At 71.5% G+C, this 57671-nt stretch carries 42 protein-coding genes and 1 pseudogene (1 of these 43 running past the window's edge); 16 read left to right on the top strand and 27 right to left on the bottom strand.

The features are described 5' to 3' along the window. Together B056_RS37180 and B056_RS0119395 are read left to right on the top strand one after the other, a co-directional pair. A protein-coding gene (locus B056_RS37180; protein ID WP_035752054.1) for a toll/interleukin-1 receptor domain-containing protein crosses the window boundary here: on the top strand, window positions 1-2643 show its 3' portion. It extends 612 nt beyond the left edge of the window; only the last 2643 of its 3255 coding nucleotides appear in the window; its start codon lies beyond the left edge, outside the window; the stop codon is at window positions 2641-2643. Then, window positions 2640-4331: a hypothetical protein gene (locus B056_RS0119395; RefSeq protein ID WP_018503525.1), complete on the top strand. Its 1692-nt coding sequence runs from the start codon at window positions 2640-2642 to the stop codon at window positions 4329-4331. Before B056_RS37180 ends, B056_RS0119395 begins: the two co-directional genes overlap by 4 nt. A 32-nt stretch (window positions 4332-4363) precedes the next feature. Here the strand turns inward: B056_RS0119395 and B056_RS37175 are convergent. From B056_RS37175 to B056_RS42895, 6 genes and pseudogenes are all read right to left on the bottom strand, one after another. Beyond that, window positions 4364-5165, bottom strand: a pseudogene (locus tag B056_RS37175) (toluene hydroxylase). Between the two features lie 253 nt (window positions 5166-5418). After that, entirely contained in the window at window positions 5419-5748 is a 330-nt protein-coding gene (locus B056_RS0119385; protein ID WP_026239886.1) for an MmoB/DmpM family protein, read from the bottom strand. Between the two features lie 62 nt (window positions 5749-5810). Beyond that, window positions 5811-6164: a Rieske 2Fe-2S domain-containing protein gene (locus B056_RS0119380; protein WP_026239885.1), complete on the bottom strand. Its 354-nt coding sequence runs from the start codon at window positions 6162-6164 to the stop codon at window positions 5811-5813. Next, entirely contained in the window at window positions 6157-6531 is a 375-nt protein-coding gene (locus B056_RS37170) for a toluene-4-monooxygenase system B family protein (protein WP_018503521.1), read from the bottom strand. Before B056_RS37170 ends, B056_RS0119380 begins: the two co-directional genes overlap by 8 nt. A gap of 99 nt (window positions 6532-6630) precedes the next feature. Beyond that, window positions 6631-8121 (bottom strand): isoprene monooxygenase oxygenase subunit alpha, encoded by a 1491-nt coding sequence (isoA, locus tag B056_RS0119370; protein ID WP_018503520.1) that lies wholly within the window; start codon window positions 8119-8121, stop codon window positions 6631-6633. Between the two features lie 67 nt (window positions 8122-8188). Continuing rightward, a complete protein-coding gene (locus tag B056_RS42895; RefSeq protein WP_154677123.1) occupies window positions 8189-8548 on the bottom strand; it encodes a hypothetical protein in 360 nt (119 codons plus the stop codon). A gap of 1185 nt (window positions 8549-9733) precedes the next feature. On the opposite strand from B056_RS42895, the gene B056_RS0119365 reads away from it, so the two are divergent. Together B056_RS0119365 and nifJ are read left to right on the top strand one after the other, a co-directional pair. Beyond that, entirely contained in the window at window positions 9734-10075 is a 342-nt protein-coding gene (locus B056_RS0119365; protein WP_018503519.1) for a histone-like nucleoid-structuring protein Lsr2, read from the top strand. Between the two features lie 170 nt (window positions 10076-10245). Beyond that, window positions 10246-13815 carry a pyruvate:ferredoxin (flavodoxin) oxidoreductase gene (nifJ, locus tag B056_RS0119360; RefSeq protein ID WP_018503518.1) on the top strand — a complete coding sequence of 1190 codons (3570 nt, stop codon included), beginning with the start codon at window positions 10246-10248 and terminating at the stop codon, window positions 13813-13815. 19 nt (window positions 13816-13834) lie between these two features. Here the strand turns inward: nifJ and B056_RS0119355 are convergent, their stop codons facing one another. Both B056_RS0119355 and B056_RS0119350 read right to left on the bottom strand, forming a co-directional pair. After that, window positions 13835-14740, bottom strand: a complete 906-nt coding sequence (locus B056_RS0119355; RefSeq protein WP_018503517.1) for an oxygenase MpaB family protein — start codon at window positions 14738-14740, stop codon at window positions 13835-13837. Window positions 14741-14937: 197 nt separating this feature from the next. Continuing rightward, the gene (locus B056_RS0119350) at window positions 14938-16146 is read right to left on the bottom strand and encodes an oxygenase MpaB family protein (RefSeq protein ID WP_026239884.1); all 1209 of its coding nucleotides are present in this window, start codon (window positions 16144-16146) and stop codon (window positions 14938-14940) included. A gap of 461 nt (window positions 16147-16607) precedes the next feature. Here B056_RS0119350 and B056_RS0119345 point away from each other — a divergent pair, with 461 nt between their 5' ends. Beyond that, entirely contained in the window at window positions 16608-17324 is a 717-nt protein-coding gene (locus tag B056_RS0119345; RefSeq protein WP_026239883.1) for a GntR family transcriptional regulator, read from the top strand. A 64-nt stretch (window positions 17325-17388) separates the two neighbouring features. On the opposite strand, the gene B056_RS0119340 is transcribed toward B056_RS0119345, so the two are convergent. The 13 genes from B056_RS0119340 to B056_RS0119280 form a co-directional block, all read right to left on the bottom strand. Continuing rightward, complete coding sequence (locus B056_RS0119340; protein ID WP_018503514.1) at window positions 17389-18879, bottom strand: aldehyde dehydrogenase family protein; 1491 nt, start codon at window positions 18877-18879, stop codon at window positions 17389-17391. A 170-nt stretch (window positions 18880-19049) separates the two neighbouring features. Next, window positions 19050-20237, bottom strand: a complete 1188-nt coding sequence (locus B056_RS0119335; RefSeq protein ID WP_018503513.1) for an alcohol dehydrogenase catalytic domain-containing protein — start codon at window positions 20235-20237, stop codon at window positions 19050-19052. Between the two features lie 2 nt (window positions 20238-20239). Further along, complete coding sequence (locus B056_RS0119330) at window positions 20240-21217, bottom strand: NAD(P)H-dependent flavin oxidoreductase (protein WP_035752071.1); 978 nt, start codon at window positions 21215-21217, stop codon at window positions 20240-20242. A 5-nt stretch (window positions 21218-21222) separates the two neighbouring features. Then, window positions 21223-23385 carry a 3-hydroxyacyl-CoA dehydrogenase NAD-binding domain-containing protein gene (locus B056_RS0119325; protein WP_018503511.1) on the bottom strand — a complete coding sequence of 721 codons (2163 nt, stop codon included), beginning with the start codon at window positions 23383-23385 and terminating at the stop codon, window positions 21223-21225. 9 nt (window positions 23386-23394) lie between these two features. Beyond that, window positions 23395-24603 carry an acetyl-CoA C-acetyltransferase gene (locus tag B056_RS0119320; RefSeq protein WP_018503510.1) on the bottom strand — a complete coding sequence of 403 codons (1209 nt, stop codon included), beginning with the start codon at window positions 24601-24603 and terminating at the stop codon, window positions 23395-23397. 31 nt (window positions 24604-24634) lie between these two features. Then, on the bottom strand, window positions 24635-25798 hold the full coding sequence (locus B056_RS0119315) for an acyl-CoA dehydrogenase family protein (RefSeq protein WP_018503509.1): 1164 nt from the start codon (window positions 25796-25798) through the stop codon (window positions 24635-24637). A gap of 77 nt (window positions 25799-25875) precedes the next feature. Then, window positions 25876-26385 carry a DUF4334 domain-containing protein gene (locus B056_RS0119310; RefSeq protein WP_018503508.1) on the bottom strand — a complete coding sequence of 170 codons (510 nt, stop codon included), beginning with the start codon at window positions 26383-26385 and terminating at the stop codon, window positions 25876-25878. Then, entirely contained in the window at window positions 26382-28238 is a 1857-nt protein-coding gene (locus tag B056_RS0119305) for an AMP-dependent synthetase/ligase (RefSeq protein ID WP_018503507.1), read from the bottom strand. The genes B056_RS0119310 and B056_RS0119305 overlap by 4 nt, the downstream gene beginning before the upstream one ends. Window positions 28239-28316: 78 nt before the next feature. After that, window positions 28317-30278, bottom strand: a complete 1962-nt coding sequence (locus B056_RS0119300; protein ID WP_018503506.1) for a GMC family oxidoreductase N-terminal domain-containing protein — start codon at window positions 30276-30278, stop codon at window positions 28317-28319. Between the two features lie 100 nt (window positions 30279-30378). Continuing rightward, complete coding sequence (locus B056_RS0119295; RefSeq protein WP_035752048.1) at window positions 30379-31149, bottom strand: ABC transporter ATP-binding protein; 771 nt, start codon at window positions 31147-31149, stop codon at window positions 30379-30381. Next, window positions 31146-31919, bottom strand: coding sequence for an ABC transporter ATP-binding protein (locus B056_RS0119290; protein ID WP_018503504.1), 774 nt, complete (start codon window positions 31917-31919; stop codon window positions 31146-31148). Before B056_RS0119290 ends, B056_RS0119295 begins: the two co-directional genes overlap by 4 nt. Next, a complete protein-coding gene (locus tag B056_RS0119285) occupies window positions 31909-33969 on the bottom strand; it encodes a branched-chain amino acid ABC transporter permease (RefSeq protein WP_018503503.1) in 2061 nt (686 codons plus the stop codon). The genes B056_RS0119290 and B056_RS0119285 overlap by 11 nt, the downstream gene beginning before the upstream one ends. 79 nt (window positions 33970-34048) lie before the next feature. After that, window positions 34049-35287 carry an ABC transporter substrate-binding protein gene (locus B056_RS0119280; RefSeq protein ID WP_018503502.1) on the bottom strand — a complete coding sequence of 413 codons (1239 nt, stop codon included), beginning with the start codon at window positions 35285-35287 and terminating at the stop codon, window positions 34049-34051. A 359-nt stretch (window positions 35288-35646) separates the two neighbouring features. On the opposite strand from B056_RS0119280, the gene B056_RS0119275 reads away from it, so the two are divergent. Continuing rightward, window positions 35647-36324, top strand: coding sequence for a TetR/AcrR family transcriptional regulator (locus B056_RS0119275; RefSeq protein ID WP_018503501.1), 678 nt, complete (start codon window positions 35647-35649; stop codon window positions 36322-36324). On the opposite strand, the gene B056_RS0119270 is transcribed toward B056_RS0119275, so the two are convergent. Next, window positions 36321-36932: a TetR/AcrR family transcriptional regulator gene (locus B056_RS0119270; protein ID WP_018503500.1), complete on the bottom strand. Its 612-nt coding sequence runs from the start codon at window positions 36930-36932 to the stop codon at window positions 36321-36323. The genes B056_RS0119275 and B056_RS0119270 overlap by 4 nt on opposite strands. 144 nt (window positions 36933-37076) lie before the next feature. Here B056_RS0119270 and B056_RS0119265 point away from each other — a divergent pair, with 144 nt between their 5' ends. Genes B056_RS0119265 through B056_RS0119255 form a run of 3 tightly spaced genes read left to right on the top strand, consistent with a single transcriptional unit; the run spans window position 37077 to window position 40062 of the window. Beyond that, the gene (locus B056_RS0119265) at window positions 37077-38270 is read left to right on the top strand and encodes an acyl-CoA dehydrogenase family protein (RefSeq protein WP_018503499.1); all 1194 of its coding nucleotides are present in this window, start codon (window positions 37077-37079) and stop codon (window positions 38268-38270) included. Continuing rightward, window positions 38267-39298, top strand: coding sequence for a phosphotransferase family protein (locus tag B056_RS0119260; RefSeq protein ID WP_018503498.1), 1032 nt, complete (start codon window positions 38267-38269; stop codon window positions 39296-39298). The genes B056_RS0119265 and B056_RS0119260 overlap by 4 nt, the downstream gene beginning before the upstream one ends. Beyond that, window positions 39295-40062 carry an SDR family NAD(P)-dependent oxidoreductase gene (locus B056_RS0119255; RefSeq protein ID WP_018503497.1) on the top strand — a complete coding sequence of 256 codons (768 nt, stop codon included), beginning with the start codon at window positions 39295-39297 and terminating at the stop codon, window positions 40060-40062. The genes B056_RS0119260 and B056_RS0119255 overlap by 4 nt, the downstream gene beginning before the upstream one ends. A 27-nt stretch (window positions 40063-40089) precedes the next feature. On the opposite strand, the gene B056_RS0119250 is transcribed toward B056_RS0119255, so the two are convergent. Further along, complete coding sequence (locus B056_RS0119250; protein ID WP_020572583.1) at window positions 40090-40554, bottom strand: universal stress protein; 465 nt, start codon at window positions 40552-40554, stop codon at window positions 40090-40092. A 170-nt stretch (window positions 40555-40724) separates the two neighbouring features. On the opposite strand from B056_RS0119250, the gene B056_RS0119245 reads away from it, so the two are divergent. From B056_RS0119245 to B056_RS0119220, 4 genes are all read left to right on the top strand, one after another. Next, on the top strand, window positions 40725-41012 hold the full coding sequence (locus B056_RS0119245) for a DUF4242 domain-containing protein (RefSeq protein ID WP_018503495.1): 288 nt from the start codon (window positions 40725-40727) through the stop codon (window positions 41010-41012). Window positions 41013-41100: 88 nt separating this feature from the next. Next, on the top strand, window positions 41101-43791 hold the full coding sequence (locus B056_RS0119240; RefSeq protein ID WP_018503494.1) for an ATP-binding protein: 2691 nt from the start codon (window positions 41101-41103) through the stop codon (window positions 43789-43791). Between the two features lie 595 nt (window positions 43792-44386). Continuing rightward, window positions 44387-45166, top strand: coding sequence for a hypothetical protein (locus tag B056_RS0119225; protein ID WP_018503492.1), 780 nt, complete (start codon window positions 44387-44389; stop codon window positions 45164-45166). Then, a complete protein-coding gene (locus B056_RS0119220) occupies window positions 45163-46071 on the top strand; it encodes a hypothetical protein (protein ID WP_018503491.1) in 909 nt (302 codons plus the stop codon). Before B056_RS0119225 ends, B056_RS0119220 begins: the two co-directional genes overlap by 4 nt. Before the next feature lie 144 nt (window positions 46072-46215). On the opposite strand, the gene B056_RS0119215 is transcribed toward B056_RS0119220, so the two are convergent. Further along, complete coding sequence (locus B056_RS0119215; protein WP_018503490.1) at window positions 46216-47103, bottom strand: aldo/keto reductase; 888 nt, start codon at window positions 47101-47103, stop codon at window positions 46216-46218. Window positions 47104-47550: 447 nt separating this feature from the next. Between B056_RS0119215 and B056_RS0119210 the strand changes: the two genes are divergently transcribed. Further along, complete coding sequence (locus B056_RS0119210) at window positions 47551-49116, top strand: ABC transporter substrate-binding protein (RefSeq protein ID WP_026239878.1); 1566 nt, start codon at window positions 47551-47553, stop codon at window positions 49114-49116. Window positions 49117-49171: 55 nt separating this feature from the next. Then, window positions 49172-49588, top strand: a complete 417-nt coding sequence (locus B056_RS0119205) for a YybH family protein (RefSeq protein ID WP_195905927.1) — start codon at window positions 49172-49174, stop codon at window positions 49586-49588. 95 nt (window positions 49589-49683) lie between these two features. Here the strand turns inward: B056_RS0119205 and B056_RS0119200 are convergent, their stop codons facing one another. Together B056_RS0119200 and B056_RS43660 are read right to left on the bottom strand one after the other, a co-directional pair. After that, window positions 49684-51270 (bottom strand): rhodanese homology domain-containing protein, encoded by a 1587-nt coding sequence (locus B056_RS0119200; RefSeq protein WP_018503487.1) that lies wholly within the window; start codon window positions 51268-51270, stop codon window positions 49684-49686. Between the two features lie 94 nt (window positions 51271-51364). After that, the gene (locus B056_RS43660; protein WP_018503486.1) at window positions 51365-53461 is read right to left on the bottom strand and encodes an ABC transporter substrate-binding protein; all 2097 of its coding nucleotides are present in this window, start codon (window positions 53459-53461) and stop codon (window positions 51365-51367) included. A gap of 826 nt (window positions 53462-54287) precedes the next feature. Between B056_RS43660 and B056_RS0119190 the strand changes: the two genes are divergently transcribed. Beyond that, on the top strand, window positions 54288-56963 hold the full coding sequence (locus tag B056_RS0119190; RefSeq protein ID WP_018503485.1) for an FAD/NAD(P)-binding protein: 2676 nt from the start codon (window positions 54288-54290) through the stop codon (window positions 56961-56963). 8 nt (window positions 56964-56971) lie between these two features. On the opposite strand, the gene B056_RS0119185 is transcribed toward B056_RS0119190, so the two are convergent. Next, a partial coding sequence (locus B056_RS0119185; protein ID WP_018503484.1) for a GntR family transcriptional regulator occupies window positions 56972-57671 on the bottom strand: 700 nt, incomplete at its 5' end.

The following is a 57671-nucleotide window of genomic DNA, read 5'->3' as shown; positions in this document are numbered from 1 at the left end:
AGGCTCCTGACCGGGGCGGCTGGCCTCGGCAAGACGCGCCTGGCGAGGGAGACGTGCCACCGGCTCTGGAAGGCCGGCTGGATGGCCTGGCTGTTGGCGGAGGATGCCCCACCGGGGGCCATGGCTCGGGCCTTGGAGATCGACGTCCCGCTGCTGATCGTGGTCGACCCGGCGGATGTGCTGGTCCCACGGACGCTGATGCTGGCCAGAGAGCTCGTGTGGCGACGCCCGGCGTCCACGAGGACTCGGTTGCTGTTGACGGCCCGTTCACCGGGTGCCTTGCTGGACAAACTGTGCGCGGATCGGGACGACACGGTCAGCGCGCTGTTCGCGGCCATGACCGAACAGCGCCTGTCACGCCACGAGCTGTCCTGCTCCCGCCGCGAGCGGGAGTTCACCCGGGCCAGGTTCGAGTTCGCCCGTCGGCTCGCCCCGCCGGGGAAAGCCTCCGACCCGCTTCCCGACCCGCCGGCCGACCTGGGCTCCTGGAGGTACGAACGTCTCCTGGACATACACGTCGCGGCCCTCGCCCAGGTACTCGACAGCAGCGTCCCCGACAGCCGTGCTCCTGACGGCGAAGCCACCGTCACCCGCACGCCCCACGCGGCGAGTCCGGCTGGCGCGCGGCGAAGCGGACCGAGCCCGGTGGCCAGGCTGCTGCATCATGAACGCCGCTACTGGACGGACACCGCGACCGAGTTCCCGCTTCCCGATCCACACCGTGCCAGACTCGATCAGGTCGTCACTGCCGCCGCCCTGTTCGGCGCGGACGACGAGCAGGAGGCGACGCGCCTGCTGGCGGGCCTTCCAACCTTCCGCGATCATCCCGAAGACGTCGTACGGCGGTACGTCACCTGGCTGTTCCTCCTGTATGGCGGACCCACGGGCCTCGAGCCTCTGCGCCCGGCCCCACTGGCCGAACACCACCTCGCGATGACCGGCCCTCTGTCCACCGAGACCGTGACGTCGATCATCGCAACCCGCACGGACCGGCAGCTCCAGCGGGCACTCGCGGTGCTCGGCCACGGCAGCAGCCGCGAGCCGGCCCTCAGCGGCATTCTCGAGGTGATGGTCCGAGCTGACCTGACGAGATGCTTCCCGCTCGGGATCGACACGGCGCACGGTCTGCTTGACCCCACCCCGTTCGTCCGCGTGCTGGAGACGGTAGCCGTGGACGTCGACGACACCACGCGGCGAGCCGCGCTACAGGTACTCCCGGACTCCACCGTGGCTTTGGCCGCTCTGTCACTACGCCTCATCGAGGACGAACTCCGCGCGGGCCCGGCAGGAACATCCATGGCCCCGACAGCACGGGCCGAGTTGCTCCGGCGCCAGGCGTCCGGGCTGGCGCGCGCCGGCGATCCATACCGGGCACTCGGACCCGCGACCGAGGCGGTGCAGCTGTGCCACGACCAGCCCGACAAGGATCCGCGCGTCTCCGACCGCGCCTACGCCGAGGCCGCGCGCACCCGCGCCAGCGTGCTCGGTGATCTGGGCCGGCACAAGGAGGCACTCGAGGACGCCAGGTCGGCGGTCGACGCCTGGCGCCGGCTCGTCCGGATCGACAACGCGGCCCCGGGCCTCGCCGGGGCGCTCAACGACCTGGCTGTTCGGCTGCGTCGCGCCGGTCAGTCCGCCTATGCACTCCAGGCGGCCGAGAAGTCCACGAAAATGTTCGAGGCCGTGGCCGCTGACCAGCCCAATCGATATCAGTCCTATCTGGGGCTGTCTCTGGTGACCTATGGCGGCTGCCTGTCGGCGCAGGGGCTATACAGCGAGGCGCTCGCCGCGTACGCGCGGGCGACGAAGATCTTTCGGGACCTGGCACCCCGCCGTCCGGACCGGCACCTGCCCGCCCTGGCCGGGGCACTCGCCGCGCAGGCCGCCCTCCTGCCTCACCACCGTCTCTCCGCCGACGACGAGGCGGCGAGGTCCGAAGCCGTCGCCGTACTGCGCCGGCTGGCCTCGACACGGCCCGATGGGTTTTTACCGGAGCTGGCCCCGCTCGCGAGCACATCGGCAGTGCTCCCGGCTGACCCCGGCTCGTCGACGCAGGCTCACTCCGAGGCCCACGCCGTGGAGGGCCAGCTCACCGCGGCGGATGTGGCCGTGCTTTACGACCTGGTCGGCGGTGACGGCAGCTGCCAGGGCCAGTTCCTCGACACGGTCATCGACGGCTGCGTCCCGGTGTGGGACGAAGACGGCGACGCTGATCCGGAAGAACTGAAGATGCGTCCTGGCGAGTGGTGTCTAGACCTGTCCCGGGTGGCCACCCGGCCCGAGCTGATGAACGCGCTCGCCGCGGTCCTGATGGTCGAGCGGCTGGGCGTCGGGGTGTCGGTCCGCTGGGTGTGGCGCCTGGTCGGCGAGCTCGTGGACATCGAGGCGCGGAGCACGGTGACGGGCGGGTACGCCCTGCACGCCTGCCTCCGGCCCCCGTATCGTGAGGGCGATCCGGGCTCCTGTCACGGGATGCTTCCAGACCGCCTCCGCGCACGGACCAACGAGGAGGATTTCGCCGACCTCCTCACACACCTGCGCGGCGTGGCGGAACCGGGTGCCTGGTTCCCCCTGAGCCCGGCGGATCGGCGTCCCGGTGGACCCGCCGCCGGTGGCGGGCGCCCGGCAGGGGCGCCCGGGTGAGGCGGAACGGAAGAACGGCAGGAGCGGATTCCATTTCGGATGACCACCTGCTGCAGCTCACGCTGCGCGGTGCGAGCGGAACCGGGCGCGGCGCGTTCAACAACTACGACGCCTTCCTCATCGCCCACAACGGTGTGCTCGCAGATTCCGCGGCCGGCCGGATGCTCACCGCCCATGAGTCGTTGCACGTGGGACTCAACGACTGCACAGCCTTCGGCGTCGCGCTTTACCTCTACGGAGCGCTCACCCACGCCCGGCCCGCCGAGCACCGCGCCGCGCTGCAACAGCTCGTCCGAGCCTGCCGAGACACCCACGAGGGATATGCGACCTTCCAGAGTCTCTGGCTCGTGGGCGGCGGGGACATGCAGCTCCTCGCCGGGTATCCACGGTATCGGGCCTGGTATCTGAAGGCCAGCGACATACTTCCCGTCGCAGACCACAGCCGGCTCAAGGAGTTCGCCCTCGACGCCGCGGCGCGATGCAGCATGCAGAGTGGCGTGCTGGCGCCGCTGCTCGAACGGGGCTTCCGGAATCCGCCGCCCCTGGCCAACGACGCCGGGTACGCGCCGGATCTGCGCATGGCGGTGTTGCGGGAGCGGGTGGAATCCACACGGCGAGGCCATCTGCTGGCCGAACTGGACGAACGCATGTCCGGACTGTCGGGCTGGGATCTCCTGGTTTCGGCCGCGACAGATCCGGGACTACGAGAAGAGACCTTCGCCCCGGATCACGAACGCGAATGGGCCCGCATCATCGAACGGCTCTATGCCTGGTTCTCCGACATGCTGGCGGCCGTCGGCTCCCCGTCGCTCTCCTACGACGGCCACCAGGAGCTCACCGCGCCGGCTGTAGCAACACTGGAAGCGTACGCGCCCGAGGTCGCGGGAGCCTTCCGGCCGGCCACCGACGACATGCCGACCGAGAACCTTGTCTATCCCGTTTTCGGTCAGGAACGCTTACAGATCCGGGACCGGCCCCGTCCAGCGATCCTACGGCGGTACGGTGACCTGTCACCCGCGGACCACGCGTGGCTCGCCTCGGGGCCCGGCGACCTGAGTCATCTCTTTCTGGCTGTACGCCCCGCTTTCCGTCTCCTGGACCAGTTCGGCTTCAGCGACGACGACCAAGCCGCCATCCGTCACCTCGGGAGTCGCAACATAGTTACCGTCCGCACCGTGAACGCGCGTCACCTCGACCCGGACGGAATAGCTCTCGTCGCGCTGGACGACCCGGCACAGGCCCGGGAACTCATCGATCGGCAGAAAAAGAACGTGCGAACACTGACAAACATCTCGATGGCCAGTCTCGCCGACCGAGACTGGCGCAGGAGATGGTATCCGGTACTACGCCGGACAGGAGTCTCCGGCCTGCTGGACCTGTCCCCGTTCGAGAACTTCATGATATGGCGGTCGGAAAACATACACGTCTCCTATGTCAGCGCCTCCGTAACGGATGAACGCGGGAATCCGTGCGCACTTTTCGCTTTTCGCCTGGAGACGGTAGAATTCCCTTTCTATCTGCCGTGCAGCGTTACCACCGCAGACGCACTCGCACGTTTCCTGGAACAGCATCTCCCAGGCTCCACGGAAGATCCTCACATCGTACTCGGCGACCGGATGCTGGCCGAGGCGTCACTTAGCCACCTCATGAGCGAGGAATTCATCTTCGACCTGAAGGCTTACGTGTGAATCCAGGAGCAGCAGAACTACGGTCACGGCGATCAGGCACCGCCCGACCCATCCGGCTGCCCCGAGGACAGTCCGCCGGTGGTGGTCAGGCCGGCGTCGTCGAGGAAACCTGCCCATCGGGCGCGCACGGCCGCCGAGATGCCCGCGGCCGTGCGTCCACTGCCGGTGGCCAGCAGCCGGCCCCCGGAGTCGGCCATGGCCTCGCCCAGCGGGGTGAACTCGTCCAGGTAGTCCCGCAGCACCGCCCGGTTGGCCTCGTCGGCGAGCAGGAACCGGGTCAGCGCGGCCGTCCAGCGTTGGCCGCGCTCGCTGTCGGTCCACAGGTTCTCCAGGATCAGCGCGTCCAGCCTGGCGCCGCTCTCGGCGCACTGGGTGCTGAGCTCGCTGAGCGTCAGCAGGTCGGCGACCGGTTTCACGACCAGGTTGGCGACGACGAAGGCGCGGTCCCAGTCGAACTCCACGAGGGCGAGCTCGACCGCGCGGCGGATCGGCTGCCAGTCCGCGGTGCCCTCCCAGTCCTGACGTTCCCCCGTCGCGAAGCCGGCCTCCCCGTGGGCCGCCCGCAGCTGGGTCGTGCGGTACGCGGTGAGCTGCACCCGGCGCAGCTGGTCCGCCGTCTGGAACGCGGCGCAGTTCGCGACGTAGCTGCTGGTAGGCGGAGAGCATCTGCTGGCCGTGCGCCAGATAGCGGCTCGGGGTCAGGGCCCGCCGCAGCAGCGAGACGGCCGCGGGCGGCAACCGCGCGTCGTGGTCCTCCCGGTCGAACCGCTCCAGCAGGCCCTCGACATAGGTCTCCTGGTCGTCCTGCCGGCTGACGTACCTGCCGTAGGTCATCGTGTCCGGGTCACGGAAGGCGTTCCAGTCCGCGCAGCGGAGCTTCGTCGTGTCCCGGTGCTCGCGCAGCCAGACGTTGCCGTGGACGTCCGGGCCCAGCTCCAGCGGCACGGGTCCGGTGGTGTGGTTGAGGCCGTGCGTCAGGATCTCGTATTCGGTCGGCCGCCGGCCGAGGTTCCCGAAGGCGCTCCAGGTCCGCAGAGCGCGCTGCCGCGACCGCGGGGTGGCTTTGGCTCTCGCCATGGTGATCTCCTCAGGAACCGGCGCCGCGCTGACGGTAGAACCACAGGTACTCGTCGTCCCGGGTCCGCAGCCTGCCCCGGAACGACGGCATGTCGATCTCGAGTTCGACGAGCCGGCAGGGCTGACCGAGACACGCCTGGAGGCTGGCCTGGGTCAGGCGACACGTCCCGAGCGTGTGGACGCGGACGTAGTCGTCCCGGTCGAGGACGAGGACGTCGGAGTCGGGATTGTCGAGGGCGACCGCCTCGATGACCGCCTCGGCGAGGTTGCCGGCCCGGATCACCGGGCCGACGAGATCCTCCGAGGCTTCGGCGTCGGGCGTCATCACGAGTATCGCCATCTACGGGCCAATCTGTCGCAGGGACGGCTGGGGCGGCCGGGACCGCCGAACGGCTGGGACGGTCAGGACGGCTGCGTGGCGTGGCGGGCCCGGGAGCAGAGCCGGACCTGGACCACGCCGGCCCCGTCGATCCGCACGTCGTGCCGGGTCAGGTGGTTGTCCCTGGGGTTGAGGCCCGCACCGGTGCGCGCGTCGAACTGCCACTCGTGGGCGCGGCAGGTCAGCACGCCGTTCTCCAGCTCGCCCTCCACGAGGGAGACACCCTGGTGCGGGCAGGTGCCGTCGTAGGCCCGGATCCCTCCGTCGACCTTGAGCAGCAGCACCTCGTCGGGACCGACGTCGAACGCCTCCATCTCGCCGTCCCAGAGGCTTTCGGCCTCGACCAGGTCGACGAAGCCGTCGTCCGGCTCAGGCATCGGCGGGCCGCCCCGGGACGGCACCGGGGAGGTCGGGCCCGGCGGCCGGGAGCGCCGGTCCGGCGGTCGTGCGGTCGGGCCCGGCGGTCGTGCGGTCCGGCTCCGCGCGGAACCGTACGTCGAACCACCGCAGGGGCGGGAACCCGTGCTCGGCGAGAACCTGACCGAAGGTCAGGGCCGGGTCGAGGACCCGGTCGTCGAGCAGCACCTCGTAGCCGGGCTCGCCGGCGGGCCGGGCGACGCGACGCCCGACGCTGTGCACCGCCACCTTCCTGGCCACCTCGGCCACGGTGTCCTCGGTGTCGACGGCGACGAGATGCGGGACGAAGTCGCCGACGAACCGGCCGGTGATCGGGAACGGTGCCATGCGGACTCTCCTTCGAATTCTGGCGGACGGCTGGCTTCCTGGCGCGCCTCTCACCGGTCCTCTTTCACCGGCCCTCCCTGCCTGGCGCGGGAAACCAGGTCAGTCGACTTCGGCGTCGGCTTCGGCGTAATCCTTCGCCCAGGAGTAGTGGTAGACGTCCTCGCCCATGACCTCGGGGGTGATCCCCATGTACGCCAGCCCGCCGGTGAGGTCGGGCGGCAGGATCTGGCCGTCGATGAACCGGTCGATGATGTTCTGGTGCCCGGCGTACCGTTCCGGGTCCTGCTCGAAGCACCACTGCGAGACCGCGTGGTCGAAATGGTAAAGACGCCCCTGGTAGACCAGCTGGTGCGGGGCCAGATCATGTCGGGAGGAGGCGGAGCCGAGCGGCAGCTGGGTCAGGTTGCACAGCGAGGGCAGGGTCTCCGGCAGCGTCTTTTCGATCGCGTTCTCGTTGACGTTCCTGATGATCTCGTCCCACAGAACGCCCCAGTTCTCCTCCCAGGTGGGGTACTTCTCGTTCAGCCACGCCCGTTCGTCCTTCGAGACCCCGGCGTTGGGTTTCCAGAACAGCGTCGGCCGCCAGAACCACGTCCCGATGTGCATGGCGTGATGGCCGTTCTCCAGCGAGTGCAGGAAGTCGTCCCAGTACCAGGGTTTCTTGAGGCCGTAGTCCTCGAGAATCCGCTCGTGATGGTTCACGACCCACTCGAGCATGAACTCCCGGAATGACATCTTTCGCTGGTCGAGTGGCGTGTAGTAGTCCATCGCCGGGCCGGTCAGGGTCTGGAACAGCCTGGTCGACCGCCAGAAGGCCACGTCGAGTGCCCGCTGGGCCCGCTCGGGGTCGTGCTCCATGAGCACGGCCAGCGTCGGGAAGCCCTGCTGCGCGTGCCGGGCCTCGTCGGTCTGGATCGAGGACAGCAGGTTCGACCAGTTGATGTCACCGGCCGCCATCGCGTCGGCGGCCAGGGCGACGAACTGGATGTTGGTGAACCTGTGTTCCACGGTCAGGCTGGTCGCGAGCGCCGCCTCGACGCAGTCCGCGTTGAGCATCGTGTCGTCGAAGAAGTTCTTGACCGCCAGCACGCCCCACTCGTTGGTGTGAAACGCCTTCTGCGCCCAGTCGAACCGCGGGTCGTGCCGGAGCAGGTCGTGGGCGAAGCGCAGGTCGAGCTGGGTATGGCGGGTCTCGTCGAGCATGCCGAAGACGCCGAGGTTGCGCCACCGGGGTGTGGGCGCGAACCGACAGAAGCGACTCTGCATCGTGACCGCCATGTTCTCCACCATGCAGGTGGTGCCCATGTGCAGCTGGGAGGCGGCGACGTGCGCCGGGTCGAGCTTTTCGTAGGTGCCGGACCGGAGCAGCGTGTCGCTGACCGCCCTGACACCGGCCTCCTTCTCCCGCTGGATCCGGACATAGTCACGGTAGGAGACCCGGAACGGCTCATCCCACGCCTGCCAGGCCTCGGCCGGGATGCCCTGGGCACCCGACCAGCGGGCCGGGAAAGCCACCTCGGGATCGACGTAGGACAGGGTCCATTCGAGGTCACGCGAAGTGTCGTACCAATCGTCACGATTCAGCAGCATCGACGCGGTCCTTCCAGGTGAACAACAGCCTCCGGGCCGCCCGGAGCACGACCCACCCGGCGCCTGGTCACCGCTTGACTCGCAGCACAGAGCTGTCGGTGTAACCGAGCAGACCGCGCGGCGAAAGCGCCTGGATCAACGGATCGTAGACGCGCCGCCCGGCTACTGACCGGCGTTCCCCGAAGCCGACCGGCGCGGCAGGTAACCGGAACCCGGCGAACTCCGACACCGGCAGGTTTCGAGCCGGCGAGGTTAGGCCAGGGGGTTGTAGTGCGGGAGGCAGGCCCAGCGCGCGGCGCACCGGCGCGTGGCACTCGCCGACTTCGGGAACATCGCTCCACATTGCCGTGCTATATCCATCGAAGTGGAGCACTTCGCGGCCGATGTCCTGTACACGACCACAGTCGAGCAGGACGGACTCCCCCACCCAGCTCGACAGGACGCGGCGGCGAACCGATCCGGGGTGAGGCGCGCCTGCTGGCGGCGCCGAATCAAGCGTAACGGCATAACCCCGGAAAGGGTCTGTGCGGTGGGGTTGGCGCTCGCCACCGCCACGAGGCACAGCCAGGCACCTCGCCCTACCGGGCCTCCCGGCCCGGCGCCGCGGAACCGTGGCGGCTGAGGGACAGCCGGGACTCACTCACCGGCCACACATCCTCACGGCCACACATCTCCCGGCGGCGGGGAGGAAGTCGGTCTGCCCGACGACGCTCATCGCGTCGTACCTCGGCGATACCGAGCTCGATATCGGGGGCGCTGTCACGGGCGCAGTCCCCGGCACGGTCGGAACCATCCCCGAGATGATCGGAGCCGTCGCTGGCCGATGTCCAGATGTTCCGGGCGAACTGAGTGGACCTCTTGTGCTGGCCGCCTATCCAGAGCGGGTGCGATGCGCCGTTCCCGCTGGTCCACGGCTTGAGCGGCCCGCCCCCTGGGCCCCACCCTCGATCGCGCCCACCAGCGACAGATCGAGCAGCCTCGCCCAGGCTTTCCAGGCCTGCCGCGTCCCGTCGACGAGGATTCCGATCACACCGATCCGGTGTTCTCCTCGCCCGCCTCGATCGCGACCGTCAGCCTGGCGCCCGTGCCGGCGAGGCTGTCGGCGAAGCCCGGTCGGAGTTGTCGGGAAGTAGGGCGAGGCGTCCCGGCATCGTGGGCGCTGCCGCCGGCCACACTTCTCCATCCGTGCGCACAGCGCCCGACAACGGACGTCGAGGGCGAAAAGCATCAGGACCATCCCCGGACCACGGGACGGTATCCGCGACATGAACGGCACTCTCAGACACGGGCGCAGCGCCATCGGCCCTCGCCGGCCGGGCAGAACTCACCGCCGGGCGGACTTCTCGCCCACCCGGGGTCCCGCCCGTGCCGACATGTCCACCGGGACGAAGAGCCGGTCGCGAGGGCGGCAAGAGCGGCACGAGTGGCAGGAAATTGCCCCGTGGGGTCACCCAAGGGTGGGCCACAAGCCGGATGTAGTGCCCCTATGGGTAAGCCTTCCAGTCATGTCCGGCCAATACCGGTGGCCGCGGCGACCACGTCCGGACGGTCACGCGATACGGTACGAATACCTCGCGGATACACGGTCCGCGAGTATGAACGGGGAATATCCATGGCGCAGAAGACCATCGTCTCGCTGATCGACGACCTCAGCGGGGAGACAGCTGACGAGACCGTCCGGTTCGGGCTGGACGGCGCCCACTACGAGATCGACCTGTCCGAGACGAACGCCACGAAACTGCGGGAGTCCCTGGCCGCGTTCGTTTCGGCGGGCCGCCGGTCCGGTGCCCGTTCGAGCGGCGGGCGGCGCGGCCCGCGCACCGGCTCGGCGCGTCCCGCGGGAACCGACCGCACCGCCGACATCCGCGAGTGGGCCCGCAGCAACGGCTACACGGTGAGCGACCGGGGCCGTATCGCGTCGAACATCGTCGAGGCATTCGACAAGGCGCACTGAAACACCGGTCCAGGCTGACCGCTGGTCGCACCACGACGGCACCACGCCGACGCCGCGCGGATCACCCGACCGCTGATGACATTCGGCAGTCGGGTGGCCGTGATTTACGTCCCGGGCCTACGGGACGACGTGCTTCACCGCTTCGGCTCCGCCCCATGCAGTCTGGCTGCATGGGGCAGAAGACGATCGACGGCAACGAGGCGGCCGCTTCGGTGGCCTACCGGGCGAGCGAGGTCATCGCCATTTACCCGATCACCCCTGCCTCGGGAATGGGCGAGCTCGCCGACGTGTGGGCGGCCGGGGGGCGCCCGAACCTGTGGGGCGGGGTGCCCGAGGTGGTCCAGCTGCAGAGCGAGGGTGGCGCCGCCGGCGCCGTCCACGGCGCGCTGCAGGCGGGTGCGCTGTCCACCACCTTCACCGCGTCGCAGGGACTCCTGCTGATGCTGCCCAACATGTTCAAGATCGCCGGTGAGCTCACGCCGATGGTGCTCCACGTGGCCGCCCGGACCGTGGCCACCCAGGCGTTGTCCATCTTCGGTGACCACAGCGACGTGATGGCGGCGAGGTCGACCGGCTTCGCCATGCTGTGCTCGGCGTCCCCGCAGGAGGCGCACGATCTCGCCGCGGTCGCGCACGCGGCCACGCTCGAGACCCGTGTTCCGTTCCTGCACTTCTTCGACGGCTTCCGCACCTCGCACGAGCTGAACGAGGTCACGCTGCTCGACGACCCGACGCTGGCCGGCCTGCTGCCCGACGCCCACGTCGACGCCCATCGCCGCCGCGCGCTGTCCCCGGACCACCCGGTGATCCGCGGCACCACCCAGGATCCCGACACGTTCTTCCAGTCCCGCGAGGCGGCCAACGCCTACTACGCCGCGGTCCCGGGGGCCGTGCGGCAGGCGATGGACCAGCTGGCCGCGGCGACGGGCCGGGCCTACCGGATCTTCGAGTACCACGGGCACCCGGAGGCCGAGCGGGTCGCGGTGATCATGGGGTCGGGCCGGTCGGCGGTGCGTGCCGCGGTCGACCGGCTGGTGGGGCGGGGCGAGCGCGTCGGCTTCGTCCAGGTCCGGCTGTACCGTCCCTTCGACGGGGCGGCGTTCCTCGCCTGCCTGCCGCCGACGGTGCGTTCGATCGCCGTCCTCGACCGGACGAAGGAGCCGGGCGCGACCGGCGAGCCGCTGCGGCTCGACGTCCTGGCGGCGCTCGCCGAACGGCCCGAGCGCATGCCGCGGGTGATCGGTGCCCGTTACGGCCTCGCGTCGAAGGAGTTCACGCCCGCGATGGCGGCGGCGGTGTTCGAGGAGCTGACGCGGGAGAACCCGCGGCGCGAGGTGACCGTCGGCATCGACGACGACGTCACGCACCTGTCCCTGCCGGCGGACGAGGACGCCTTCCCGGAACCGGACGACGTCCGACGCGCCGTGTTCTACGGCCTGGGCAGCGACGGCACCGTGGGCGCCACCCGCACCACCGCCGGCATCGTCGGCGACCGCACGTCGCTGCACGCGCAGGCCTACTTCGTGTTCGACTCCAAGAAGTCCGGCTCGATGACGGTGTCGCACCTGCGGCTGGCACCGCGGCCGGTGGACGCGCCCTGGCTGATCCGGGACGCCCAGTTCGTCGGCTGCCACCAGTGGTCGCTGCTGGACCGGGTCGACGTCCTCGCCGTGGCCGGGCAGGGGGCCACCGTCCTGGTCAACACCTCGTACCCACCGGACCAGGTGTGGGACCACCTGCCGGCGCAGGCCCAGCGGCACCTGCTGGCCCGGGGCGCGCGGCTGTTCGTCGTGGACGCCGACCAGGTGGCGGCGACGGCCGGCATACCCGGCATCGTCAGCCCCGTGCTGCAGACCTGCTACCTGCGGCTGTCCGGCCTGTTCGAGCCGGCCGAGGCGGTCGCCGCGGTGCGGGAGGGTGTCCTCGCCAGCCAGCGCAAGCGCGGGGCGGAGGTCCTGCGTCGCAACGCCGCGGCCGTGGACGCGGCGCTGGGCGCGCTGCGCGAGGTGGATCTGCGTGACCGCGTGGTCACCGGGCCGGCGCGCCGGCGCCTGGTCGGCGACGTACCGGAGTTCGTCCAGCGGGTCACCGCTCGGATCATGGCCGGCGAGGGGGGCCTGCTCCCGGTCAGCGCGCTGCCGGTCGACGGCACGTTCCCGGTGGGGACGGCCCGGTACGAGAAGCGCGGCATCGCCCGCGAGCTCCCGGTCTGGGATCCCGAGCTGTGCGTCAGCTGCGGCAAGTGCGCCATCGTCTGCCCGCACGCGGCGATCCGGATGACCCTGTTCGACCCGGCGCGGCTCGCCGACGCCCCGCCGGAGTTCCGGCACACCCGTCCGAAGGACCCCCGGCTCGGCGAGTACCGGCTCACGATCCAGGTCGCGCCGGACGACTGCACCGGCTGCGGGGTCTGCGTCGAGGCCTGCCCGGCGAAGAGCCGGGAGATGCCCGACCACCGCGCGCTCGACATGGTCGACGCCGCCTCCCGGTTCGCCGAGGAGCGGACCAGCTGGGCCTTCCACGGGACCCTGCCGGCGGTCGAGCCGCGACTCGCCCCGGCGGCGACCGTCCGTGGCTCACAGCTGCGGGAGCCGCTGTTCGAGTTCTCCGGCGCCTGCGCCGGCTGCGGCGAGTCGCCCTACCTGAAACTGCTCACCCAGCTGTTCGGCGACCGCATCGTGGTCGCGAACGCCACCGGCTGCTCGTCCATCTACGGCGGGAACCTGCCCACCACACCGTGGACGGCCAACGCCGACGGCCGCGGCCCGGCCTGGGCCAACTCCCTGTTCGAGGACAACGCCGAGTTCGGGCTGGGCATGCGTCTCGCGCTCGACGCCCGGGCCCGGGAGGCCCGCCGGCTGCTGCGCGCCGAGGGGACCGCCGCGGGGGCGCTGGTCGCCGACCGGCTCGTCGAGGCGATCCTGAACGCCGACCAGTCGACCGAGGCCGGCATCGCCGACCAGCGCGACCGGGTCGCCGAACTGCGGCGCCGGCTGGCGGGCACCGGGCCCGCCGCCCGGAACGGGCACACCGCCCGCAACGAGCACGCCGACCGGCTGGACGCCCTCCTCGACGACCTCGTCGCGAAGAGCGTGTGGATCGTCGGCGGTGACGGCTGGGCCTACGACATCGGCTTCGGCGGCCTCGACCACGTGCTCGCCTCCGGGCGCGACGTCAACATGCTCGTCCTCGACACCGAGGGGTACTCCAACACGGGCGGGCAGGCGTCGAAGTCGACGCCGCGGGCGGCGGTCGCGAAGTTCGCGGTCGGCGGCAAGCGGACCCGCAAGAAGGACCTCGGCCTGGTGGCGGCGGCCTACGGCGACGTGTATGTCGCGCAGGTGGCGCTCGGTGCCAACGACGCGCACACGGTGAAGGCCTTCAACGAGGCGGCCAGCTGGGACGGCCCGTCGCTGATCATCGCCTACAGCCACTGCATCGCCCACGGCATCAACATGACCGACGGCATGGCCCACCAGAAGGCGGCGGTGCGGTCCGGCTACTGGCCGCTCTACCGCTTCGACCCGCGGGCGGAGGAACAGCCGTTCTCCCTCGACTCCCGGGCACCGTCGATCCCGTTCAGCGAGTTCGCCGCGACCGAGTCCCGCTTCACCCGGCTCGGCACGGCCAACCCCGAGGAGGCCTCCAGGCTGGAGGCCCTCGCGCAACGCGACATCCTCGGCCGGTGGCGCGGCTACGAGCACGAGGCCGCCCAGAGCCGGCCGGGTCAGGACGGCTGATCCGGGTGCCTCCCCCGCGCTATCCGCTCGAAAGCGGTCGGTTCCGCCATTTCTCGTCGAGGGCCTCGGGCGGGGGCGGGGCACCGAGGTCCCGCGGCTGGTATCCCTCCGGATAGCCGGGGTAGGTGCGGGTCCTGGGATCCCAGGCGAACTTGATGCGCCGCCGCGGCGGAAGCCGCCGGATCACGGCGGAACGGGCCCGCAGCGAACCCGTCGCGGCCCGGCACACCCAGGCCGGCGCCGGGTCGAAGCCGAAGGCGCTCAGCATGGTCTCGTCGAGCAGCGACCGCACCCCGACCCGCACCACCGGACGCAGCCGGGCCGGGAACCAGCCGGCGAGCATCTCGGTCGTGTACGTCCCGATCCTGCGGTTGCTCTCGGCGAACCGGAAGTTCTCCCGCTCGTACTCACGTTTGAAGGCGTGAAAGACGTCGAAGTCGGCGGGAATGTCGCGGATACCCATCCGCAGCCCGATCTCCCGGTAGAACCGGAACGCGGCGATGCTCTCGTGATCGGTCAGCCGGCGCCAGCCGTGGGCGTTGATCCAGTCGATCGGCTCGTAGATGAAGGTGGTGAGCACGTAACGCAGGTCGTCGTTGTCGATGGCGTAGCGTCCGTGCAGTCGGTTGACGACCCGCAGCGCCTCGCGGCCGCGTGGGGAGTCGTAACCGACGGCGGTGAGCTCCCCCATCAGCAGGGCGGTGTCGTCGTAACGCTTCTGCGGCCGCTCCCGGAACTCACCCGTCGCCTCCAGCAGCGCCGAGATCGTCGGGACGCAGTAGGTCCGGAACAGCGCGAACTCGAGTGCCCGGCGGTAGTCCCACGGGAACTCGTACCCCGCGGAGATCCGGTAGATCTCGTGGTGATCGGCCACCGGATCCAGTTCCAGGATCCGGCGCGTCCATCTGTCCCGGTCGGTGAACATTCAGCCCAGCTCGTCCCGTCGTTCGGATCACCGTCGCCCGGCGATTCCCCACCGGCTGATCCCATCAGTTCGGACGCGCCACGCCACGACACGACACGAGCGACGCGTCGCCCCGCCGCGCGGGGCGACGCGGTCGTCATCAGGTGCCCTGCGGGCCTCGCGCCGCAGGGCATCCGACGTGCGCCGAGCGAAGGGCGTCAGGCCGCGGGGCGGTTGATGTCGGGGATCTGGATGGGCGTGGTCTGGGTCGAGGTGCCCCCGTTCAGGAACGCCATGGCCACCGCCCGGATCAACTGGTCGAAGAGGTAGAAGTTGACCGGCATGAGCGGGAGCAGCCCCTCCCGGAACAGGATGTACGCCGGCCAGCCGACCTTGATGATCGCGGCCGAGGCCAGGTCACGTGGCAGCCCGAGCCAGTTGGCGACCGTGTCGCCGAGCACGTAGCGGGTGAACTCGTTGAGGAAGCCGCGCGTGACACCCAGGTCGACCTGCGAGACGAGCCCGAGCAGGACCTCGGCGAGCGCCTTGCCCTCGGTGGTGGGCAGCAGGATCGGTGAGAGCACCTGGGCCGACTGGGCGTGCGCGTCGGCCCACGTCTTGGGAATGAACTCGTCCTTCACGCCGAGCAACGAGATGGCGACCTGCCAGCTGTGGAGGAAGGCGTTCTCATCGGCGGTCGACATCGGGATCTTCCATTCCTTCAGCTTGGAATGCACGAACGTCCCCAGGCTGTGGAAGGTGACGAGGATGTCGCCGTTGCTGATCGGGATCGTCTCGGTCGCCCCCGACTTCCACTGCGGCAGCTGCGGCAGGAGATGACGGACCGCGGCGTGCACCATCCGCGTCTTGTTAGCGGTTACGATGAACTGCCCGTTCGGCTCGAAGGCGTTCAACTGGCTCAGGTCGTAGCCGAAGGCGAAGGTCTTCGCCGCACGGTCCTGCATGTCGGCGCCGCCCTTCGACCAGTACACCGACCTGGCCTCGCGCGGGATAACCGTGCTCATGATTCCGCTGCCCAGTCCATACAGCATGAACAGATAGGTGTCCTTGCGCCGGTTGAAGTCGGCCGCGCGACGCAGCTGGCTTACGTCGGCCCACGACGGCAACTTGTTGGACTGCTGCAGGAAAGCGGTGACGTCCGCCGGCAGACCAGTCGGCAGGGGATGGTTGTTGTTGACCCAGGGACCGATGGCCGCGTTGACCGCAGGCACCTGGCCGTTGTCGAGGACGGAGGCCATCGCCCGGTCGATGGTGTCGTCCCAGACCCACTGGGGGTCGGCGCCCGTACCAGCGCCAGCGACGGACGTCCAGCCCGGAGCACTCCAGGCCGGAACCACGTCGGCGATGCCGACCAGGCCGAGCGCGGCGCCTAAGGAAATGACGCCTCTCCTGTTGAGATTACTCATTTACCTACCTGCTTCCCGAGGGCAACGGCACTGAAGACGTCCTGTTGCGGAACATCGGCGCATACGCCGACGGAGGAGGGGTGCACTCACTCGACGAGTGGCGACGGATATCAGAGTATCCATGTGCCCGACAATAAACAAGTCTCTTATTTTCGGCAATTTTTGCCCGCGCCGATTGCAGCCACCCCGGAACCTAATAAGACCCGATGATCCGGCACATGAAACCGTCGCGGCGGCAAACATTCAACTCACCTCGTCCAGCCGTTCGGGTCGCCGTCGCCCGGCGATTCACCACCGGCCGGCCCCGGGGGATCGCCACGTGACCCGACGCGACGAGCGAGCAGACCACCCCGGTTCTCATATATTTGATCGGTGACAGTGATCACGACCCTCGCCGGATCGGCGGCCGACGCGATCGGACGCTCGGACCGGTCTCGGCGGGCGACCAGGAAGGGCGGAGCATGACCAGGCCAGCCGGAGCGCGACGGGCCCGCGGCACCCCCCTGCCACGAGCACCCCAGCTCGCCGACGAGGTCGCCGCCCACCTGCGCGACCTCATCATGTCGGGGCAGATCTGGCCGGGCGAGTACATCCGGCTCGACGACGTCGCCCGCGAGCTCGGCGTGAGCGTCACGCCCGTGCGCGAGGCGCTGGTCCGGCTGCGCAGCGAGGACATGGTCGAGCTTGAGCCCCGCCGTGGCTACGTCGTCTCCCCGCTCTCCCAGCAGGACGTGCGCGATCTGTTCAGCCTGCAGGGTGACATCGCGGGCGAGCTCGCCGCGCGGGCGACCGCCGTGATCGAGCCCCAGCACCTCACGCAGCTGCGCGACATCCAGGAGGCCGTGCGCGACGCGGTGCGGACCGAGGCCGTCGACAAGATCGAAAAGCTCGAGTTCGAGTTCCACCGGATCATCAACCGGCTGGCCCAGGCCCGCAAACTGTCCTGGTTCCTGCACACCGCCAACCGCTACACACCGGCCCGCTTCTACTCCGCGGACCAGGCGTGGTGCTCGGACATGCTCGGCCGCCACGACGCACTGCTGACCGCGCTGGAGAACAGGGACGCCGACGAGGCCCGCGCGGTCACGGTGCGCCACTTCACCGACGGCGCCGACCGGCTCATCGCCCACCTGGCGAAGCTCGGGATGTGGCGACCGGCCGCGCCGCCGCCGGGCTGAGCGGACCGCCCCGCCGAGGGGGCGGCCGTGGCCGCCGCTTCGGGTGGGGTGGCCCGCCGCCCGTTCACCGGCGGGCATGCCGTAACCGGAACAGACGCCGAGCGGTCGGCACGGCCTTCGGTGAGCGTTCCAGGGTCATCAGGTCCACCGGGCTGGCGAAGCGGGTACTGGTGATCGCTTTCGGCCGGCTGAACTCCCGCAGGCCGTCGGCGCCGTGGACCCGGCCGAAGCCGGAGTCGCCGACACCCCCGAAGGGCAGTGCCGGGACCGAGGCGAACCCGAGCACGCTGTTGACGGAGGCGGCGCCGGTGCGCAGCCGGCGCGCCACCTCGATCCCGTACGCCCGGTCACGGGTGAACACCGAGGCGGCGAGGCCGAACGGGGAGTCGTTCGCCCGGCGGACCGCCTCGTCGACGTCCGCCACCCGGTCGATGACCAGCGTCGGCCCGAACGTCTCCGCGCGCACCGCCAGGCTGTCGGAGGGCACGTCGACGAGCACCACCGGATCCACGAAGGGCGGACGGACCGACTCCACCCCGCCGACCACGGCCCGCGCCCCGCGCCCCAGCGCGTCCTCGACATGCGAACGGATGATCTTCACCTGGCCGGGCAGCACGATCGGCCCGTAGTGGGCGCCCTCCCCGTCACCGGGCCGCAGCCGGGCGGCGAGGGCGCTGACCCGGGAGACGAAGTCGTCGAACACGGTGTCGACGACGAGGACCCGCTCGACTCCGGCGCACGTCTGACCGGCGTTGCCCATCCCCCCGAACACCGCCGCCTTCGCGGCGGCGTCGAGGTCGGCGTCGGCGGCGACGATCAGCGCGTCCTTGCCGCCCGCCTCGATCACCACCGGGGTCAGGGTGCGGGCGCAGGTGGCCATGACCCGGCGGCCGGTGGCCGTGGAGCCGGTGAAGGCGATCTTGTCGACGCCCGCCTCGCACAGCGCGGCGCCGGTCTCACCGGACCCGATGACGACCTGCAGCACCGGCCGCGCGGGCAGCAGCCCGGCCCAGGCCTCGGCGAGCCAGCGTCCCACGCCCGGGGTGTACTCGCTGGGCTTGAAGACCACCGCGTTGCCCGCCGCCAGGGCGTGCGAGATCGAGCCCATCGGCGTGTACAGGGGATAGTTCCACGGGCCGATCACTCCGACGACGCCTAGCGGGGCGTATTCGAGAATGGCCCGCTGATTGACGGCGAGCAGGCCCACGCGGACCCGGCGCGGACGCAGGACACGGCGGGCGTTGCGGGCGGCCCAGTCCAGGTGCTCGACGGCGAGCATGACCTCGAGGACGGCGTCGTCGAGGGGCTTGCCCGTCTCGGCCCGGATGATCCCGGCCAGGGTGTCGACCTCGCGCGCCATGGTCAGGCGCAGCGCCGACAGGTACCGGCGGCGCTGTTTCCAGCCGATGGAACCCCACCAGTCGCCGGCGTCGCGGGCGATGTCGACAGCCGCGCGTACGGCGGTCCCGTCCGCTACCGGGTAGGAGGCGGTGTCCGCTCCGGTGGCCGGGTCGTGCGTCACCAGGACGGCTAAATGATCGGCCGCGGTGGCCATCGAACCCCCAGGATCTGACATCACATATATTTGGTATCCGATATGATACAAGTCATTTGGTCGGCACGGAAGGGCATCACCGGGGGGACCCACCGGCCCGCGCGGCGTCGACGATCAGGCGATCGCGCCGGCCGCGCCGGTGTGGCCGGGCACTTCCGGCCGGGTGGTTCTCAGAACGTGATGACCGCCCGCCCCGGCCGCACGCCGAGTTCGGCCATCGCCCGCCCGATGTTTTCCAGCGGGTGGCGCCGGGTGACGAGTCGGTCGAGGGGCAGCCGGCCGGCCCGGTAGAGGTCGAGGATTCGCGGGATGTCGACGTGCGGGCGGATGTTGCCGTTCGTACTGCCGGTGAGCACCCGCTGGTCGATCAGGTGGTAGAGCGGGATCGAGACCTTCGCCCGGGCGTCGGCGACACCGACCACCACCGCGCGCCCGCCGCCGCGCAGCGCGGTGAACGCCGCCGCGACGGTGCCCGCCGTGCCGACGGCGTCGATCGCAACGTCGACGCCGCCGCCCGTCAGCGCGCGGACCCGCGCGGCCAGGCCGCCGCCGCCGGCTCCGTCTCCGTCCACCACGATGGTGTCCGTGGCGCCGAGGTCCGCGGCGAGCTGGCAGGCCGCCGCGCTGCGGTCGGCCACGACCACCCGGCCGGCGCCGACCGTCACCGCGCCCAGCACGGCGGCCAGGCCCACGCCGCCGACCCCGATGACCAGGACCGTCTCGCCGAAGCCGACCCCGGCCCGGAGGACCGCCGCGCCGAAGCCGGTCGAGACGCCGCAGGCGGTGAGGCAGGCGACGTCGAACGGCACGTCGTCGGGCACCCGCACCGCGACCCGGCGTTCGACGACCGCGTACTCGGCGAACGACGACTGCATGGCGAAGTGGTTGAGCCGCTCGGCGCCCCTGGTGAGCCGCCGCTGCCCGTTCGACAGCCGGCCGTCGAGCAGGTGCGGCGCGGCGACCGCGCACAGCGCGAACGCGCCGAGCTGGCACTGCCGGCACATCCCGCAGCCCGGCGTGATCGTCAGGACGACATGATCACCGACGGTGAGATCGGTGACTCCCCCGCCGACGGCGTCGACGACCCCGGCGCCCTCGTGCCCGAGCACCATCGGCAGCGGAACGGGCACCTTGCCCTCGACGATGGTCCGGTCCGTGTGGCAGACACCGGTGGCCCGCAGCCGGACCCGGACCTCACCCGGCCCGGGGACGGGTACGTCGATCTCCTCGACCCCGAGGTGGCCAGCCTCCCGAAGCACCGCGGCGCGCATCAGCGGGATCTTCTCTCTGTTGGTCGGGCGCGCGGTGATCCGCGCGCGGTCGCCGCCGGTCAGGCGTGCTCGGGCACAGGCGGGCACGGTCAGGCGCCGAACTTCGCCAGGGCCGCGTCGAGCGCCGCGCGGGCCTCCCGGACGACGCGGGTGACGATCTCGCCCGCCGTGGGGACGTCGTGGATGAGGCCCTGGGCGAGCCCGGCCGACCAGATGCCCGCCTCGAGGTCGCCCTCGTCGAACACCCGGCGGCCACGCGAACCCGCGACCAGGTCCCGGACGTCGGGGAAGGTCCCCCCGCCGTTGAGGATGCGCACGACCTCGTCGCTCACCGAGTTCCTGGCGACGCGCGCGGTGTTGCGCAGCGGACGGAAGATCAGGTTCGTGTCGAGCTCGGTCGCCGCCACGATGCGGCGTTTGACCTTTTCGGCGATCGGCGACTCCGCGCTGCACAGGAACCGGGTGCCCATGTTCACGCCGTCCGCGCCGAGGACGAGCGCGGCGGCCAGGCCCCGCCCGTCGGCGAAGCCGCCCGAGGCGATGAACGGGATGCTCAGCGCGTCAGCGGTGGCGGGCACCAGGACGAGTCCGGGGATGTCGTCCTCGCCGGGGTGACCGGCGCACTCGAACCCGTCGATCGACACCGCGGCGACACCGACCCGCTCGGCCTTCACCGCGTGCCGCACGCTGGTGCACTTGTGGATCACCCGGACGCCGTGCTCGTGGAAGAAGTCCATGTGCGGCTCGGGGCTGGACCCGGCGGTCTCGACGATGGTGACGCCGCAGTCCACGATCACGCGCCGGTACTCGTCGTAGGGCGGTGGGTTGATCGACGGCAGGGTGGTCAGGTTGACGCCGAACGGCTTGTCGGTGAGCTTGCGGGTCCGCGCGATCTCGGCGGCGAGGTCGGCCGGGGTCGGCTGGGTGAGCGCCGTGACCAGGCCGAGGCCGCCGGCCTCCGAGACCGCCGCGGCGAGCTCCGCCCGGCCCACCCACATCATCCCGCCCTGCACCACGGGGTGCTCGATGCCCAGCAGCCCGGTGAAGCGTGTGCGCAGCGGGGTCATGGTCGTCACTGGTAGATCTCGCCGTGCTCGGCCCGTTCGAGCAGCGACGCGGGCGGCAGGAACCGGTCGCCGTAGGCCGCGGCGAGCTCGCGGGCCCGGCGCACGAAACCCGGCAGGCCGCCGTCGTACTGGTTGACGTACTGCAGGACGCCGCCGGTCCACGCCGGGAAACCGATGCCGTACAGGGACCCGATGTTGGCGTCCGCGACGCTGGTGAGCACCCCGCTGTCGAGGCAGTCGATCGCGTCGAGCGCCTCGGCGAAGAGCATGCGCTCCTGCAGGTCGGCGAGCGGCAGGACCGTCCGGCCCGACCCGAACCGCTCGCGCACCCCGGGCCAGAGGGCCAGGCGCCGGCCGTTCTCGTCGTAGTCGTACCAGCCGGCGCCCGCCCGGCGGCCGACCCGCTCGTGCTCGACCATCCAGTCCACGACCGGCTCCGAGGGATGCTCGACCCAGCCGCGGCCGGCGGACTCCTCCGCCTCCCGGGTCTCGAGGCGGATCTTCCGCGTCAGCGTGAGCGTCAGCTCGTCGAGCAGTTGCAGGGCGCCGACCGGGTAGCCGGCCTGCAGGGCCGCCTGCTCGACACTCGCCGGCTCGACGCCCTCCCCGACGGCGGCGACCGCCTCGGCGATGAACTTCCCGATGACCCGGGAGGTGAAGAAGCCCCGGGAGTCGTTGACGACGATGGGCGTCTTGCGGATCCTCCGCACATAGTCGAAGACCCGGGCGAGGGTCTCGTCGCTGGTCCGCTCGCCACGGACGATCTCGACCAGCGGCATCTTGTCGACCGGGCTGAAGAAGTGGATGCCGATGAACGCGTTCTCGCGCTTCACTCCCCCGGCCATGATCGAGATCGGCAGCGTGGAGGTGTTCGATCCGAGCACCGCGTCGGGTTCCACGATCTCCTGGATCTCCCGGAACACCTCCTGCTTCACCGGCATCGACTCGAAGACCGCCTCGATGACGAGGTCGACGCCCGCGAAGTCGGCCGGGCTGGACGTCGTCGTGATGCGCGCCAGCAGCTCGTCGGCCTTCTCCTGGCTGATCCGCCCCGCGGCGACCGCCTTCGCCTCCAGGCTGCGCGCGTAGTCCTTGCCCTTCTCCGCGGCCTCCGGGGAGACGTCCCTGAGCACGACCTGCATGCCGGCCCGCGCGCTCACGTAGGCGATGCCGGCGCCCATCATCCCGGCGCCGACGACGCCGACCTTCCTGGTGGTGTACGTCGGGTAGCCCTGGGGACGGCTGCCGCCGGAGTTGATGTGCTGCAGGTCGAAGAAGAAGGCCTTGATCATGTTCTTGGCGATCTGGCCGCTGGTGAGGCTGACGAGGTAGCGCGTCTCGATGAGCGAGGCGGTGTCGAAGTCGACGTACGCGCCCTCGACGGCGGCCGCGAGCGCCGCGCGCGCCGCCGGCAGCGGAGCCCCCCGGAGCTGGCGTCGCAGCAGGGAGGTCAGTGCCGGCAGATCCGCGCTGACCTGCGGGCCGCGGACGTCGCCGCCGGGAAGCTGGAAGTCCCGGGTGTCCCACGGCTTCGCCGGGGCCAGGTTCGCGGCGATCCACGCGCGGGCGCGCCGGCCCAGCTGCGCCGGGTCCTCGACGACCTCGTCGACCAGACCGATCTTCCGCGCCCCGCGCGGGCTGAACTTCGTGGCCGGCAGAATCACCTCCCGCAGGGCCTTGCGCAGGCCGAGCATCCGCACCGTGCGCGTGATGCCACCACCGCCGGGCAGCAGCCCGAGGGAGACCTCGGGCAGGCCGATCTGGCACCCGGGGACGTTCGCGACGATCCGATGGTGGGCGCACAGCGCGACCTCGAGCCCGCCGCCGAGCGCGGTGCCTCCGATGAGCGCGACCACCGGCCGGCCGAGCTTCTCCAGCCGGCGCAGGTCGGCCTTCATGGCGTTGATGTAGGCGGTCTCCTCGGCGGCGTGCGCCGCGTCGCCGGCCCGCAGGCGGTTGAGGTCACCGCCGGCGAAGAAGCTCTTCTTCGCCGAGGTGAGCAGCACACCGACGACCTTGTCCCGCTCGGCCTCCAGGCGGTCGACCGCCTCGCGCAGGCCGAGCATGAAGTTGTCGTTCATGGTGTTCACCGGCGCGTCGGGGTCGTCCATCGTCAGGGTCACGATGCCGTCCGCGCCGCGGCTGTAGCTGATGGCTGAGCTGGTCATCCGGGCCTCCTAGACGCGCTCGACGATGGTCGCGATGCCCATGCCGGCGCCGACGCACAGCGTCGCCAGGCCACGGCGGCCGCCGGTGCGCTCGAGCTCGTCGAGCACGGTGCCGAGGATCATGGCGCCGGTGGCGCCGAGCGGGTGCCCGAGCGCGATCGCCCCGCCGTTCACGTTGACCTTCTCCGCGGGGACCTTGAGATCGCGCTGCCACTTCAGGACGACGGCGGCGAAGGCCTCGTTGAGCTCGAACAGGTCGATGTCGTCGATCGTGAGGCCGGCCCTGGCGAGAGCCTTCTCCGTGGCCAGCGTGGGCCCGGTCAGCATGATCGTCGGGTCCGCGCCGGTGACGGCGGTCGCGACGACCCGGGCCCGCGGGGTGAGGCCCAGCCGCTCGCCCACCGCGGCGTCGCCGATGACCACGAGGGACGCGCCGTCGACGATGCCCGAGCTGTTGCCCGCGTGATGGACGTGCTCGATCCCCTCGAGGTGGTGGTACTTCTGCAGGGCGACCGCGTCGAAGCCGGCCAGCTCGCCGATGCCGGCGAAGGACGGCGCCAGCCTGCCGAGGGACTCGACCGTGGTGCCGGGCCGGCGATGCTCGTCGGTGTCCAGCACGGTCACCCCGTTCAGGTCGGTGACCGGGACGATCGACCTGGCGAACCGTCCCTCGCGCCAGGCGGTGTCGGCCCGTTCCTGGGAGCGGGCGGCGAAGGCGTCGACGTCCTCGCGGGAGAAGCCCTCCAGCGTGGCGATGAGGTCGGCGCCGATGCCCTGCGGGACGAAGTAGGTGTCGTAGGCCGTGGTCGGGTCGTTCGCGTAGGGCCCGCCGTCGGAACCGATCGGCACCCGGGACATCGACTCGACCCCGCCGGCCAGCACCAGGCTCTCGAAGCCGGAGCCGACCTTCTGCGCCGCCAGGTTGACCGCTTCCAGCCCCGAGGCGCAGAAGCGGTTGACCTGCACCCCGGCGACGGTGTCGGGCAGCCCGGCGACCATCGCCGCGGTGCGCGCGATGTCGCCGCCCTGCTCACCGACCGGGGAGACGACACCGAGGACGATGTCGTCGATCTCGTCGGGGTCCAGACCGGGGTTACGCTTCCGCAACGCGTGGATCAGGCCCACCACGAGATCGACCGGCTTGGTGCCGTGCAGCGCCCCGCCGCGGTTCTTTCCGCGCGGCGTGCGAACGGCGTCATAGACAAACACCTCGGACACTGGGATTCCTTTCTCAGGGTGGTCGTCCGGGTCACAGTCCGAGGTCACGTCCGACGATCTCCTTCATGATCTCCGTCGTTCCTCCGTAGATGGTGGTGATGCGCGAGTCGAGATAGTCCTGCGCGATGCGGTATTCGAGCATGTAGCCGTAGCCGCCGTGCAGCTGAAGGCAGCGGCCGACGATGTCGACCAGCTGCTCGGTGGTCCAGAACTTGGCCGCGGCGGCCTCGGCCGCCGTCACCTCCCCCCGCGAGTGCCGGGCGACCAGATCGTCGATGTAGACCCGGCTGACCCGGGCGGCGGTGACCATTTCGGCCAGCTCGAATCGGGTGTTCTGAAACGATCCGATCGGTTTCCCGAACGCCTGGCGTTCCGTCACGTAGGCGAGGGTGCGCTCGAGCACGCCCTCGGTCGACGCGATGGCACCGGCGGCGATCGAGAGCCGTTCCTGCGGCAGATTGCGCATCAGCCCGGTGAAACCGGAGCCCTCCGGGCCGAGCAGGTTCGCGGCCGGCACCCGCACGTCGTCGAAGAACAGCTCGCTGGTGTCCTGGGCGTGCAGGCCGATCTTCTCCAGGTTGCGGCCGCGGCCGAACCCGGCCGAGTCGGCCTCGACGACCAGCAGGCTCAGGCCCTTGTGCGGGTCCTCGCCGGTCCGCACCGCCGTGACGACGAGGTCGGCGTTCTGTCCGTTCGAGATGAAGACCTTGCTGCCGTTGACGACGTAGTGGTCACCGTCGCGGACCGCGCTGGTCCGGATGCCGGCGAGGTCGCTGCCGGTGCCCGGCTCGGTCATGGCGACCGCGACGATCAGCTCGCCCCGCGCGATCCCGGGCAGCCAGCGTGCCTTCTGCCCGTCGTCGGCCAGGTCGGTGAAGTAGGGAATGACGATGTCGTTGGAGAGGCCGACCCCGGCCATGCCGTCGGAGACCGGGTTGCGGCCCAGCTCCTCGGCGACGATCGCGTTGAAGCGGAAGTCCCGGGTGCCCCCTCCCCCGTGCTCCTCCGGAATGGCGAAGCCGAGGACGCCCGCGTTCGCGGCCTCCTCGAACAGCCACCGGTCCACCTTCCCCGCGGCACTCCAGCGCTCGGCGTTGGGCCTGGCGAACTTGTCGACAAAGGCGCGCACCGTCGCCCGGAACTGCTCGTGCTCGTCGTCGTAAAGGGGGCGACGGGTCGGGTAAACGCCGCTCATCAGGTTCTCCGTTCAGCGTTCGCTGGTCGCGGTGAGATCAGGATTTCCGGCCGGCGCCACCGGGCGGACTGCGCGGTTCACGCACGTTCCAGCCCGAAGTAGAAATGCTTCCCGTCGTCCAGAACCACGCCGGGCCTGCCGTTCATGATGCCCATCACTGTGTGGTCGTCGACTCTTTTGAAATGGTCGAGAACCGGCATCCCGTCGTAGACCATCGTCGCGGTGACCTCGCCTCGGAACTCGACGTTCCACAGGCTCGCCTCGCCCCGACCGGCTTTCACGTCGGAGAACAGCTCGCCGTTCTCCCCGGCACACACCAGCGGCTGCACGTCGTCGAGCGCCACGAACCGTTTGCCGTACCAGCGGCTGCGGGCCAGCACCCGTTCGAGGCGATGTCCGGTGGGGAACGCGAAACCGCGCCACAGGCCGAGCAGGTCGCGCGCCTCGACCGGCGCGAGCCGCGCCCACAGGGCGTCCAGCTCCGCGGTCGGCAGCGGCCCACCGGACTCCCGCAGCGCCGTCCAGGTTTCGGCGGCGGCGGGGAGGACACCCGCCGTGGGTCGCGGATCGCCGGCTCCAACGCTCATGCGGGCCCTCCGTAGAGTCGGTCGACGGCGTCGGCGTACTTGCCGGCCACGACGCGGCGTCTGAGCTTCAGGGTGGGCGTGAGTTCCCCGCCTCCAACCGTCCACTCCCGGGGGAGCAGCTCGAAGGCCTTCACCTGCTCGGGCCGGGAGACCCGCGCGTTGGCCGCCTCGACGGCCTCGGCGACGGCAGCCTGGATCGTCGGGTGTTCCGCGAGCTCGGCCAGGGTGGCGGCCTCGACCCCGAGCCGCGCGGCCACGACCGGCGCGGCCTCCCCGTCGAGGGTGAGCAGCGCGACGACATACGGACGGCCGTCGCCGACCACCATGGCGTGCCCGATCAACGGGCTCTCCATCAGCCCGTTCTCGATGTTCGACGGAGCGATGTTCTTGCCCGACGAGGTGATGATGATCTCCGTCTTGCGGTCGACCACCCGGAGGAATCCGTCCTCGTCGACCTCGCCCAGGTCGCCGGTGTGCACCCAGCCGCCGCCGTCGAGCAGCCCGGCGGTGGCCGCGGGGGCCTTGTGGTAGCCGGGTGTCGTGATCGGGCCGCGCACCAGGATCTCCCCGTCCTCGGCCAGCCGGAGCTCGATGCCGGGATGGGGCCGGCCGACCGTGCCGAGGCGGAAGGAGTCGGGCCCGCAGGCCGTCGCCGCCGACGTCGTCTCGGTCATGCCGTACACGTCGTAGACGCTCAGGCCCAGCCCGGCCAGGAACCGGGTGATGTCGACGGGCATCGGCGCGGCGGCGGTCGCGGCCCACTCGACCCGGTCGAGGCCGAGGGCGGCCCGCAGCGGCCGCAGGACCGCGCCGTCCACCGCGGTGAACCGGGCCCGCAGCTCCGGCGCGGTCGTCCGGCCGGTCTGCGTCGACTCGACGTAGGACAGCCCGACGGCGAGCGCCTGCTCCACGGCCGACCGTCGGGCCTCGTCGGGCTCGGCCGCGAGCTTCGCGGCGACACCCCCGCGGATCTTCTCCCACACCCGCGGGACGCCGAAGAACCGGGTGGGCCGCACCTCGCGCAGGACGGCGGCCAGCTGGGACGGATCGTCGATGAGATGGACGTGCCCGCCCTGCAGCTGGGGAAGGTACAGGCCGAGGATCCGTTCGGCGATGTGCGCGAACGGCAGGTACGACACGGAGACGCCCGCACCGGTCAGGTGGGCGGTCCGGGCCGAGGCGACCGCCTCGTACCAGATGTTGCGGTGGGTGAGCACGACCCCCTTGGGCGCGCCGGTCGTGCCCGACGTGTACAGGATCGTGATCGGGTCGTCGGGCCGGACAGCCCCGGCCCGGGCGGCGAGGGCGTCCCGGTGCCGGGGCAGGGCGGCCGCGCCGTCGGCCACCAGCTCCGACCACGCGACGGTCCGTCCGTCGGCGACCGGGGCGGCGTCGAGGACCACGATGCGCCTGATCTCCGGGCGCTCCGAGAGCACCCGGGACCAGCGCAGCACATGGTTGTCGGTCTCCAGGACCACGATCCGCGGGGCGGCGTGCCCGGCCACGTAGGCGACCTGCTCGGGGGAGAACGTGTTGTAGACCGAGACGGGGACGCCGCCGGCGAGCACCACGGCGAGATCCGCCACCACGTGCTCGATCCGGTTGGAACACATGATCGCCACCACGTCGCCGGGCTCCAGGCCGACGGTCAGGAAGCCCGCGGCCAGCTCGCGGGCGCGGGCGCGGACCTCGGCCCAGGTGGCGGTCCGCCAGCCGGTGCCGTCGGCGGTGTGGCGGTCGGAGTAGGCGGGTGCGTCGCCGTGCTCCCGCGCCGTACGGTCGAGCACGCCGACCAGCGTCAGGCCTTCGATCTCGGCTTCGACCGATAAGCGCTCTTCGAGGATGTCGGGCATCTCAGGTTCCTCCGTGGATCGACCGGTCGGGTCTGGCGGTGTCCGGGGAGCCCCCGCCGGGGGCCACGAGCGCTGTGCTCACGAGACGGCGAGGCGGGCGGCCAGGCGCTGGGCGTTCATGTACGCCGTCGCCTCGATCGAGATCATCGGATTGACCCCCGGCGAGGTGGGGAAGCAGGAGCCGTCCGCGACCACCACGTTCGGCAGGTCCCAGGTGGCGCCGTCCGGATCCGTCGCGCTCGTGTCCGGGGAGTCGCCCATCCGCGCCGTGCCCATGATGTGCAGCGCGGCGATGGCGCACCGGCCGGGGCCGTACCCGGCGGAACGGCAGGCCGCGACGAAGTCCTCGTGGGACCCGCGCCTCCCCGGCTCGTACGACGGTCCGGACTGGTGCGCGGAGTAGATCCGGCGCGCGCCGGCCGCCTCGATGATCCGGGCCGCGCCCTCGACGCCCGCCCCCAGGTGCGCGGCGTCGTGCTCGGAGAGCCGGTAGCGCGGGATCGGCTCGCCGTCCCGGCCGACCCGGACCTCGCCGCAGTCGCGGTCCCGGGTGATGACGCCGACGCCCGCGGTGTGCGCGAGGTCCCGCATCCCGGCGAGGTGCGCGGCCGCGCCCCGCCAGTTCAGGAAGCCCTGGAGCGCGGCCGGGTTCCCCGGGCCCGTCTCGTAGATCACTCCGTGGCCGGAGCCGTCGAGATCGCTGTGCTCGGCGGAGTAGCGGGTCTGCGGGCCGCCCTCCCAGGGCCGGATCGGCTCGTCGTACACACCCCAGACGGCGGTCGCCGGATGCAGGCGCAGGTAGCGGCCGATGTTGGGGTTGGCCAGGCCCGAGCGGCGCAACAGCGCCGGTGTCTCGATCGCCCCGGCGGCGACGACGACCGCGCGGGCCCGCACCGTCACCCGGTGGCCGCCGCGGGTGCTGCCCTGGACGCCGAGGGCGCGGCCGGCCCGCACGTCGATCCGGCGCACGTCGACGTGCACGACGAGGCGGGCTCCGTGCGCCGCCGCGTCCGCGAGCCAGGTCTTCGTGACCGACTGCTTGGCGCCGAGCCGGCAGCCGCTCCCGCACCGCCCGCACTCGACGCCCGTGTCGCAGCCGGTGACGTTGCGCGGCAACGCGTCGACGTGCCAGCCGAGCGCGTCGAGCCCGCGCTCCAGCACCGCGTCGCGGGCGGAGGGGACGCTGTGCGCGCTGTTGACCGCGAGCCGACGGGACACCGCGTCCAGCGCGTCGGAGAACTCCGGCTGGTCGAACTGTTTCGCCCCGAGGGCCGCCCACTCCTCCCGGACCCGCGGCGGCGTCCGCAGGGAGGTGGTCCAGTTGACGACCGTTCCCCCGCCCAGGCAGGAGCCGGCGACCAGGGCGACCTGCCCCTCCGCGGTCACGGTCGGCCCGCGGGCGTACAACCGGCTCAGGCCCGACAGTTCACCGCCGTCGAAGTCCGCGTCGTCGTAGTAGCCGCCCCGTTCCAGGACGACGACGTCGAGACCGGCACCGGCGAGCACCCCGGCCGCGGTGCCACCGCCCGCGCCCGAGCCGACGACCACGACGTCGCAGTCGAACGTGGTGCCGGAGGTCGGGTCGAGGGGCGCCAGCGGCGGGCGGGAGGCGTCGGCCCGCGGACCCGGCGGGCCCGGGTAGCCGATCGCCGCCCAGACCGGTGACGATCCGGTCGGCCCGGGGGCGAGGAAGTACGACGACAGGGCCAGGCCGCGCAGCGCCTGGAACATCACCCGCCCGCGTTCCGACGACGACTCCCCCAGCCGCAGGAGCGCGGCTTCCCGGGTGGCGGCGTCGAGTGCCGAGAACCGCCGCGGCCCCGTGCCCAGGGCCAGGCCCGCGAGCCGGGTGTCCCACAGCGCGAGCAGCGTCGAGAGCCTTCTGCGGTCGGCGGCCCGGGGCAGGCCCGCCGCCAGCGCCGCGGCGACGTCGACCGCCCCGAGCACGCTGGCCGGGGGGACGGCCGCGCCGTCGCCGGGAGCGAAGGTGTCGCAGATGGCGGCGAGCGCCGCGCGTTGCCTGGCTCCGAGGGTCACCATCACTCCCCAGGGTTCTGGCCGACGATGTCGTGTCGGACCGGGTCGGAACAGGTCGGGTCGGTACTGATCAAAGGTCGGGTCAGGTCAGCTCTGTCCGGGGTCAGCGGCCGAAGTAGGCGCGCCGGATCCGCTCCCGGTCCTCGCGCAGCGCGCCGGCCGGTCCGCTCAGCGCGACCCGGCCGTGATGGAGGACCACCGCCTCGTCGGCGATCGACAGCGCCTGGTCGATGTGCTGTTCCACCAGCACGATCGCCACGTCCGTCTCGTCGGCGAGCTGGCGCAGCGTGGGCAGGATCCCCTGGACCGCGATGGGCGACAGACCCATGCTCAGCTCGTCGATCAACAGGACGCGGGGCTTTCGCAGCAGCGTCTTCGCGATCGCCAGCGTCTGCTGCTCGCCGCCCGACAGCAGGCCACAGCGCCGGGCCAGCAGCCCCCGGAGCTGGGGGAACCGCGCGAGGATCGGCTCGAGGCCGCCGCGCGATCCGGCGAGCCGCAGGTTCTCCGCCACCGTGAGGCGGTGGAACAGCCCCCGGTCGTCGGGAATCAGGCTGACGCCGGCGCGCGCGGTGCGCTCCACCCGGCCGGTGACTGGCTTCCCGAGCGCGGTGACCGTGCCGGCCAGCGGAGTCAGCAGACCGGCGGCGGCCAGCAGGGTCGTCGTCTTGCCGGCGCCGTTGGGGCCGAGCAGCGCGAGGATCCTTCCCGCGGCGACCCGCAGGGTGACGTCGCGGACGGCGGGCACGCCGCGGTAGCCGGCGCTGAGGCCCTCGACCGCCAGGGCGGCCGCCGGTGCCGCCGGTACCGTCTGGGGCGTTGTCGGCGTTGTCGGCGTCGGTGTCGTTGCTGGCGTTGTCGACGGCGTGCTCATGGGGCCACCTGACTGCCGAGGTAGGCGGCCACGACACGCTCGTCGGCGCTGACCTCCGCGGGCGTTCCCGTCGCGATGATCCGGCCGAAGTCCAGGACGTACACGCGGTCGCAGACGTCCAGGACGAGGGTCATGTCGTGGTCGATGAGCAGCACGCCGAGACCGGTCCCGGAAAGCCGCCGGAGCTCGCCGCCGAACGCCGCGCTCTCGTCGGTGTCGAGACCCGCCGCCGGCTCGTCCAGCAGGAGCACCCGGGTCGAGCCGACCAGCGCGCGGGCCACGCCGACCAGCTTCTGCTGGCCCAGCGTGAGGTGGCCGGGCCGGCGCTCCGCCAGGGCCGACATCCCGACCAGCTCCAGTGCCGACCGCACCGCCTGGTCCGGTGCCCGGCGCCGGCCGAACACGTCGGCGAGCGCGCGGCGGACTCCGGAGCGCTCGGCGGCGACGAGCAGGTTCTCGGCCACGGTGAGGTCACCGAAGAGCTCGCCGGCCTGCCAGGTACGGGCGAGACCCGCGTGGCGGCGCCGGTGCGCGGTGGCACCGTCGAGGCTGGTGCCGCCGAGCTCGACGGTTCCCGAACAGCGCGTGAAGCCGGTGACCGCGTCGACGAAGGTCGTCTTGCCGGCCCCGTTCGGGCCGATGAGACCGACGATCTCGCCCTGGTCGACCGTGAGGGTGACGTCGTCGTTGGCCCGCACCCCGCCGTAACGGACCGACACGCCCCCGGCGGCGAGGAGCGGAACCCGCGGGCTGTGTTCTTCAGTGGGCATCGACGGACCTCACTGCTCTGCGCGGCGCCACGTCCGCCGCCGCGTCGGAGACCGGGACGGAGCCGGACCCGGAGCCGGGAACCGGGACGGGGACGGGTGCCCACCGGGTGCGCCGGGCGGCGAACCACTCCTGGACGGGTCCCCCGTAGGGCGGGAAGACGACGGCGCGGACCAGCATGCCGAGCGCGGCGATGAGGGTGTAGTACCTGCTGAGGTCGAGGGTCTGGGTCAGCAGCAGATAGAGGACGCCGAGCGGTCCCAGCAGCCCCGCGACGACGGCACCGGAAATGCTGGTGATCCCGCCGACGTACGTCATCGCCAGAACGGTGAGCCCGACCAGCACCGTGAACGACGCCGCGGACAGCTGCCCGCGGCTGTAGCCGATGAGGCCACCACCGACACCGGCGAGAAAGGAGGCGAGCGCGAAACCGAGCAGCTTGGTGGCGGCCACGTTCACTCCGGCGGCCGCCGCCGCGCGCTCGTTGGACCGCACCGCGAGGAACGCCCGGCCGGTGCCGCCGCGCAGGAGCCGGGCCACCGCGAGCAACAGCAGCACCACGATCGTCAGCACCAGGTAGGAGAACCGCAGGGTGATGACGTCCGTCCCCTGGCGGACCGCCAGCGAGAAACCGAACAGCGACGGGTCCCGGATCAGGGCTCCCGAATACGGCGTCAGCACCGGATTGTTGAAGACGAAGCCCTCGATGGCCAGGGCCGCCGCGATCGTGGCGACGGCGAGCTGGGCACCGCGGATCCGCAGCGCGGGAACACCGACGACGACTCCGAGGGCGGTGGCGACGAGCGCCGCGAACAGCAGTGAGAGCGGGAACGGCACACCCGCGCCCGTCGTCAGTTTCGACAGCGCGAACCCGGCGGCTCCGGCGAAGGCCATCGTGGCCAGGGAGATCTGGCCGAGATACCCGGTGAGCAGCACCACCGAGACCGAGATCAGCGCCAGGATCGTCGACATCACCAGGCTGAACCGCCACGTCCCGGAGGTGAGCGCGATGACGAGCGCGGCGACGGCGACGGCCCCCGCCGTCGGGAGCGGGCGCAGCCGCGGCACCGACACCCGGGGAAGCCGCCTTTGGTCGGGACCGCCACGCTCCGGAATGCTCCGGCCGAGCGCGAAGAGGGCCACCACGACGATGACGAACGGAACGGCGTCGCCGACACCGGCCTGTGCCCAGGAAGGCCACCAGGTCTTGGTGCTGAGGAACAGCAGGACCTGCTGGAGGGAGCCGAGTGCCAGCCCCGCCGCGCAGGCGGTCCCGACCGAGGTGAGCCGGCCGACGAGGGCGACGGAAAGCGCGGGGACGACGTAGAACATGTAGCTCGTCGGGTCCAGGCCGCCGATGGCCGGGGCGGCGAGGATCACGATCAGTCCCGAGAACAGTCCGGTCGCGCCCCACACCAGCGTCGCGAGCCGGTCGGGTGAGTAGCCCATGAGGCGCAGCGCGCGCTCGTCCTCGGCCCCGGCCCGGGTCGCGATGCCGATTCCGGTGAACCGGAAGTAGGCCCACAGGGCCGCGGCGATCACGATCGCGATGCCGGCGAGAATCAGGTTGCTCACCGCGACGACGCTCCCGGCGAGCGTGACGGTGCCGGACGGCAGGACCGGCAGCGGAATCAGCGCGGTCGGGTCGAGCCCCAGGGTGTCGTGGTCGAACCTGAGGGTCACCAGCGCCTGCAGGAACAGCATGACCCCCACCGAGGCGACCACCTGGCCGAGGACCGGCGACCGGCGCAGCGGGCGGAACACCAGCAGCTGCGCGAGGACCGCCCAGATCAGGCAGCTGACCGCACCGATGAGGACGGCGGGCAGCACGGCGGTCGGCCCGTCCTGGAGCCTGATGCTCCCGACCGGCAGCACCAGCGTGCCGTTGGCCCGCAGCGCGGCCGTCTGCCACACGCCCCACAGCGCGAGCGAGCCCTGCGCGAAGTTGATGATCCCGGTGGCGACGTGCACGCTGACCAGGGCGGACCCCAGCACCGCGTAGACGGCGCCGGTCGAGAACCCGAGAATGGCGAACTGCAGGATTTCGCTCATGGAGACGACGTCAAAATGATCATCGGCGCGGTCGACGTCCGCGCCACACAATGTGGCGCGGACGTCTCGCTCCTTCCGCTCAGCTGGCACCCGGAATCGTGGAAAGAATCTGCGGCGCCGGAGTTATCCAGTCGCCGCCCACCGGCTTGAGCGTCAGATCCGGCTGGACGGAGAACAGGAGCATCTGGGTGGTGCAGTTCGGAGTTGTCGCCTTGCCGCAGGTGACCTTGGGGCCGAGGAAGGTCGGGAAGTCCTTCAGCGACTTGAGCGTGGTCAGCACACTCGCCCCGGTGAGATCGTCGGCCGGTGCCGCGGTCGCCAGTCCCCTGGCGAAGTCCACCAGGGTCGCGAACTGGCCGTAGGCGTAGTAGTCGGCCGGCCCGCCCGCCTCGTCGATGTACCTCGTCGCCAGTTCCATCTGCTGTCCGACCTCGGCCGGGGCGTTCTTCTCCGACCCCGGCAGCCACCCCGAGGAGTACATCGTCGCGCCCGGCGCCGACTCGGGGGCCGCCTTGATGAAGGCCGTGCACGCGGCGAGGAAGACCGCGCCCTTGTAACCCGTCGACCGCAGGTTCTTCACCAGCTGGACGCAGACCGACTCGTTCGGTGACGCGACGAGTCCGGCGACGTCGGGACTGGTCGACGCGACGGTGGAGGCGACCGCGCTGAAGTTCGGATTGGTCGGCGAGAAGTAGATCCCGGTCGCCTTGAGTCCCAGGGCGGCGGACAGCGGCTTGAGCTGGTTGTCCACCGTGTTGTGCCCGGACGGGGTGTCCTGCAGGGCCAGGGTGACCGAGCTCATTCCCTCGGACTTGAATCCCTGGAGCGCGCCTATGAGGAACGACGCCTGCGGTGCCGCGAAGAACACGCGACCCTCCGCCTTGCTTCCGGTCGTCTGGTCGAAAGGAATCTGGCCGACCAGCGGAATCTTCGCGGCGACGAGGGTGTCGATGCCGGCGCTCGAACTGTAGTTGAAGCCGTCGAACGCCGCGACGACGCCGTCCTGCACGAACTTGTTGGCGCACGAGATCGTGGTCTCCGGCGTGCCGTCGACCGAGCAGTCCTCGACCTCGATCGGACGGCCGTTGACCCCGTGCAGCTCGCTGTTGACGTACGCGACGGCGCCTTCCATTCCTGCGATCGCGCCGGGCAGGGAGCCCACTCCCGCCGCCGGCTTGAAAAAGCCCACCTTGATCGGCGCGCCGGTCGCGGTGACCTCGCCAGCCGTCTCACCTGAGTCGTTCCCGCAGGCGGTCGTCGCCGCGAGGACAAGGCCCAGACCGACGCTGACGCACGACCGCTTCCCTGGTAACCGCATGGGTCCCCCGCTTCTCGATTCCGGGCTGCTGGCCCGGCCGCGTCACGTCCCTCGGGCTCGGGTGCGCGGCCTCGCCACTGGCGAGGAAGTTAGCCATAGATGAGGATGACGTCAACCTCTTCTTTTGCCGCCCGACGCGGACGAGGCGGCACGGGTGTAGCGGCGTGGCTGCGGGCGACGCGGCCCGCGGGACTCGGCGTCGAGGCGGGTGCGGGAGAGACCGGGGCCCGGCGCGGCCCCGCGTGGCATCGGGAGGTCGGCGGCCCGCGAGGTTGGCTCCGTACCATCGCTGGAGGGTGCGGTGGGGGCCGCCGCACGCCGGCGCCGCGCCCGTGAATCGGAGGAGATGAGGTTTGGCTATGCCGACGCCTGCCGCTGGTCGGAATCAGGCGAAGAACGGGGAAAGCCCACGCCGTACACGGAACGACCCGCGTCGCGAGACCACGCCGCGGCGTCTCGTCGAAGCGGCCCGGGTTGTTTTCGAACGTGACGGCTTCTACAATTCCCGCCTCTCCGACATCAGCGCTGAGGCGAAGGTGGCCTCGGGCACGCTTTACAACTACTACCGCTCGAAGCACGATCTCCTGCACGAGGTGATGAAGGACGTGTCCGCCGAGCTGACCGCGCCGGCGCCCGGCCATGTCAGCGGCCAGCTCGACCCGGTACGCCGCATCGAGGAGGTGAACCGGGTCTACGTCGAGGCCTTCCAGCGGAATGCCGGCGTGCTACGCGCGGTGTACCAGGCCCGCGACGACGACGAGCGGCTGAAGGCCCAGTGGTACGAGGTGGCCGAGCACTTCCAGGGCCGCGCGACCCGGGCGATCACCGGGTGGCAGGCGGCCGGGCTGGCCTACACCGACCTGGACCCGCGCTACACCGCGCACGCGCTGACCTTCATGGTCGAACGCATGGTCATGGCCTGGTCCTATGAAGGACTCGACTACGACCGGGAGACACTGATCGACACGGCCAACAAGATCTGGGAGAGATCTCTCGGCCTGCCGGTGAGAGGAAATCCGCCGCTCGGGGACGCCTAACCCGCCCCCACGATCCGCAGCGCGAACTGGCTGTACTGCCAGACGACGGCATCCTCCGTCAACTCACCGTCATCGCGGAACCAGACGGCGACGCCCATCCCCAGATCCAGGATGGCGTACGAGGCCAGCCGCGCGGACGCCACCTCGAACAGCCCCGCGCGCGCCCCGGCCTCGATCAGGTCACGGAAACACCGCTCGTACCGCGCGCGCAGGCCCAGCACCTGGTCGCGGTGCGGCTGGACGAGACTGCGGATCTCGCGGTTGCCGACGAACGCCTCCCGGCGATGCCGCGCGTGGTAGCGCACGTGCGCCTCGGTGGCGCGACGCAGCCGCTCGAGCGGGTCCGCGGTGGTGGCGACGGCTGACCGGTGCGCCGCCAGCAGAGCCTCCATGGTGCCGGTCATGATCTGCGCGAGCACGTCCTGCTTGGACGCCACGTGCTTGTACAGACTCGGCCCGCGCATGCCCACGGCGGCACCGATGTCGGCCATCGTGGTGGCCTCGTAGCCGAGCCGCGTGAACAGGTCGAGAGCGGCCGTGCGGATCTCCGCCGACCGCGCCGAGCGGGCCTGCCCCGGGCCGGCCTGGGCCGAGCGAGCCTGGGCCACGTTCCCCCACAGTAGCTAACGAGTGGTAGCTGGTCGACTGCCAGCACTTGCCTCCATCATAACCAACCTGCTTGCGGACAGTGCAAAGGTGTGACTAGTGTTCAGCTAACACCCATTAGCCACATGACTGCCGCAGGAGGTCCGATGGCCGTTGATCTGAGCCCCGAACCGGCCGTGGCCGACCTGGCCCGACGCACGGCGCGGTTCGTGCGCGAGGTGGTGCTCCCGGTCGAGGAGCGGCATGGGGCCGCCACCCCCACCGAGGCGGTGCGCCGGGAACTGCAGGACGCCGCCCGCACGGCGGGCCTGTTCGCGCCCCATGTCGGTACCGGGTACGGCGGTCACGGCCTGGACATGCGCGGCCGCGCCGCCGTCTTCGAGGAGGCCGGCTACGCCCTGTTCGGCCCGCTGGCGCTCAACATCGCCGCCCCCGACGAGGGCAACATGCACCTGCTGGAAGCGGTCGCGTCCGAACAGCAGAAGGAGCGCTACCTGCGGCCACTCGCGGCCGGTGAGGTCAGGTCCTGCTTCGCGATGACGGAGCCGGCCCCCGGCGCCGGGTCGGACCCCCGGGCCCTGACCACCCGCGCCGAACGGATCGACGGCGGCTGGCGGATCAACGGGCGCAAGTGGTTCATCACCGGCGCGGACGGCGCGGCGTTCACGATCTGCATGGCCCGCACCTCCGGCCGTCCGGGCGACCCCGGCGACGCGACGATGTTCTTCGTCGATGCGGACAACCCCGGCCTGAAGCAGGTGCGCCACATCGACACCCTCGACGAGAGCCTGTTCGGCGGCCACATCGAGCTGCTCTTCGAGGACTGCGAGGTGCCGGACGACGCGGTGCTCGGTGCGGTCGACGAGGGCTTCCGTCATGCGCAGGTCCGGCTCGGCCCGGCCCGGATGACGCACTGCATGCGCTGGCTGGGCATCGCGCGGCACGCCCAGGACATCGCGGTCCGCCGGGCCGCCGAGCGTGAGCTGTTCGGCTCACGGCTGGGCGAACTGGGCATGGTGCAGCAGATGATCGCCGACAGCGAGATCGACATCGCCGCCGCGCGGGGCCTGATCCTGCAGGCGTGCTGGGAACTCGACCAGGGCCGCTCGGCCTCGCAGGCCACGTCGATCGGCAAGACGTTCTGCGCCGAGGCGGTGTGGCGGGTGGTGGACCGGTCCCTGCAGATCTGCGGCGCGCTCGGGGTGTCCGGCGACATCCCGCTGGGCCGGTTCCTGCGCGAGGTACGCCCCTTCCGGATCTACGACGGGCCGTCCGAGACGCATCGCTGGGCGATCGCCCGGCGGACACTGAAGCGGCACAGCGCGGCGGGTGGCCGGTGAGCACCGCCGTCGAAGGACTGGACCTGCCCGCCCTGGAGCACTTCTTCGCCGAGCAGGTGCCCGGTTTCCGGGGCGCGCTGGACGCGACGCTGATCACGGGCGGCCGGTCGAACCTGACCTATCTGCTCACCGACGGGCAGACCCGCTGGGTGCTGCGCCGCCCGCCGCTGGGCGGGCTCACGCCGTCGGCGCACGACGTCCTGCGCGAGTACCGGGTGGTGTCCGCGCTGTCCGGGTCGGACGTGCCGGTGCCGCGCGCCGTCACCAGCAGCGAGAGCGGACCGCTGGGGGTGCCCTTCTCCGTCGTCGAGCACGTCGCCGGCCCGGTCCTGCGCACCGAGGACGATCTGCGGGCGCTGTCCCAGGTGGACGTCGACCGTTGCGCCCACGCACTGATCGACGTGCTGGCACGGTTGCACGCCGTCACACCCGAAACGGTCGGCCTGGGCGCCTTCGGCCGCCCGCAGGGGTATCTGGCCCGCCAGATACGGCGGTGGAACGACCAGTGGCAGCGGGTCCGCACCCGCGACCTGCCCGACGTCGACGCCCTGCACACCAGGCTCGCCACCGACCCCCCCGCGGAGAGCGGCGCGTCCATCGTGCACGGCGACTTCCGCATCGACAACGTCATCCTGGCGCCGGACGATCCGGCCCAGGTACGGGCGCTCATCGACTGGGAGATGGCCGCGCTGGGCGATCCGCTGGCGGACCTGGGTGTCCACATCGCGTACTCGCACCCGGCCTTCGCCGCGGTGCTGGGCGGGTCGGCGGCGTCGACCAGCCCCCGGATGCCCGCGGCGAGCGCGCTGGTCGACCGCTACGCCGAGGTCACCGGCCGGGACCTGAGCAATTTCCCGTTCTACCTCGGACTCGGCTACTTCAAGATCGCGGTCATCGCGGAGGGCATCCACCACCGGTTCCAGCAGGGCGTGACGCGCGGCCCCGGGTTCGACACCGTGGGCGAGGCGACGGCACCGCTCGCCGCGGCCGGGCTGCGGGCCCTGAGCGGAAGCCCGCAGTCGGCATGACCAACGTTCTCGACCTGTTCCGGCTCGACGGCAGGGTGGCGGTCGTGACCGGCGCCAGTTCGGGCCTCGGCACCGGGTTCGCGCACGCGCTCGCCCAGGCCGGCGCGGACGTCGTGCTCGCCGCCCGCCGCGCCGACCGCCTCCAGGACGTGGCGGACAGCGTCCGGACCACCGGGCGGCGGGTGCTGACGGTCGCCACCGACGTCAGCGACCCGGACCAGTGCACCGCGCTCGCGCGGGCCGCGATCACCGAGTTCGGCCGACTCGACATCCTGGTCAACAACGCCGGTGCCGGCAGCGCGGTGCCCGCCCTGCGGGAACAGCCCGGGGAGTTCCGCCAGGTCATCGACGTCAACCTGAACGGCGCCTACTGGGCGGCCCAGGCCTGCGCCCGGGTGATGGAACCGGGCTCGAGCATCGTCAACATCGCGAGTGTCCTCGGACTCGTCAAGTCCTACGCCCCGCAGGCCGCCTACGCGGCCAGCAAGGCCGGGCTGATCGGCCTCACCCGGGACCTGTCGCAGCAGTGGTCCGGCCGCCGGGGAATCCGGGTCAACGCGATCGCCCCGGGATACTTCGTCAGCGAGATGACCGCGCAGGTCCCGCAGGACGGGCTGATGAGGTTCATCACCAGCACCAGCCCGCTCGGCCGCCTGGGGGAACAGCACGAGCTCGACGCGGCGGTGGTGTTCCTGGCGAGTCCGGCCGCCTCGTACATCACCGGGGCGACACTCGCCGTGGACGGGGGCATGTCCGGCCACTGAGCCTCGACGACTGGACCGATCCGCGGGCTAGTCGTCCAGGTCTGTCGGGACGACCAGAACGGGTCGCTTCGCCCAGTTGACCACCCGATGGGAGACCGAGCCGGTCAGCAGCCGCTCCAGGACGACCCCACCGCCGTGTCGGGTACCGATGACGATCGCGTAGGCGTCGACGCTGTCGGCCACGGCAAGCAGGTGCGCCGCGGGATCCCCGGCCAGGACGTGCAACCGCCAGGGGAGGGCACCGCCCGCCAGTGTCCGTTCCGCCAGCGCACGGACCTCCCTGGTCCGGGCAGCCTGGTCAGCCCGGAGGAACCGCGCGGACAGGTACCGCCCGGGCACCGTGGAGACCACCACGCCGATCTCCTCACGGCTGAGGGGCTGGACATGGACGACGTCGAGTTCCGCACCCAGCCGCCGCGCGAGGTCAGCCGCCCGGACCAGGGCGGCGGGGGCTGCTTCCCGGGTGTCGACCCCGACAACGATGTGCTGCATACCCACAGGGTTTCCGCCAGCGGCCTGGTTAGGCCTGGTCCGGCGGAGCCGGCGTCTGGGTACCCGGACCGCGAACATGGGGAGTCGCTCCCGATGTCGAGACGCCCCGCCGCGCCGAGAGTGGAGACACACCGGACGGCAGCAGGCCGTCGGAACGAAAGGAGCGGACCATGCCTCGCTTTGTCATCGAGCGCGAGATTCCCGGTGCCGGAAACCTCAGCCAGGAGGAGCTGGCCGAGATCGCGCGGACCTCCAACGAGGCCGTCGCGTCGCTGGGGGTGCCCTACACCTGGGTCAACAGCTACGTCACCGACGACAAGATCTACTGCGTGCACGAGGCGGAGGACGCGGAGACCATCCTCGAGCACGCCCGTCGCGGCGGCTTCCCGGCCAACAACGTCTCGGCCGTCTCGAACGAGTTCGGCCCGCAGAGCGCCGCGGCCGCGACGGCGCGGTGACCGCGGCCCCGATGACGGGGCCGACACTCGGGCGGGGCGCTCGAGCCTTTCACCTCGGCGCCCGACCGCCCGCCTCTACCCTGAACACGTGGATCTCCTCGAACGGGACCGCGAGGTCGCCGTCGTCCGCGCGGCGATCGACCGGGCGGCGGCCGGGCAGGGGTCGGGCATCGCGGTCACCGGGGAGCCGGGCGCGGGCAAGTCGACCCTCCTCGCGGCGGCCCGCGCGGCCGCGACCGGCCCGCGTCTCCTCCTCGGCGGCTGCGACCCGCTCCTGACGCCCCGGCCGCTCGGCCCGTTCCGCGACATCGCCGTGGCCGGCGGCCTGGGACCGCTGCTGCCCGGTGCGGACGGGGTCAGAGGTGAGGAGGCCGGCGACCGCGGCGCGGAACTGGCACTCGCCGGCGTCTGCGAGCGGATCTACGAAGCGCTGCGCGGCGAGACGACGGTCCTGGTGGTCGAGGACCTGCACTGGGTCGACGCCGCCTCGGTCGAAGTGCTGCGTTTCCTCGCGCGCCGGGTCGAGGCGATGCCGCTGGCGCTGCTCGTGAGCTACCGGGACGACGAGATCGGTCCGGGCCACTCGGCCCGCCCGCTGCTCGGCGACTTCGCCCGGCTGGCCGCGCTGCGGACCCTCGACCTGCGGCCGTTGTCCCGCGACGCCGTCCGCGCCGTCGTCGGGGGCACCCGGCTGGACCCGAGTCGCGTGCACGAACTGACCGGTGGGAACCCGTTCTTCGTCACCGAGATCGCCAAGGAGCCCGACCGCCCGCTGCCGACCTCGGTCCGCGACGCCGTGCTCGCCCGCACCGCCGACGTCACGCCGGACGACGTCGAGGTGCTCCAGATGGTGGCGACCGCGCCGGACCGGCTCGACGACCGGGTGCTGCCCGCGCTCGGCGTCGACCTGCCCACGTTGCGCCGTCTCGACACGACCGGCCTGCTCACCCGGGCCCGCGGCGGTCTGGTCTTCCGGCACGAGCTCGCGCGCCAGGCCGTCGAGAGCACGATCCCACCGGGCGGCGCCCCCCGGCTGCACGCTCGACTGCTGGCCGCGCTGGAGCGGATCGAGCCGCGCGATCCCGCCCTCCTCACCCACCACGCGGTCGCGGCCCACGACGGGGCCCGGGCGGCCGAGTACGCGACGGCCGCCGCCCGCCAGGCGATCCAGGCCGGTTCCCACAGCGACGCGGCGGCGTTCTTCGAGACGGCGCTGGAGCACCTCGCGACGGCGCCCGCGCTCGACCGGGCCGACCTGCTCCACAGGCTCGCGGTCGAGCAGTACATGACCAGCCGCCTCAGGGAGGCGATCGCCACCGTGAGCGCGACGTTCCCACTCTGGCAGCAGGCCGGCGACCAGGCTGGACTCGCGGCGGCGTACGACACCTGCGCCGTGTTCGAGTACTACAACGGCCGGCGCCGGCAGGCGGAGGCACACGCCGGGCGCGCCGCCGCACTCTCGGCCGGGCCGGAGCTGGAGCAGTCCCACGCCCGCGCCCAGACGACCCGGGGCTACCTCGCCTACATGCGCGGCGACGTGACCCTGGCCCGGCGCTACCTCGACGGCGCGATCGACGCCGCGGAGCGCCACGGCCAAGCGGAGCTGGCCCAGCGCGGGCGCATCCTGCGGACCTCCGCCGCCCTGCTGGCCGGGGACACCGACGCGCGGATCCCGCTGGCCGACGACATCGAGCGGGCCCGCGCCCACGGCTGGGACGAGCTCGCGTCGACGGGCTACTCCAGCCTCGCCAACCTCGACGTGGAGCAGCGGCGCTACCACGAGGGCCAGCGCGTCCTCGACGAGTCCCTGCCGTTCACCGTCGAGCGCGACATCCCGATCTGCCGGCACTGGCAGACCGCCGTGCGCGCGCGGCTGCACTTCGCCCGCGGCCGGTGGAGCGCGGCGGTCGAGGACGCGGAGCAGGTGATCGAGGATCGCGGCATGCCGCTCGCGACGCTGTGGCCACTGCTCGTCACCGCTCTGGTGCCGCTGCGCCGGGGCGCGGACGTCCCGGCCGCCGCCGCACTGGCCGCCCTGGACACCGCCTGGGACCTCGCCGAACACCTCGACGAGCCGCTGCGCCGGCTGGCGGTGCTCTCCGCGCTGGCCGAACGGATGTGGCTCACCGAGGTGCCCGACGCCCGGGTCACCCGCGCGGCCGCCGCGATCACCGAGACCGGGTCGCCCGCCAGCCCGGCCGGCACGGCCACCGGTACTGCCGGTACTGCCGGCACAGCCGGCGCGACGGGGATCGCCGGGACGGCCTGGGCCGCCGGCGACCTCGCGGTCTGGCTGGCCCGGCTCGGGCTGCTGAGCCGCTGGCCCGACGAGGTGGCGCCGCCGTTCCGGCTCAGTCTCACGGGCGATCACGACGAGGCCGCGTCGTGGTGGCGTCGTACCGGTGAGCCCTTCGCCGAGGCGATGGCGCTGTGCGACTCCCCCGACCCCGGCCAGCGGGCACACGGCGTGGAGCTGCTGGACCAGCTCGGCGCCACCGGCACCGCCGACCGGCAGCGGGCGGCCCTGCGCCGCGACGGCATCACCCAGCTTCCCAGGCGGCCCCGCGAGAGCACCCGGGCGAACCCGGCGGGCCTGACGAACCGTCAGCTCGACGTGGCCAGGCTGGTCGCCCGAGGGCTGACCAACGCCGAGATCGCCACCCGCCTCTACATCTCGGTGAAGACCGCCGACCATCACGTCTCCGCCATCCTCACCAAACTGGACCTGCCGACCCGCCGGGCGGTGGCCCTGCGCGCCGACGAGCTCGGTCTCGGCTGACCCGGTACGCGACCACCGGAGCCTTCGACGAGGGTTGTTGCATTCCGAGGGCGCGTACAGCTCTACATCACCCGCGCGCACTCGCGCATAATCGACCGAAACCTCGTTGACGAGGCCAACGTACGGATGTTATATCGAAGTCACAGGTAGAGAGCGCGGACCCCGAGAGGACGCCATGGCCGGAAGATCATCATCCTCGGACTTTCCCGCCCAGATCCGGACACTCGCCGCGGAATATCGTGGCCTGTCGTCGCGAAGCGGATTCACCGAGGTTTCCAGGATGGGCTCCGAGGGCACTGAGGGCACTGAGGGCAGCGAGACCTCCGAACGTTCGGAAAGCACCGAGAGCAGCGAAAGCAGCGAGACCACGGAACGCAAGGAGACGATGGAGCGGCCGGTGGGTCTGCTTCGCGGTCCACGCTGACCGGAAGACCGTCATGGACCCGGCTTCTCGGGAATCGCCGGCGGACGAGATCGGCTCCGACGAGGAACTGCCGTTCATCCCCGCCGAGGCCAGGCCGGCGGCCGTCGCGGACCTTGCGCGGACGGCTTGGCAGGTCGCCGAGGCCCTGTTTTCCCTGGATGTCCCGGGGCCATGACTCTCCTGGTCATCGCCCCGGACACGGACGACACCGCCGGCCGGTTCGCCGATTTCGCGAACCGTGGCGGCGTGCCGACAGTGGTGGCGGCCGAGTTCGGTCGGGTGGGAATCACGGTGCGCGTGACCCGGGATCGCGTCTGCCGCACGCGGATCACGATCGACGAGGTGGAGGTCAGCGGGGTACTGACCCGGGGGCTGGGCGACTGGGGTCACGAGCCGGACACGCAGCGGGCCTTCGTCTCCGCCGAGAGGTACGCGGCCTTCTGGTCGGCGGTCGCGCTGTGGCCCGGGCCTGTCGTGAACAGACCGTCCGCTCGGGGGTTCTTCCCGCGCCTGGATCCGCTGGAGCTCGCAAGGTACGGTGCCGTCGCCCCGCCGCGCACGGTGATCCTCAATGCGGGATCCGCACCCGGAACCACGATGTACCGCCTGCCCAGCTGGGCGATGGTGGATCCCGATGCTCCTCGGAGCAGGTTCGACGTCGTGCAGATCGGCGACAGCGACCCGAGCCGTACCCGCCGGGTCGTCCTTGCCGGATCCACCGCGTTCGATGTGAGCACGACCGGGGATCGTCTCGACCCGGACCTGGCTGACCGGGTGGCCCCCGTCATCTCCTGGCTTCGGCGGAGCGGAATGGATTTCGTCGATTTCACGGTGGAACTGGAAGACGGCGTCACTCGGCTGCTCGACGTGTCGTGCTGGCCCGACCGCCGCCTGTTCCCGCTTGTCGAGGAGCGGGTCTACACGGCGCTGCTGAATCGGCTCACCTCATGATCCTGTGCCTCGGCCTGGCGGCCGACCCGACCTTCACCGCCGGGGTCCGGGCCCTCCGGCGGGCACGGGTCGCGTTTCGGTCCGTCGACCTGCCGTCGCTGGCGATGCGCGGCAGTATCCGCGTACCGTTGGACGGCCCCGACGAAACCGAACTCTCGCTGTCCGGCGAGAAACACCGCCTCGGTGACTTCTCGGGAATCTGGTGTCGCCTCATGGACGTCTCCGCGGCCGCACCGACCCCGGAACTGGCCGCGGCCGCCGGCGGGCAGGCAGAGGCTTTAGCGCGAATATTGGAGGCGGTCCCCGGCAAGGTGATGAACCCCCCGCTGCGCGAAGCGTCAGGATTCACCAAGGTTCTGCACGCGGTCACCCTCGGCGAGGTCGGTGGCTGGCGGATCCCGGAGACCTGCCTCACCTCCGATCCCGTGGAGGCGTCGCGGTTCATCCGGGGCTGCCGCAACGGCGCGATCTTCAAGGGCGCGAGCGCCACCAAGACCTGGGCGACCGTCCTCGAGCCGCGTCACGAGGCCGACCTGCCACGCATCAGGCGCCTGCCGGTGCTCTTCCAGGAGCGCGTCATCGGTCCTGACGTACGGATCCACGTGGTCGGCGACCGGTCGTTCGGTGAGCTCATCGACTCGCCGGTGCTCGACTACCGGACAGTCCGCGGCGTCAACGGCTACCGGCCGCTGACCCCGCCCCCAGAAGTCGCCGACGGATGCGCTCGCCTCACCGAGTTCTGCGGGGTGCCGTTCCTGGGCGTCGATTTCAAGATCGACCGTGCGACGGGGGAATGGTACTTCCTGGAGGCCAACTCGATGCCGTGCTTCGAGGGATACGACGAACGCGCGGACGGTGTCATCTCCCGCGCGATCGTCGACTGGCTCAGCACACCGAGCCGCTGACCCACCGCATGCCACGCACGTCGGACCGTGGTCGCGCGGGAGCCGGCCGGCCACGCGGGTGCGCGGGTCCTGTCGGCCGCTGGACGGACGTCGACGACGGGCAGCCCGGCGGGCTGGGGCGTCTCCCCCGGCGGAACGGGGTGATCAGGCCTCGGGAATCGGCATGCCGAAGTTCGCGAGGGTGATGTCACCGGGCTCCGGGCCGCCGCGCCGGTCGGTGTCGAGGCCGTCGATCGCGGCGAGCTGCCGGTCGGTCAGCTCGAAGTCGAACACGTCGAAGTTCTCCGCGATCCGCTCCGGCCGTGTCGACTTCGGGATCGTCGACCGGCCCTGCTGCAGGTGCCAGCGCAGCATCACCTGGGCCGGCGTCCGGCCGTGCGCCTGCCCGATCTCGCCGATCACCGGGTCCCGCAGGGTGCTGTCGTGGGCGCTGTCACGGTAGAAGGTGATCCCACCGATCGGCGACCACGCCTGCGTGTGGATGCCGTGCTCGGCACCGAACTCCTGCACCGCGCGCTGGGCGAAGTAGGGATGCACCTCGATCTGGTTCACCGCGGGGACGACACTCGCCCGCTCGAGCAGGGCGGTGAGGTGCTCGACCATGAAGTTGCTGACCCCGATCGCACGGACCTTCCCGTCGGCGAGCAGCGTCTCCAGGGCACGGTAGGCCTCCAGCGTCCGGTCGAAATCCGACGGCAGCGGCTGATGCAGAAGGAGCAGGTCGATCCGGTCGACGCCGAGCTTGCCCGCGCCCTTCTCGAAGCCGTGCAGGGTCTGGTCGTAGCCGAAGTCACTGATCCAGATCTTGGTCTCCAGGAAGACCTCGGCCCGGTCGACACCGGACTTCAGGACGGCCTCCCCGACCTGCCGCTCGTTGCCGTAGACCGCCGCGGTGTCGATGTGCCGGTAACCGGCCGACAGCGCCGCCGCGACAGCAGACGAGGTCTCCTGCGGCGGGGTCTGATAGACACCGAGGCCGACCGCGGGCATCTCGACCCCATTGTTCAGCGTTACGGGTGTCACGGTGGACATGGGGTGGTTCCCCTTCCGTCGAGATCGGAGACGATCTTCCGCGTGTGCTCCGCGGCGCGGACCCGACCGTAGCGGAAGGCCGGGTGACCACCGCACGACGATGACCGCCTACAGCGGCAGAGTCGCCACCATCGCCCGGGTACGCACCGACAGGTCCGTCCCAGGGGGCGGTCGCCAGCGGCCGGGGCCGGATTACCCCTCCGCGTCGAGCCGTATATCTGAGCGAGGCGACAAAGCCAGACCCGCGGGGCCAGCCGAGCACGCGGACGGCCCGCATCACGCGAACTGTCGGCCCAACACTGGCTGCCACGGGCAAAGAATTGACCGAATGCGCAAAGACGCCCACGGCCCGGCCGCCGATGATGTGTCGAGGCGGCATCGCCCGCGCATCCAGGCGGGCACGGCCGCGTCTTCACCCGATCCCCGATTCCCGTGAAGGGTTGGAAGATGACTCGTGGGACGCGATTACTCGTCACCGCTGTCGCATGCTGCGCGGCGCTCCTGCTGGGGGCCTGCGGCGGCGGTGGCGGTGATCCCGCCACGTCCACGGGGCCCTCGGGCGAGCCGGTGGCGGGCGGTGAAGGACGGATCCTCACGCTGAGCGATCCGCGCACCCTGGATCCGGCGGTCCTCGGGAACTCGTACGCGTCCGGCGCGCTTCTGGGCAATGCGCTGTACGGGACCCTGATGACCAACGACGCGGCGGACAGGGTCCGGTACTCGATGGCCGAGTCGTTCACCACGGCCGACAACGGCAGGACCTTCACCCTGAAGCTGCGGCCGAACCTGGTCTTCTCCGACGGCACCGCGCTGGACGCCGAGGCCGTGAAGTTCAACTGGGACCGGACCAAGGACCCGGCCGTCGGCTCGGCCCACCGGTCGGAGGCGGCGACCATCGCATCGTCCGAGGTGGTGGACGACGTCACGCTGAAGGTCACCCTGGTCACCCCCGTGCCGAGGTACGCCCTGTCCGTCCTCGCCTCCTCGATGAACTGGATCGCCTCACCCGCGGCCCTGCGGAAGGGCCAGCAGGCGTTCGACGCGAAGCCGATCGGCGCGGGACCGTTCACCCTCGAGAGCTGGACCCGTCAGGCCGACATCCGGCTCGTCCGGAACCCCCGGTACTGGGACGCGCCCAGGCCCTACCTCGACCGCCTCACCCTGCGCACCGCGCTCGACGGCAACCAGCGCTACAACACGCTGCTCACCGGAGGCGCGGACGTGGCCATCGACTCCAGCTGGATCAACCTCGACAAGGCAGCCAAGGCAGGCCTGCCGACAAACATCATGCAGCTCAACGGCGGCGTCTTCGCGGCGCTGAACATGCGCCGGGCACCGTTCGACGACATCCGCGCGCGTCAGGCGGTCGCGGCGGCACTCGACCCGGAGGCACTGAACCTCGCGGCCTACAACGGAACCGCGCGGCTGGCCGACACGCTTTTCACCGACGCCTCCCCCTTCTACTCCGAAAAACCGCTGCGCAGGACGGACAAGGCGACCGCCCAACGGCTCCTCGACGAGCTGGCCGCCGACGGAAAGCCGCTGTCCTTCACGTTCACCAGCTCCTCCAGCAGCGAGAACAGGGCACTCGCGGAGAACATCCAGGCCCAGCTCAGCGCCTTCAACAACGTCAAGGTCCAGATCAGGACGATTGAGCTCGCCGAGTTCGTCCAGCTCCGCCGGACACTCGACTTCGACGCGGTCATCACGTCCGCGCTCTTCCAGGACCCCGAGCCCCGGTTGTCGACGGTCTTCGCCGGGGGCTCGGCGGCGAACATGCCCGGCATCGACGACCCGGCGCTGAACGAGGCGCTGCAGACCGGCCGGACCGCGACCTCGGAAGAGGAACGCAGGGCGGCCTACGACACCGTGCAGGAACGGCTGACCGCACTGACCCCGTTGTTCTTCATCGCGCGCGGGGCGCTCGGCGCCATCTCGAGCAGGAATGTCGGCGGCCTCGCGCAGTACGGCCTCGGTTCCCTGCTGCCCGAGAAACTGTGGATACAGCGGTGACCGAGTAGCCTCAACAGGCCGAACGCTCGCCGACGACGATGGGCGGAACCAGCGTATGCGTGATCCAGGAGTGCTCCCCGACGGTGCGGAGGTCGCGCGGCGGCTCACCGCCGAGGCGCTCGTGGCCGAACTGTTCAGCCGGTACGACGCCCGCGACGTCGACGCCGCGCTGGCGCTGTACACCGAGGACGCGACGGTGTTCCAGGCCCACGGGAGGGACGCCGTCCGGTCCGTGATGGAGCGTGGCATGTCGCCGCTGCGCGGTCGGCACCTGATCACGAACCTGCGGGCCTGGTCGCTCGACGCCGACCACACGGTCGTCGAGTACACGGCGGCGGCGTTCACGCTGGAGGGCGAGGGGCCGTTCTCCGCCCGGTCCGTGTTCGACCACCGCCAGGTCCAACGGCGCGAGCCGGACGGCGTGTGGCGCATCGCCGAGCACGAGATCAGTGGCTACACCCCGCCGGCCTGACACCCCGCCGACCTGAGACCCAGTCGGCCCGGCACTCCGCCGGCCGGAAACCTCGCCGGCCGGGTATCCGGCCGCCGCGGGCCCGGAAAGCGGGGTCAGCTCACCCGGAAGTTGTGGGTGCCGTCCCGGTCGAGCTGCGCGACCAGGCCGTATTCCCACTCGAGATAGGCCTCCATCGCCGAGCGGGCGTTGTCGGTGCCCTCGTACGGACGCCGGTAGCGGTCGAGCGGTGTCTCGGTGTAACACGCGGGCTCCGTCTCGACCGGTCTCCCGCTGGCCCGCCACCCCGCCGTCCCGCCCGCGAGGGCGTAGGCCGGGATCGCGGTGAGTCGGCCGAGGTCGGCTGTCGCGAACCGCGCGAGCAGGCCGTCGCCGGAGGTGAGGACGAGCCGGTCCGCGGGCGGCAGGCGCCGCAGCGCGACGGCCAGCCGGGAGCGGCTCGCGTGCCACGCGCCGGGGATGTGCCCGGCGGCGTAGTCACGACCGGCTCCGACGTCGACGACCACCGTCCCCTCGGCAGGCTCCCCCAGCCAGCCCGCCAGCTCGCCGGGCGCGACGGACGGCACACCCGGCGGCGCCGGCGCCGGGGAGACCGGCCAGCCCCGCTCGGTCCGGCCGGCGGCGCCCACCTCCGCCACCACCCAGGTTTCCCAGCCCATCTGGGCCAGCCAGGAACCGGTCATCGCCGCGCGGACGCCGTCGTCGTCGGCCAGCACGATCCGGGCCCCGCGCACCGGCGCGTGGTGGTCGGTCTCCTGAACCAGCTGCCCGCCCGGCGCGTGCCGGAAGCCCGGCAGGTGACCCGCCTCGTACTCGGCCGCCGAGCGCACGTCGAAGCGGTAGACCGTCCGGCCGGGCGGGGGCGGTCCCGTCAGGTCGGCGGCCGGGGCGAAGCGGACGCCGGCCAGTTCGGCGGCGGCCCGGGCGCCGGCCCGGGCGACCTCACGGTGGGCCGGCTCGACCCGGGCCGGCGCGGCCGCGGTGGCCGAGTGGTCCAGATCCTGGCCGGCGAGCACCCAGCCGATCGTGCCGTTGCGCAACGCCGCCACCGGGTTCGGCAGCCCGGAGTTGATGAGCGACTGGGCGCCGATGATGCTGCGGGTGCGCCCGGCGCAGTTGACCACCACCTGGGTCGCCGGGTCGGCGGCCAGCTCGCGGATCCGCAGGACCAGCTCCCCGCCGGGCACGCTGGTCGCCGTCGGGATGCTCATCGTGTGGAACTCGTCGGGGCGGCGGGCGTCGACGACCACCACGTCCTTCCCCGCGTCGAGCAGCGCCCGCAGCTCGGGAGCGGAGACCGACGGCGTGCCCCGGACCGATTCGACCAGTTCCCCGAACGCCTTGCTCGGGGTGTTGACGTCGATGAACAGCTCGCCGCCCGACGCGGTCCACCCGTCCAGGCCGCCCAGCAGGAGGCGCACTTGGGTGTATCCGAGCTCGACCAGGACCTCGTGGGCCCGCTGCGCCGGCGCGACGGCGTCGCCGTAGACGACCACGAGAGTGTCGCGCCGGGGGATGCGCTCCCAGACCTCCAGCTCGAGGCGTGAGAGCGGAACGTTCGCGGCCCACAGCGGGTGTCCCTGCGCGTACAGCGCCTCCTCGCGCACGTCGACGAGCGCGATCTCCTGGCGCCGGCGCAGCAGGTCGCGCACGTGTTCCGGCGAGATCTCCAGGGGTGTCATCGTGGTCCTTCCGGGTTGCGCGGTCGGCTCATGACCGTGTTCCGGCCGTGCCTGGCGAGGGCACGGCCGGAGCGTCGGCACGCGGGCGGAAACGTCAGGAGGAGCCGATCGTGACACCCCTGAACGAGATCTGCCCGGGCAGCTTCGGCAGCGGCGAGATGCCCGTGGCCAGGATGTACGGCCGGGGGGTCGCGTAGGTGTAGATGTTCGGGTTGGAGGTGAGGCCCGCGACCGTCGCGGCCGCCAGGTTCTTCTTCAGGTCCGGCGAGTCGAGCGGTGTCGCACGCACCTTTGCCAGCGCGGCCTTGAACTCCGCCGACTGGAACGGGCCGCTGAGGTTCAGCGGGCCGCCGCCGAAGTTCGCGGTGAGCGTCTGCCCGAACGAGTCACGTCCCGCGTAGCTGTAGTCGGTGATGGCGAGCGTCTTGGCGAAGAACGACGTGGACCAGTTCGGATCGACCTTGATGTCCAGGTCGACACCGACCGCCTTGAACTGGGACTGCAGCACCTCGTCCGGGGGTGTCGGCTGCGACACCACGAAGGGAAGCGACAGGCGCCTGTCCGTGGTGTTGTAGCCCGCCTCGGCCAGCAGCTGCCGTGCCTTGTCCGGGTTGTAGGGGTGGAGGTCCTTCGCCTCCTGCGCGTACGCCGGGTAGTAGCTCGGGTACGGCTCGGCGGTCACCTCACCATGGCCGAACGCGGCCTGCTCGACGAACTGCTCGCGGTTGACGGCGTAGTGGATCGCCTGCACGACCTTCGGGTTGTCGAACGGCGCCTTGTTGAGGTTCACCGGCACGAAGTAGCCCTGGTAGCCGTAGCCCCAGTCGTCGAGGACCTGCAGGCCGGCCTTCTTCGCCGGGTCGATCTGGGCGACGTCGCCGATCGCGAAGTTGTACGTGCCGGTCCTGATGCCCTGGACGACGCTGTTCGGGTCGTTGTTGAACGTGATCTCGATCCGGTCGACATGGATGTTCTCGGCGTCCCAGAAGTCCGGGTTCTTGACCAGGCTGACGCTCGCGTCCGGGGTCAGGCTCTCCACCTTGAACGGACCCGACCCGACCGGGGCGGTGGTGGCCAGGGCCTGCGGGTTGTTCCTCGCGGCCGTCTCGCTGGCGAGCAGACCGGCGCCGCGCGCGCCGAACAGCGTGGGAATGTGGTGATCCGGCTGCGTCAGATTGATCCGGAAGGTCAGGTCGTCGATCACGTCGATCGATCTGACGGAGTCCAGGTCACCGGCGAGCTGGGAGTTCTTCTGGGTCTTGGCCCGGTTGATCTGGTACTGCCAGGCCTCGGCGTTGACCGGGGTGCCGTCGGTGAACTTGAGCCCGGGCCGCAGGTGGAAGGTGACGGCGTCACCGGTCGTGTTGTACTCCCAGCTCCGCGCCTGTTGGGGATGCGCGTTGCCCTGGGAGTCGACCTGGGTCAACGAGTCGTAGACGAGGTCGAGGTACTGGGTGTTGCGGGTACCGCCGGCGACCACCGGGTCCCAGGTGCTCACGCTCCAGGTGCCGGCCCAGTTGATCACCCCTCCGGAGGCGGAGCCGGTACCGGACCCGCCGCTGCTGCCGCGGCGGCGCACGTCGCTGCTTCCGCCGTCGGCACCCACCAGGTAGCGGGCGCGCACCTCGCGACGCTCGGCCGAGTCGACGTCCTCCAGCAGTGCCGTGACGGTGTCCTCGCCCTCATGGAACCCGAGGAGCCGCCAGCCGCCCGCGACCGTCGTGCCCCGCTCCGCGAGCCGTCGCAGGAAGGCGTGCTGGAGGACCGTCTGCGGCCGTCGGATCGAGTCCTCGAACGAGAAGTCGTTTCCCGGGCGCTTACGAAACGACGGCCCGGGCGGGTCGAGGAGATCGTGCCCGACGAGCGAGGTACGCAGCCGGCCGCCACCGTGGTTCCACTCGGGCGGAAAGGTCCAGCCGGCCCGGATCGCCTCGTAGACCCCCCACCGCCGGAACAGCTCGACGGTCCGCGACGAGTGGCCCATCGCACCGGCCCGGACCAGCGACGCCGAGGTCGCGGCGTCGACAACGGCGACCTGGACCCGGTCATGGTTCAGCTCCAGGGCGGTGGCCAGGCCGGACGGCCCGGCGCCGACGACCAGAACCTCCACCTCCCGCGGCGGCGTGACGCGTGGGAAACGCACCGTCTCGACGTCCCGCCAGCCGCGACTGATCTCATTCTTGGCGAGCATCAAGTTCCTTCCTGACGACATGGGACCGCGGACGGCCTCGACCGATCGCCACATTTCCGGCCGCACGGACGACCCGCGGCCCGCGGCCACCGGGAAAGGCATGGCAGCGCGCAGCCGACAAAGGTCGGACTGACGACCCGGGTGATGTCCGTGACCCGGCTGAAGGCGCGCCGAATGACGGCACGCGAAATCCGGTCGCAGTGGGCCGGGGTTGGAGGGCGCCTCGGTCAGGTCCGGAAGGTCAGCGCCGCGTCAACGGGAGAGACCGCGCGGGCACGGCGGGACTCGACCCGGCGCTGGAGCGCTGGCGGCACCGTTCCGCTCCGCTGGCCCGGATGGGAGAGTGAGGAGTTCGGCGCCGTGCGGGTTTCGCTGGCCAGCCGTCCTCGCGGTACGAGTACGTGGGGGTGTGAACCCCTGACGATCAGGACGGCCTTACCACCCCGGCACCGGCACGGCTACGCACAGAGCGCGCTGGCGGTCCGCCTGAAGTCGATGTGAGGCGCTTGTACACAAGCGTCTCGAGGTCCACGATCCGTGGCCTGCCCCGCCTGGACCTCCTGTGTCAACATTTCACCCCTTGACTATTTCTCGCACCTCCGGGAAGTCTGCCCTGCTTGGACGGTTCCGCGCGGTCAGACATCAGGGGATGTAGTAATGACGTAACAAAGGAAGAGCCGGTCCGCGCGTGGCAGGTGCCGCAGAGGGTCCGCCGATCCGGGCCATGGCCTACCCCACCCGGGCTTACCCTGGTATCGACCGGAATGGACGGCGAAGGAGATCTCCCTATGTCCAGGTGTCCGCACACACACTGTCGACGGTCCCGATGAGCGCGCCGGTGGTCGTCGCGGTGGTGGGTGGTGGGGCCAGCGGTTGCCTCGCCACCACCCAGCTGGCGAGGTCCGTGGCGGTTACCGGCCGCAGGTTCACGATATTGCTCGTCGAACCGGACGACATCGGTGCGGGCCTGGCCTATCTGACCCGGGATCCACGCCACCGGCTCAACGTGCCGGCCGCGAAGATGAGCGCCTTCGACGACGACCCGCAGCACTTCCTGCGCTGGCTTCGTCGGCACGTCGCGGTCGACTTCCCTCCCGGTGGTTTCGCGCCCCGGCAGTTCTATGGCGACTATCTCCGCCACACGCTGGAGGAGACGCTGCGCGCCGCGCCCGGGGTGCGCTGCGAGCGGGTGCGCGCCCGCGCGACGGACGTCCGCCGGCACGGCCGCCGGCTGCGGCTGACACTGGACGACGGGACCAGCCATCCGGTCGACGGTGTCGTTCTCGCGCTCGGCCACGGTGCCGCGACGACGTCGTGGGCTCCGCCGGCGCTGGCCCGGTCGCCTCGGTTCGTCGGTGACCCGTGGCGGGCGGACTCCCAGCCGCGCGTCCCGGCCGGCAGCGACGTGCTGCTCGTCGGCTCGGGCCTGACCATGGCCGACATGGCCCAGCGCTGGAGCCGGTCCGGGGTGCGCCTGCACGTGGCCTCACGCCACGGGCTGCTCCCGCTGCCGCACGCGCTGGACCCGGCGCCGCCGCTCGCCGCCCCGGAACTGCCCGACGGTCCGGTGAGCCTCGCCCGGGCCCGCGGGCTGGTCTTCGACCAGATCCGCGCGGCCGGTGGCGACTGGCGGCGAGCCGTGGACTCACTGCGCCCGGTGACGGCCGAGCTGTGGTCCCGCATGGACACCACTGCCCGGTCCCGTTTCGTCGCCACGACGATGCGGCGCTGGGACCAGGTCCGGCACCGCGTCGACCCCGCCGTCCACGCCTGGCTGGAGCAACGCCGCGCCGAGGGATCGCTGGTCGTGCACGCCGCGCGGGTCCTCGACGCCCGGGAGACCGCGGCCGGCGTCGAGGTCTCGCTCAGTGACGGCACCCAGGTGCTCGCCGCGGCCGTGGTCAACTGCACCGGTGCGGGCGGCGGTGTGCGGACCAGCCACGATCCCCTGGTCATGAACCTGCTCGCCGCCGGCCTGGCGACCCCGGACAGCCTGGACCTGGGCTTCGCCACCGAGGGATCCGGGCGGCTGGTCGCGGCCGACGGGCCCCGGCCGGCGATCTGGGCCATCGGGCCGTTGCGGCGCGGGGAGCTGTGGGAGAGCACGGCCATCCCCGAGCTCCGCGGCCAGGCGGCCGCGCTCGCCCGCGCCGTCGTGGCCGCCCTGCCCGGGCCACGGGTCGTCCGACGGGTCCGCGATCCCTACGGTCTGCCCCTCACCGCCAGTCCGGAGGCGGCCGGTCGCTATGTCGCCGGGCTCGGCCGGATCCTGCGGGTGCGCTCCGGAGCCGAGACGCTGGTGGCCGAGGCGGTCGCGGCCGATCCCCAGTTCGCCCTCGGGCAGGCGGTGCTGGCGCTGCTCGGTGCCGAGTGGGGCGCCGACGTCGACGTGGAGACGGCGCTGCGGAACGCGCAACGCCACGCCGCCCGGGCCGACGAGCGTGAGCGGCGTTTCGTCGAGGTGGTCGCCGCCCGGATCCGCGAGCCGGGAGAGGCCTCGGCCGCGGCGCTGCTGAGCTACATCCACACCTACCCGGAAGACGCCCTGGCCGTCAGCATCGCCGTGCCGACGATCGCGTTCAGCGGCGCGACGGAGATCCCCGCCGAGGCCTGGGCCCTGGTCGAGGGACTGGCCGCCGTCTACCGCGACGACTGGTGGTACCGGGGGCTGCTCGCCTTCACCCGACAGGAGCAGGAGAACTGGGACGAGGCGGCCGAACTCGCCGCGCTGGCGCTGGCCGTCGAACCGACCGCCGGCCACGCCGTCCACGCGAAGACCCACGTCCACTACGAGACCGGCGACCACGAGGCCGGGCTGGCCTGGTTGGACGCCTGGATCTCGACCTGCGGGTCGGACTCGTCGCACCGGGCGCACTTCGCCTGGCACGCGGCCCTGCACGAGCTCGCACTCGGTGCCGACAGCGCGGCCCAGGCACGTTTCTCGACCCAGCTCTCGCCGCCGGCCGTCTCCGGCGTCCGGGCGCTGATCGACTCGGCGTCGCTGCTGTGGCGCGGCTTCGCGGCCGGTGCCTGGACGTCGGTGGAGCTCGGGCCGGTGCTGGCGACCGTCCCCGGCGCGTTGCTCGTCGATCCGCCGACGCCCTTCGTCGGGCTGCACTCGGCGGTCGCGCTCGCCGCCGCGGGGGACTGCCGCCGACTCGCGCAACTACGCCGTTCGGCGGCCGCCCGGAGCAGCCCGGCGTTCACCGACACCGTCGCGCCACTGGCGGACGCCCTGATGCACCTCCTGCACGGTGATCCCGACCGGGCCACCGACGCGCTGATCGCCCTGCCCGGCGTCGAGCGGCTCGGCGGCAGCGCCGCCCAGCGCGAGATCGTCGAGGACACCACGATCTACTGCGCCATCCAGGCCAACCGACCCGACATCGCCCAGGCGCTGCTCCGGACCCGCCTCGAGCGCCGCTGCTCCCCCCGCGACGTCCACCGCCGCGCGCAGCTGCGCGCCGGCCAGCGGACCGCGCCCTCGGTACCGGGCGACTGACCGGTGGTTCAGGGCGCGGTCGGAGGTGTCGTCCAGTAGCCGCGGGTGCGTAGGTGTTCGACGGTGACGGCGGCGCAGGAGCGTACGTGTTCCTCGCTGGTGCGGGCCGCCGCCGTGACGTCGCCGGCCCGGATCTCGGTCAGTAGTCGTTCGCGGTATTTCGTCTCGTTGTTCTCCCAGGCGGGGGCGTCGTAGTAGAAGCTGCCCTGCAGGACGCCGCCGAGGAAGTCGAGGATCGCGTCGAGGCGTGGTGATTTGCCGGCGGTGGCGATGATCTGGAAGAACCGGCGGTCCAGGCTCCGGCGGCGGGTCTCCTCGCCGGTGGTGGTGATCTCGCGGTGCAGTCGGGCGAGTTCCTCGATCTGCGTCGGGGTGAGGGTGCGCACGGCGCGTCGGGTGGTCATTCCGGAGACCAGGGCGACAACTTCGTAGTGGTCCTCGATGTCCTCGACGGTGACCTCGGCGACGAACGCGCCGCGCCGGGGGACGGCGTCGACGAAGCCTTTCTGTGCGAGTTCGATGAGGGCCTCGCGGACCGGGGCGCGGCTGATCCCGAGCGCGTCGGCGACCTCGTCCTGATCGATTTTGCTGCGTGGGGGTAGCGCGCGGGAGACGATCGCCTCCCGGATGAAGTCGGCGGCCTCGTCCTTGAGGTTGCCGTAGCGCCGCCGACCCGAGGCGAGCCGCCGGATCGCACTCGGGTCGGCG

The organism is Parafrankia discariae, assembly GCF_000373365.1.
GTDB lineage: Bacteria > Actinomycetota > Actinomycetes > Frankiales > Frankiaceae > Parafrankia > Parafrankia discariae.
The sequence above is the reverse complement of the archived record's forward strand: the minus strand, read 5'-3'. Positions and strand labels throughout refer to the sequence as shown.

Bases quoted from the DNA above. Each gene is read 5' to 3' on its own strand.
- B056_RS0119255 (WP_018503497.1), top strand. From the start codon at position 39,295: ATGACCAACGTTCTCGACCTGTTCCGGCTCGACGGCAGGGTGGCGGTC.
- B056_RS0119350 (WP_026239884.1), bottom strand. From the start codon at position 16,146: ATGAGTAATCTCAACAGGAGAGGCGTCATTTCCTTAGGCGCCGCGCTC.
- B056_RS0119355 (WP_018503517.1), bottom strand. From the start codon at position 14,740: ATGTTCACCGACCGGGACAGATGGACGCGCCGGATCCTGGAACTGGAT.
- B056_RS0119225 (WP_018503492.1), top strand. From the start codon at position 44,387: ATGACTCTCCTGGTCATCGCCCCGGACACGGACGACACCGCCGGCCGG.
- B056_RS0119280 (WP_018503502.1), bottom strand. From the start codon at position 35,287: ATGCGGTTACCAGGGAAGCGGTCGTGCGTCAGCGTCGGTCTGGGCCTT.
- isoA (WP_018503520.1), bottom strand. From the start codon at position 8,121: ATGCTGCTGAATCGTGACGATTGGTACGACACTTCGCGTGACCTCGAA.
- B056_RS0119325 (WP_018503511.1), bottom strand. From the start codon at position 23,385: ATGACCAGCTCAGCCATCAGCTACAGCCGCGGCGCGGACGGCATCGTG.
- B056_RS0119345 (WP_026239883.1), top strand. From the start codon at position 16,608: ATGACCAGGCCAGCCGGAGCGCGACGGGCCCGCGGCACCCCCCTGCCA.
- B056_RS0119215 (WP_018503490.1), bottom strand. From the start codon at position 47,103: ATGTCCACCGTGACACCCGTAACGCTGAACAATGGGGTCGAGATGCCC.
- B056_RS43660 (WP_018503486.1), bottom strand. From the start codon at position 53,461: ATGCTCGCCAAGAATGAGATCAGTCGCGGCTGGCGGGACGTCGAGACG.
- B056_RS0119265 (WP_018503499.1), top strand. From the start codon at position 37,077: ATGGCCGTTGATCTGAGCCCCGAACCGGCCGTGGCCGACCTGGCCCGA.
- B056_RS0119300 (WP_018503506.1), bottom strand. From the start codon at position 30,278: ATGGTGACCCTCGGAGCCAGGCAACGCGCGGCGCTCGCCGCCATCTGC.
- B056_RS0119250 (WP_020572583.1), bottom strand. From the start codon at position 40,554: ATGCAGCACATCGTTGTCGGGGTCGACACCCGGGAAGCAGCCCCCGCC.
- B056_RS0119285 (WP_018503503.1), bottom strand. From the start codon at position 33,969: ATGAGCGAAATCCTGCAGTTCGCCATTCTCGGGTTCTCGACCGGCGCC.
- B056_RS0119290 (WP_018503504.1), bottom strand. From the start codon at position 31,919: ATGCCCACTGAAGAACACAGCCCGCGGGTTCCGCTCCTCGCCGCCGGG.
- B056_RS0119330 (WP_035752071.1), bottom strand. From the start codon at position 21,217: ATGACCCCGCTGCGCACACGCTTCACCGGGCTGCTGGGCATCGAGCAC.
- B056_RS0119305 (WP_018503507.1), bottom strand. From the start codon at position 28,238: ATGCCCGACATCCTCGAAGAGCGCTTATCGGTCGAAGCCGAGATCGAA.
- nifJ (WP_018503518.1), top strand. From the start codon at position 10,246: ATGGGGCAGAAGACGATCGACGGCAACGAGGCGGCCGCTTCGGTGGCC.
- B056_RS0119340 (WP_018503514.1), bottom strand. From the start codon at position 18,879: ATGGCCACCGCGGCCGATCATTTAGCCGTCCTGGTGACGCACGACCCG.
- B056_RS0119220 (WP_018503491.1), top strand. From the start codon at position 45,163: ATGATCCTGTGCCTCGGCCTGGCGGCCGACCCGACCTTCACCGCCGGG.
- B056_RS0119190 (WP_018503485.1), top strand. From the start codon at position 54,288: ATGAGCGCGCCGGTGGTCGTCGCGGTGGTGGGTGGTGGGGCCAGCGGT.
- B056_RS0119200 (WP_018503487.1), bottom strand. From the start codon at position 51,270: ATGACACCCCTGGAGATCTCGCCGGAACACGTGCGCGACCTGCTGCGC.
- B056_RS0119295 (WP_035752048.1), bottom strand. From the start codon at position 31,149: ATGAGCACGCCGTCGACAACGCCAGCAACGACACCGACGCCGACAACG.
- B056_RS0119275 (WP_018503501.1), top strand. From the start codon at position 35,647: ATGCCGACGCCTGCCGCTGGTCGGAATCAGGCGAAGAACGGGGAAAGC.
- B056_RS0119380 (WP_026239885.1), bottom strand. From the start codon at position 6,164: ATGCCTGAGCCGGACGACGGCTTCGTCGACCTGGTCGAGGCCGAAAGC.
- B056_RS0119210 (WP_026239878.1), top strand. From the start codon at position 47,551: ATGACTCGTGGGACGCGATTACTCGTCACCGCTGTCGCATGCTGCGCG.
- B056_RS0119365 (WP_018503519.1), top strand. From the start codon at position 9,734: ATGGCGCAGAAGACCATCGTCTCGCTGATCGACGACCTCAGCGGGGAG.
- B056_RS37170 (WP_018503521.1), bottom strand. From the start codon at position 6,531: ATGGCACCGTTCCCGATCACCGGCCGGTTCGTCGGCGACTTCGTCCCG.
- B056_RS0119385 (WP_026239886.1), bottom strand. From the start codon at position 5,748: ATGGCGATACTCGTGATGACGCCCGACGCCGAAGCCTCGGAGGATCTC.
- B056_RS0119205 (WP_195905927.1), top strand. From the start codon at position 49,172: ATGCGTGATCCAGGAGTGCTCCCCGACGGTGCGGAGGTCGCGCGGCGG.
- B056_RS0119245 (WP_018503495.1), top strand. From the start codon at position 40,725: ATGCCTCGCTTTGTCATCGAGCGCGAGATTCCCGGTGCCGGAAACCTC.
- B056_RS0119315 (WP_018503509.1), bottom strand. From the start codon at position 25,798: ATGAGCGGCGTTTACCCGACCCGTCGCCCCCTTTACGACGACGAGCAC.
- B056_RS0119310 (WP_018503508.1), bottom strand. From the start codon at position 26,385: ATGAGCGTTGGAGCCGGCGATCCGCGACCCACGGCGGGTGTCCTCCCC.